Genomic DNA, 55,097 nt, shown 5'->3' with positions numbered 1-55,097 from the left:
GCCAAGGCCGGCAACGCCCCGGCCTGCGCCACCGCGCTGGCCGCCGCCGAGACCGCCCTGGACCGCGCCCGCCCCGGCGACCCGGACCCGACCTGGATCGACTTCTTCGCCTACGACCGCCTCGCCGCCGACGCCGCCGAGTGCTTCCGCGACCTCGGCGTCCCGTCCAAGGTCCGGCAGTTCACCCGCGAGGCGCTGGCCCGCCCGACCGAGGGGTACGTCCGCTCGCACGGCCTGCGGCTGGTGGTCTCCGCGATGGCCGAGGCCGAGGCCGGCGACCTGGACGCGGCGGTGGCCGCCGGCGAGCGGGCCGTCGAGGTGGCCGGGCGGATCTCCTCGCACCGCAGCCGCGAGTACATGGTCGAGCTGCTGCGCCGCCTGGAGCCCTTCCAGAACGAGCAGCGCGTCAAGGAGCTGACCGAACGCGCCCGCCTGGTCCTGGCCACTTCGTCGACTTGACCCGCCCCCGGCCCCGCCGTGGCAGCATTCGGAGCGGTCTTCCGAGTCGAGGGGTGGCGGGGTTGAAGCACGACGTCCAGGTCCTGGTGGTCGGCGGCGGCATCGTCGGCCTGTCCACCGCGTACGCCCTGACCCGGGAGCACCCCGGCACCAGCGTCGCCGTGCTGGAGAAGGAGGCCGCCCCCGCCACCCACCAGACCGGCCGCAACAGCGGGGTGATCCACAGCGGCGTCTACTACCGGCCCGGCTCGCTCAAGGCCGGGTACGCCACCGGCGGGGCCCGCGAGATGGTCGCGTTCTGCCGCGAGCAGGGCATCGCCCACGAGGTCACCGGCAAGCTGATCGTCGCCACCGACCCGGCCGAGCTCCCCCGCCTCGCCGCGCTCGCCGAGCGCGGCCGCGCCAACGGCATCCCGCTGACCGAGCTCGACCCGGCCGGCATCCGCGCGCACGAGCCGGAGGTCACCGGCGTCGCCGGGCTGCACCTGGCCACCACCGGCATCTGCGACTACCCGGCGGTGGCCCGCCGCTACGCCGACCTCGCGGGCGCGGCCGGGGCCGAACTGCGGCTCGGCACCCCCGTCCTGGGCATCGCCCGGCGGGCGGACGGCGTCACCGTCACCACCCCGCGCGGCGAGGTCCGCTGCGCGGTGCTGGTCAACTGCGCCGGGCTGCACAGCGACCGGATCGCCCGGCTGGCCGGCGACGACCCGGGGGTGCGGATCGTCCCGTTCCGCGGCGAGTACTACGAACTGGCGCCCGAGCGGCGGACGCTGGTGCGCGGGCTGGTCTACCCCGTCCCCGACCCGGCGTTCCCGTTCCTCGGCGTGCACCTCACCCGGGGCGTCCACGGCGACGTCCACGTCGGGCCGAACGCGGTGCCCGCGCTGGCCCGCGAGGGCTACGACTGGCGCACCTTCAGCGCCCGGGACACCGCCGAGACGGTGCGCTTCCCCGGCACCTGGCGGATCGCCCGCCGGCACTGGCGCCACGAGCTCGGCGAACTGCACCGCTCGCTCTCCAAGCGCGCCTTCACCACCGCCGTCCGCCGCCTGCTGCCCGCCGTCACCGAGGCCGACCTCGTCCCCGCCACCGCCGGTGTCCGCGCCCAGGCCGTCGCCCGGGACGGCACCCTCCTCGACGACTTCGCCTTCGCCGGCTTCGACCCCGCCGACCCCCGCCCCCCCCGCCGGACCGTCCACGTCCTCAACGCGCCCTCGCCGGCGGCGACGGCCTCGCTCGGCATCGGCCGCGAGGTCGCCCGCCGGGCGGTGGCGGCGCTGCGGGCGGAGTGAGCAGGGCGGGAACGCACGCCCCCGGGCCCGCGCCGCGGCTCCCTTAGACTCGTGTGATTGTGACCTCCTCCGCCCCCAGCACCCAGTTGTCCGCGTCGGCCCGGCTCTCCGCCGCCCCGGCGGCGTACCCCGCGCCGATGTACCCGCACAAGGCCACCGAGGCCCAGCACCGCGAGCAGCGGATCCGCAGCTTCCAGCCGCGCCGCGGCCGGATGACCAAGGCGCAGGCGAGCGCGCTGGACCGCGGCTGGGAGCGGTACGGGCTGGCGATCGACGGGACTCCGCTGGACCTGCCGGCGCTGTTCGACGGCCGTCCGGTGACGCTGGAGATCGGCTTCGGGATGGGCGACACCACGGCCGCGATGGCCGCCGCCGACCCGTCCTCGGGCATCCTCGCGGCCGACGTCCACACCCCGGGCCACGGCAACCTGCTGCAGTTCCTGGAGCGGGACGGCTCGGAGAACGTCCGGCTCGCGGCGGGCGACGCGGTGATCCTGCTGCGCGACATGCTGCCGGACGCCTCGCTGGCGGGCCTGCGGGTCTTCTTCCCGGACCCCTGGCCCAAGCCGAAGCACCACAAGCGCCGCCTGATCCAGGCCTCGTTCCTGGACTTGGTGCTGCCCCGACTGGCCCCGGGCGCGCTGGTGCACTGCGCGACCGACTGGGAGCCGTACGCGGAGCAGATGCTGGCGGTGCTGGGGGCCTCGCCGGAGCTGGTGAACCTGCACCCGGAGGGCGACGGCTCCGCCTGGCTGGAACCGGCCGAGCACCCGGCGGGCAGCGTGCCCGGGTACGCGCCGCGGCCCGGGTGGCGCCCGGTGACGAAGTTCGAGCGGGCCGGCCTGGCCAAGGGCCACGTGGTGCACGACCTGCTGTTCCGCCGCCGCTGACGCCCCCGGGCCGACCGGGCCGACCCGCTCAGGCGGTGGCCTTGCCGGCGGCGACCAGCGCGCCGAGCGCCGTCCGCTGGACGTAGGCGAGCAGGGCGACCGTCACCGTGCTCATCACCAGCGCGAACAGCACGTGCCCGAGGGCGGTGGTCACCGCCGTGCCGAGCAGGCCGAGCACCAGGTGGCTGCCCAGGCGCAGGCCGACCAGGCCGAGGGCCACGTTGCGGGTGCCCTTGCCGCGCCACAGCAGCTTGGCGAGCTTGAGGCGGGGGCGCATCAGGGTCAGCGAGACGCCGATGTTGACGACCGCCAGGGCGACCAGCGCGGGCCAGGCCGAGGGGGCGGCGCGCAGCAGGTCGAAGGCCCCGGCCAGGACGCCCTCGAAGCCGAAGAACCAGACCGGCAGCCGCATCTCGGCGACGCTCGGCGTCACGGCCGGCGCCTCGACGGCCGGCGCCTCGACGTTCAGCGCATCGACGGGCGCCTCCGCGGTGCGGACGGCCGTCGCGATCGTGGTGCTGCCCATGGTGTCTCCCCCGTGTGGTTCCCGTGTCGTTCCCGCCCCGCCGGGCCCTCCCCGCGGTGGTCACCACTGTGCCCGCCGGGGCCGGTGCCGCCCCAGGATCCGCCGTCACCGGCTCGGCATGACGGATGTCACGGGTCCGGCCGGGCGGTGGGCGCCGCTCCGCCGTGCTGACGATCGGTCACCGGTCGGATGCGTATTGTTCCGACCCCTCCCCCCGGAGGGAGGGGTTCGCCTACGCTGCTGCGGGTGAGCAGTCCGCCCAGCGGCAAGGCCTCCCCCGGCCCGCCCGTGGTGGCCGCCGCCACGGCCGCCGATTCCCCGACCCCCACCGGCTTTCGGTCGCTCCCCGGACCGACCGCGCGCCGGTCCGGCGGGCTGCTCCCGGGCCGGTCGCCGCAGCGGCCGGTGCTGAGCGGGCGGATCCCCGGACAGCAGGGCGGCCCGGCCGCGGCCCGGACGGTGCCGCCGCTGTGGCGGCGGTTGTGGCCGCTGCGGCGGCCCGCGGTGTCCTCGGCGGTGGCGGCGCTGGCGCTGGCCGGTTCGGGGGTGCTGATCCTGCGCCTGGTGCAGCGGCAGACCGGGACGACGGGGCTGCTGGTGGGGCTGGGCCTGGCGCTGCTGCCGCTGCCGTTCGTGCTGGGCGCGCTGGCCTGGCTGAACCGGACCGCGCGGGTGCCGACCCGGCACACCCTGTTCTGCCTGGCCTGGGGGGCGTGCGCCGCGACCACGGTGGCGATCCTGGCGAACGGGTGGGCCAGCGACTTCCTGATCGCCCACCGGGGCGCGCGCGGCGAGACGCTCGGCGCGGAGTTCGCGACGCCGCTGATCGAGGAGATCGCGAAGGGCTCGGCGCTGCTGGTGCTGCTGCTGCCGCTGCGGCGGCGGCACCGCTGCGAGGCGGACCGCCCGTGCGGCCGCTGGCGCCGCCTGCTGTGGCACCGCCCCTGCACCGGCCGCCCCGCGCACTTCCGCCCGGCCCCGGGGGGCCGGCGGCGGGCCCGCTCCCGCCCGCGCACCCTGGCGGCGGGGGTGGTGCTGGGCGGGGTGACGGCCTGCGGGTTCGCGTTCACCGAGAACGCGCTCTACCTGGGGCGGGCGTTCACCGCGGACCGGCAGGCCCGGCTGGACGCGATCGGCCTCGGCGAGCCGCCCAGCCTGCGGGACTTCGACGGGACGGTGCACACCTTCGTCCTGCGGGCGCTGCTCTCGCCGTTCGCGCACCCGCTGTTCACCGCGCTGACCGGGCTGGGCCTGGCGCTCACCCTGACCACCGGCCGACGCCGGCTCGCCCGGCTGGGCGCCCCGGCGGGCCTGCTGCTGGCGATGGGCCTGCACGGGGTGTGGAACGCCGCCGCCGGGCTGGGCACGGACGGCTTCCTGCTGGTGTACGGCCTGGTGATGGTGCCGTGCTTCGCGGCCCTGGTCTCGCTGGGCTCATAACCCAGAGGTCGCAGGTTCAAATCCTGTCCCCGCTACTCAGTAGCAACGAAGGCCCGGAGGCACCGCCTCCGGGCCTTCGTCGTGCCCGCGTTCACTCCTCGCGCCGGTCGTCGGCCCACCAGACCTCGAACTCGGCCTCCGCGCCCCCTCGCCCCCGCGCGGCCAGCGCTCCGCGTCCTCGGGCAGCAGCAGGGCGTGGACGAAACCGGCCACCGGCGGGCCGACGTCGACGAAGGCGCCGGTCGCCCCGGCGCCCGGACGGCGGCGACCGTCCCCGTGAGCCGCTGCCCGAACCGCGGCCCGAACCGCAGCCCGCCGCGGACCCTCGCTGGGCTCATAACCCAGAGGTCGCAGGTTCAAATCCTGTCCCCGCTACTCAGTAGCAACGAAGGCCCGGAGGCACCGCCTCCGGGCCTTCGTCGTGTCTGGCCGAATAAATCCGTTGCCTGGTCCGGCGGACGGTGCCTAAGGTGGCCGCACACTGAAAGGAGGTGATCCTGAGTTGAGTTCCTTCAGGATGCGTGAGGTGGCTGCTCGCTAGAGCCGCCCCTGCCTGTGCAGTGGTGAGGCCGTCAGGTCTCCGGCTCAGGCGAATTCCCAGCAGTCACCCGGCCCGCGGGCTCACCGGCACATCCCCGGTGCCTCGGTCGCCGTCCCCCCAGGGGGCGGCGGTCCGAGGAGCAGCCCGCGGGCCGTCTGCGTTCCCGGGGGCGGTCGCGGGGGCGGTCCCGGGGGTGGTCGCGTCGCGGCGGGGCGGGAAGCCGTGGCGGCGGGCCAGGGCGGTGACGGTGAGGACGGGGACCAGCAGGGCGAGGGCGAACCAGGGGAAGGAGCCGGGGCCGAGCAGGTCGAGCAGGAGGCCGCCGGTGGCGCCGCCGAGGCCCATCGAGGTGTTCCAGGTGGCGACCAGCAGGGTCTGGCCGCGCTCGCCGCCGGCGTCGGAGACGGCGGTCTGGAAGAGCGGGGCGGCGCTGCCCCAGCCGAGGCCCCAGAGCGCGGCGGCCAGCAGGACCAGGGGCGCGGCGGGGGCGGGCAGCAGCAGGAGCCCGGCGGCGGCGAGGAACGCGGCGGTGGCGGCGAGCATGAGGTGCCGCAGCCGCCGGTCGACCAGCAGGCCGGTGACGGCGAGGCCGAGCACCGAGGCGAGCCCGAGGACGAGCAGCGGCAGGTCGCGGCGGCCGGCCGCGCCGGAGTGGTCGAGCAGCGCGGCGACGTACGTGTAGAGGACGTTGTGGGCGAGGACGTACGCGCCGGTGACGAACAGCACGGGCCGGACGCCGGGCAGCCGGAGCGCGGCGCGGACGGGTTCGGGGCGGTCGCCGCGGCGGCGGCCGAGGGCGTCGGGGACGGCGGCGGCGATCCACAGCAGCAGGGCGGCGGCGAGGACGGCGACCAGCGCGAAGGTGGGCCGCCAGCCGATCAGCCGGCCGGACCAGGTGCCGAGCGGGATGCCGAGGGAGAGCGCGAGCGGCACGCCGAGGCCGGTGACGGCGATGGCCCGGCCGTGCAGTTCGGGCGGGGTCAGCCGGCGGGCGTAGCCGACGAGTTCGGCCCAGATCGCGGCGACGGCGACGCCGGCGGCGATCCGGACGGCCATGGTGAGCGGGTAGGACGGGGAGAGCGCGGTGACGGCGTCGGCCAGCAGCAGGACGGCGACGGCGGCGAGCACCAGCCGCTTGCGGGACCAGTGCGCGGTGGCCCGGGCCAGCGGGATCGCGGACAGGCCGGTGGCGAGGGCGTAGCCGGTCAGCGACTGGCCCATCGCGGATTCGCCGACCCGCAGGTCGCGGGCCATCTCGGGGAGGACGCCGGCGGGCAGCGCCTCGGTGACGATGCCGAGGAAGGCGGCGGTGGCCAGGGCCAGCAGCGGGGACCAGCGCAGGCGCGGGGCTCCGGCCGCGGCCCCCGCCCGGGTGCGGGTTTCGGGGTGCGTGGTTGCCATGCCGGTATGGTCGAACTCTCACACCGGTGTGAGAGTCAAGTCCTTCCCGAGGACGGGGGAAGCTGTGCGGATCGGCGAACTGGCGGCCCGGACGGGGGTGGCGCCCCGGCTGCTGCGCTACTACGAGGAGCAGGGGCTGCTGAAGCCGGGGCGGTCCGCGAACGGCTACCGGGAGTACGACGAGGCGCTGGTGGAGCGCGTCCGGCAGATCCGCTCGCTGCTGGCCTCCGGCCTGTCCACCCGCACCATCCGCACGGTGCTGCCCTGCCTGCTGGACGGGCAGTTCCACGTCCGTGACGCCGCGCCCCAGACGCTGGCCGCGCTGGAGCGCGAGTACCGGCAGCTGGTCGAGCGGGTGGAGTGCCTGTCCCGCAGCCGGGACGCGGTGGGCGCCTACCTGGGGGCGGTGCGCGCGCTCACCGGGGCCGGGGCCGGGGCCTAGCCGGGCGCGCCCGCAGGACGAGGACGCGGCCGCCCGGGCCGGTGCGCAGGACGCGGCTGGCGATGCGGTGGTGGCGCAGGGCGGCGCGCAGTTCGGTCAGGTGCGGGCAGGGGCGGCCGCGTTCGTCGTACAGGGGGTAGACCCGGGCCTCGCCGCCGGGTGCGGTGACCCGGGCGAGTTCGCGCAGCGCGCGGAGCTGTTCGGCGGGGCCGAAGACGGCCGGGTAGGCGAACAGCAGGTAGGAGCTGAGGGTGAGGGCGAAGGTGCCGTCGGCGAACGGGAGCCGGGGCAGCGCAGCGGCGACGTAGCGCTCGGGGCGGGCGGCGGCGTCGGCGGCGAACAGCCGGCGGGCGCGGTCCCAGCTGCGCAGGTACTTCTCGGGGCGGCGCCGGCGGCCGGCGGGCAGGTGGCCGCGGGGGTCGCGCCGGATGGCGTCGGCCATCACGGCGCGGCCGTCGGCGGCGAGCGCGGCGAGGCGGTGCGGGCCGAGCGCGTAGCCGGGGTCGGCGGCGACCACCTCGCAGCCGAGTTCGCGGGCCTCGGCGGCGAGGGCGGCGGCGCCGCCGGGGCAGTCGAGGACGGGGCCGGTCAGCCGGCCGAGCTCGGCGCGGGTGAGGCCGAAGCAGGCGCAGTACTCGTCGAGCGGCCGGGAGGTGACCAGGACGGGCTGGGCGGCCGCGGGCCTGGGCGGGGCGGTCTGGCGCACGGGGGCCTCCGGACGTTCGGCGGGCCCGGGGTGCGGCCCGGGCCCGTGGTCATCCGACCACGGGCCCGGGGGTGTCGCACGTTCAGTCGCTGGTCCGGTCGGTGGTCCCGGCCAGCGGTCTCAGTCGGTGGGGCCGGTCGGTGGGGCCGGTCGGTGGGGCCGGTCGGTGGTCTCAGTCGGTGCTGGAGAGCAGGGCCCGGGCGGCGAACCGGTTGACGCCGGTCAGGCCGCGGATCAGGTGCGGGGTGAGGAAGAGGACGACCAGGCCGAGCAGGCAGACGCCGGCGATCTGCCAGAGCGAGGTGATCTCGTAGACGTGGTGGGCGCCGTCCGAAGTGGTCCATTCGGCGACCCGGTAGCCGTCCCAGGGGGTGTAGCGGCGGAACACCCACTGGTAGACGGGGAAGAGGGCGAGTGACCAGCCGAGGGTGAAGAAGACGGTGGAGACCGTGAAGCTGAAGATCGCCCAGGGCAGCATCGCGAACTGGTGCACCGCGGCCTTCCAGCCGGCCGGGTCGGCCAGCCGGGCGGTGATCCGGCCCCAGGCGCCCTCCCGGCGGACCGTCAGCTCCGGTGGGGCGGGCAGTTCCTCGCCGAGCATGGTGCGGATCCGCAGCCGTTCGGCGCCGCCGAGGCCGCGGGCGACGGCCAGCAGCAGGGCGAGGACGGGCAGGCCGATGACCGTCACGGCGAGGCCGAGGCCGGTGCAGAAGAGCGTGACGACCAGGGTGAAGCCGAGCACGGCCATCGGCAGGCCGGTGAGCACGAAGCCGAACTCCTGGAAGGTCTCCCGGGAGAACGGGGCGCGCCAGAACCCGGGCCGGTCGGGGTGGCCGCCGGGGGCGGTGGCGGGGTACGCAGCGGTGGACATCCGCGGTCCTTCGGGTCGTCGGGCGGCTCCGCCGGTCGGCGGTGCCGGGCACGAGTACCAATCTGCCGCGCCGTCCGGTCCGGCGTAATGACGCCTGCTGCCGACTTCGTGGTGGGGTTAACCCCCGGTTCTCCCTGGGGGCGGGCTCAGTGGCCCGCCCCCGCGCGCCGCCAGGACGGGCCGCTCCACTCGGGGGCGAGCAGCGAGTACTGCAGCGCGTCGTGCCAGGCGCCGTCCCGGTGCGACTCGGCCCGGATCCGTCCCTCGTACCGGAAACCGGCCCTGGTCAGGACCTTCACCGAGGCGGTGTTGGCCGGGTCGCAGCGGGCGGCCAGCCGGTACAGGCCGAGGGTCTCGAAGCCGAGCAGGCACAGCAGCGCGGTGACCTCGGCGGCGTGGCCCCGGCCCCAGGTGTCGCGGCGCAGGACGCAGCCGAGCCAGGCGGCGTGCTCGCCCTCGCGGGTGAGCGCGGCCTGGCCGACCGGCTCCCCCGCCGGGTCGTCGACGGCCAGCCGGTAGTGCGTCCGGGGCTCCTCCTCGGCCGCTTCGAGGTACAGCTCGAGCTGGTCGGCGCAGTCCTCGAAGTCCCGGACGCCGAACGGCAGGTGGCGGACCGTCTCGGGGTCGCCGTGCACGGCGTGCAGCGCGGCCACCTCCTCCGGGGTGTGCCGGTACTCCCGCAGGGTGAGGCGGGGGCCGGCCAGCCGGAGGGTCTCCATGGCCGCCGACCCTACCGGGCGCCCCCGCGGCGACCGGCTACCGTACCGGGGGTGGACGACGAAGACCTGCACCTGCTGCCCCGCACCCGCGCCGCCGACCTGCTGGACTGGGCGGCCGGAGCGGGCCTCGACCCGGTGCCCGAACCCGCGGTGCGGACGGTGCTGACGCTGCTGGAGCTGGGCGGGGCCCGGCTGCACGACGGCCTCCCCGAGCTGTCCTCCCCGGTGCTGGAGCACCTGCTGTACGAGCAGCTGCACCTGTACGTGCAGCCGGACGGCGACCCGGCCCGGTACCCGGCGGCGGTGCGGCTGCTGATCGAGTGGCAGCGGGCGGCCCGCCGGCTGAACGCCAAGCGCGCGGAGAAGCTGCGCGCCGAGGCGGACTGGCAGGGCGAGGTGCTGCTCACCCTGCTGCGCCGCTCCGACCTGGTGACCTGGCCCCGGCTGTACGCGCTGCTGCTGCGCGCGGACGGGGTGCCGACCGGCGACCTCGGCCGGGTGCGGGAGTGGCTGGCGGCGTTCCGGGAGCTGCCGGAGGAGGAGCGGTTCGCCGCCTTCGACCGGGCGCCCGGCCTGGACGGGGACGGCAACTGGGACCAGCCGGGGCGCCCGCTGCTGATCGGGGTCTCCACCGACGGGGCCCGGCGGCTGCTGGAGCAGGGCCTGATGCGGCGCAGCTACCGCAACCTGGCCGAGCTGAACTCCCGCGGGCTGCCGATGCCCGCCGAACTCTCGGGCGCGTTCGAGGATTTCGAGGAGGCGGTCGCGCAGGCCGCGATCGACCTGTGCGGGGAGTGGACCGTCCCGGGGCTGCCGCGGCTGCTCCTGGAGGAGTTCCCCGACCTGGCCCCCGAGGAGTACTGAGGGTTCCCCGGGGTCGGGGTCGGCCGTTCGGACGACCCCGGCATCCACCTGACGGTGCGTCAACCATGGACGTGCGGAGGATCCTTGCGGCTCCGGGCGGGGGCAGGATCGAACCATGACCCGGACGACTCCCACCGCCCCTCACCTCCGCGCCGCCCCCGCCGCCCCCGCCGCCCGCCCGGCCTACGCGGCCTACGCGGCCGCCGCCTGGTCCGCCCTGTTCTCGCTGGTGCACCTGTACTGGCTGTTGGGCGGCCGGGCCGGTCTGCCCGACGGCCTGTCCGTCCTGGACGACACCCCGCTGCTGGTCGTGGACGTCGCGGCGGTGCCGCTGTGCGCGGCGGCCGCCGCGCTGGCGCTGGCACTGGCCCGCCCCGGGCGCCCGAATACCGGCCCACCGCCTCCTGCTCGCCGCCCGGGGCACCGCCGTCCTGCTGGTCGTCCACGCCGCCCCGTCGGTGCCGGACTGGGCGGCCCTGGCCCTCGGCCACCGGTCGGCCACCGACCTGGACGCGACGGCCCGCTTCGCGACCTTCCTGTACGAGCCGTTCTTCCTGGCCGGCGGAGTGCTGTTCGCGCTGGCCGCGTTCGGCCGACGGATGCCGCGGCGCCGGCGGGCGGTGTGACGTCGGCGGCGCGGAGTCGGGCGGCGCGGAGCCAGGTGGCGCGGAGTCAGGTGGCGGCCGGGGCGCTCCAGCCGGCCAGCAGGCGCAGGGCGTCGGCGGTGGGGGAGGCGGGTTCCACGGAGTAGACGCACAGCGTCTGGTCGGGGTCGCCGGGGGCCTGGAAGGACTCGTAGGAGAAGTGCAGGTCTCCCACCAGGGGGTGGACGTAGTGCTTGGCGCCGTGGGTGCGGCGGAGCACCCGGTGGTCGTTCCACCAGGTGGTGAACTCCGGACAGCGCAGGGTGAGTTCGCCGATCAGCTCGGCGAGGCGGCGGTCGTCGGGGTACCGGCCGGCCTCCAGGCGGAGCATGGCCACCGTCTCGGCGGCGATCGTCGCCCAGTCGCCGACCCGTTCGCGGGCCTGCGGGTCGAGCAGGTAGTAGCGGGCCATGTTGCGGCGGGTGGCCGGGAGCGCGTCGAAGTCGGTGAGGATCTCCCGGGCCAGGCGGTTGGCGGCCAGGACGTCGGTGCGCCGGCCGAGGACGAACGCCGGGACGTGCGCCAGCGTCTCCAGCATCAGGTGCAGCCCCGGCCTGACCCGCTGCGGCCGTTCCGGGGCGCGGCGGGCCGCGTGCGGGGCGGGCAGCAGCAGGTCGGCGAGGTGTTCGCGCTCCGAGTGGTCGAGCCGCAGGGCGCGGGCCAGCGCCTGGACCACCTCGGCGGACGGGTGCCCGGCCCGGCCCTGTTCCAGGCGCGTGTAGTACTCGGTGCTGACGCCGGCCAGCCGGGCCACCTCGTCGCGGCGCAGGCCGGGCACCCGCCGCACCCTGCCGTCCGCGGGCAGCCCCGCCGCCTCCGGGGCGATCGCGGCGCGGCGGGTGCGGAGGAAGTCGGCGATCTCGGTGCTGCGTTCCATGGACCAAGTGTGCGGGAGCGGAGGGCGCGCCGGCGGGGCGTGGGTGGCCCTGGCGGTACCAGTCGGCGCAAGGTCCGCTCGGGGCCGTTCGCGGGCCCGCCGAACTGGTCTGCTGGATCCGGGCCCGGAGCTTCCCGGTGCCGCAACTCACCTGTCCCGCAAGGAAGGCACACCATGTCGACCTCCACCACGTCCACCCCCGTCGCACTGCCCCTCGCCGGCCGCACCGCCGTGGTCACCGGCGCCTCCAGCGGCATCGGCGAGGCCACCGCCGAGGAGCTCGCCGGGCTCGGCGCCCGCGTCGTCGTCCTGGCCCGCCGCGCCGAGCGGCTGGGCGCGCTGGTCGACCGGATCGAGCACGCCGGCGGCACCGCCGTGGCCATCGTCGCGGACGTCACCGACCGGGCCGCGGTGCGGGCGGCCGCCGACCGGGTCGCCGCCGAACTGGGCGGGGCGGACCTGCTGTTCAACAACGCGGGGGTGATGCTTCCGGCGCCGGTCGAGGAGCTGGCCGTGGACCAGTGGCAGCGGCAGATCGACCTCAACGTCTCCGGCCTGATGAACGTCATCGGCGCGTTCACCCCGCAGTTGGTCGCGGCCGCGGCCGAGCGCGGCGTCGCCGACCTGGTCAACACCTCTTCGATCGCGGCGCAGAACATCTTCCCGACCTTCGCCGTCTACTCCGCGACCAAGGCCTACGTCACCCACCTCTCGCGCCACCTGCGGGCCGAGCTCGGCGCGAAGCGCGTCCGCGTCTCGACGATCGAGCCCGGCATCGTCGGCACCGAGCTCCAGTCGCACGTCACCGACCGGGGAGCGCTCGACTGGCTGGCCGGTTCCAAGGAGGCGATGGAGTGGCTCACCCCCGGCGACATCGCCAGGACGGTCGGGTTCCTGGCCGCCCTGCCGCCGCGCGTCAACCTGCAGCAGGTCACCGTGATGCCGACCGGCCAGGCGAGCTGAGGGCGGAGCGGCCCCGGGAGCCGTCACGCGGGCGGCCCCGGGCGGCCCCGGGGAGCCCCGGGCCGGGCTCGGCGGGGCGGCGCCCCTCGGGGGTTACGGCCGGAGGCCGAGGTGCTGGAGCCAGGGGAGGGGGTCGATCGGGGCGCCGCCGGCGGGGCGGACCTCCAGGTGGAGGTGCGGGGTGGTGGCGCTGCCGGTGCTGCCGACGGTGCCGAGGACGGTGGCGGGGGTGACCTCGCCGGAGGCGGTGGTGATCCCGGAGAGGTGGCAGTACCAGAGCTCGGTGCCGTCGGGGAGGGTCTGGACGACGCGGTAGCCGTAGGCGCCGGACCAGCCGGCCGCGGTCACGGTGCCCGAGGTGACGGCGGTGACGGGGGTGCCGGTGCGGGCGGCGAAGTCCAGCCCGTTGTGCAGGTGCGCCCAGTGCGCGCCGGCCTGGACGAACCGCGCGGCCAGCCGGTGGCCGGCCACCGGCAGGGCGGGCGCGGAGTGGTCGGCGGCGGCCGGGGCGGCCGGCTCGGCCTGCCGGTCGGCGCGCTTGGCCTCGGCCTCCTGGGCGGCGGCGAGCCGGGCGGACTCCTCGGTGGCGGTGCGCTGCCCGTCGGCCTGCTGCAGGATGCGGGCGGCGAGGGCGAGTCCGGGGTCGGCGGCGAGCAGACCGTCGGAGACCTCGTCGGCGGCGGTGACGGGGGCCGGGGCGGGCACGGTGGCGGCCTGGGCGGGGGCGGTGGCGAGGCCGGTGGCGCCGAGCGCGGCGGTCATCGCGGTGACGCCCAGCAGGGGCGCGCCGGTGCGGGCCTGGCGGGGCAGCCGGTGCCGGAGGGTCTCGGCCTCGACCGGGTGGTCGAGCAGCTGGGTGCCGGTGCTCTCGGTGTAGGTCGACGCCACGGAGGCGCGCTCCTTCCTTCCCTGCCGCCGACCGGGTTAGCTGACGGGTTCGGAGGTGGAAGGTCTCCTACGGTCGGGCCCAGGGCCGTCCCGATTCACCCCGGTGGAAAGTGGTTCCCCGGCTCCTGGACCTGCCGCGGGGGCAGGACCGGATGGATTAGGCGTGGCGCACGGTGCCGCATGGTTACGGCGTTGCCGACCGCGCTGCGTTATCAAACGTTAATCCTATGGACCCCATGATTCCAAGCGCCTTCCTGGGTGCAGTGAAACTTTCCTGACGCCCTATGGGCGATTTGTGACGGTTCGTCGACCCGCCCGGATTCGGCCATGACGGACCGTGACGGGCCGGTTGAGTATCCGTACTCACGACTCCGCCCGCGCCCCGGCGGGACCCTGGGCCCATGACCGCTCCCGTGCCGCGCCGCACCACTTCCGCCTACTTCCTGCAGGCCGTCGCGTCCTTCGCGTTCGCGACGGCCGCCCTGGCCCTCGGGATCGCCTACCTCCCGGTCAGCGCCTGGATGCGCGCCTTCCTCGCCGTCGGCCTGCTCTACGCGGTCACCTCCGCGTTCACGCTGGCCAAGGTGGTCCGGGACCGCCAGGAGGAGGGCGCGCTCACCAGCCGGGTCGACCAGGCCCGACTGGAGAAGCTGCTCTCCGAGCACGACCCGTTCAAGGTGGAGGGGCTCTGAGGCGGCGCGCGGGGAACGGGCGCCCGGCCGGGGTTGACGGCTAAGGCTATTAGCCTTAGCTTTGTGGCTATCGGCAGCAGCCGGGCGCCAGAAGCCCGGAGCGCCGGACGCCCGCCAGGAGGCCAGCGATGAACAGCACCCTCGGCACCACCACCCGGTACCTCGACGTCACCGGCGGCCGGATCGCCTACGACGACACCCCCGGCACCGGCGCCCCGGTCGTCCTGCTGCCCGGCATGCTCGACAAGCGCGCCGTCTACCGCCACCTCGTCCCGCTGCTGACCGCCGCCGGGCACCGGGTGGTCACCATGGACCTGCGCGGCATGGGCGAGTCCTCCACCGGCTTCACCGACCACGGCCCGGCCGCGCTCGCCGAGGACCTGACGGCCCTGCTGGACCACCTGGACCTGCGCGGCGCCGTCCTGGTCGGCAGCTCGTACACCGGCGCCACCGTGGTCCGGGCCGCCGCGCTCGCCCCCGGGCGGACCGGCGGGGTGGTGCTGATCGACGCGTTCATCGAGAACCTGCCGCTGAACGCCTTCCAGAAGGCGCTGTTCGGCCTGGCCGCCCCGCTGGTCAGCGCGTTCCCCGGCCTGTGGGGCGCGATGCAGAAGTTCTACTACCCGGCCGGCGCCCGCCCCGCCGACTTCGACGCCTACCGGGCCGGCCTGTCCGCGATGCTCCGCGAGCCCGCCCGCAAGGCGGCGCTGCGCGGCTACCTGAAGGGCGACTCCGCGCCGGTCGGCTGGTGCGCGGACGTCGACGTGCCCGCGCTGGTGCTGATGGGCACCGCGGACCCGGACTTCCCGAAGCCGGAGCTGGTCGCCGACCGGCAGACCGCCGCGCTGCGCGGCCGCAAGGTGATGATCGAGGGCGCCGGCCACTACCCGATGGCCGGCCGCCCGCAGGCCGTCGCCGACGCCCTGCTGCCCTTCCTGGCCGAGCTGGACGCGGCGGCCGGCGAGAACGGGACCGCCCGCTGATGCCCCGCGCCGGACTCTCCACCGCCGCCGTGGTGGACCACGCCCTCGAACTGGTCGACGAGCGGGGCGCCGAGGCGCTCACCCTGGCCGCGGTCGCCGCCCGGGCGGGCGTCGCCACCCCCTCGCTGTACAAGCACGTGGCCGGCGGCCTGCCCGAGCTGCGCCGCCTGGTCGCCGTCCGCACCACCGGCGAGCTGGCCGACCACCTGGCCGCCGCCGTCCTCGGCCGCTCCCGGGACGCGGCCGTGCGCGCCCTGCTGGCCGCCTACGCCGGGTACGCCCTGCGCCACCCGCGCCGGTACGCGGCGCTGCCGCAGGTGCCCGACCCGGACCCGGGCCCGGAGCTGACCGCCGCCGCCGAGCGGCTGGTGGGGGTGCTGTTCGCGGTGCTGCGCGGCTACGGGCTGGAGGGCTCGGAGGCGGTGCACGCGGTGCGGACGCTGCGCGCGGCGGCCCACGGGTTCGCCTCGTTGACCACGGCGGGGGCGTTCCAGCTCGCCGAGGGTACGGACGTCACGCTGGAGCGGCTGACCGGGGTGCTGGTCGAGGGGCTGGCCAACTGGCCCGGTGCGGAAGGCGCGTGACCTCCGGGGCGCTGCCGCGTTCTACCCGGTATGAAGAAGCGCAGCATGCTCGCCTTTGCCTCGCTCGCCGTCGGCGTGGTCGCCTCCCTCACCGCCCCCGGTGCGCACGCCGCGCCGGAGCACCGCACCGGGCTCGGCCCGCTCAAGGACACCCTCTCCGCCCCGGACCTGCCGGTCGCCGAGGACCTCGCCCGGCAGACCGCGGCCGACCTGCCGGACGCCTGACCGCGGGAAAGCCCTGGTCGCGCGCCGCGCACACCTTTTCGCAACCTCCTGCCCATCGTTTCGACACCATCGGTGCGTAACACTGTCCTTCGGTCGGGAAGTCATACCGCGTGGAGACCTTCCACGGGTGTGGCCGACAAGCACGGAGGATCAGGGACATGCCGCAGGCGACTCAGCAGACCGAGCCCGGCACGGGACTGATCCCGGTTCCCCGGACGGCGCCGGACGGCGTGCCCGGCGACCCGCGCCCGGCGGCGGAGCGGGGTTCGGAGGGCTGGGCCACCGCGCTGCGGCACGGGGTCGCGGTGGTGCGCGGGCTGCGCGCGCTGCGGCCGGTCCCGGCGCGTCCGCAGCGCGGGTACGGCGAGGTCGACGGCCAGTAGCGGGCCGGTCCGCCACCGGCGGGGTGTCGGAAACGCCGTCCGTGCACCACGCGTCGCGAAAGCGCCCGCCCGCCCGGCGCGTCCATAAGATGGGCAGCACTGGCACGTCGACCGGAAGGGCCGGGCGCTTCCCATGGACCAGAGCTCTCCGCGCCGTGCCAACCGCTCCGAACTGCGGTGCGTACGGGCGCTGCTGCGGGCGTCGAGCGCGGCGGAACTGCTGGCGACGCTGCTGACCGAGGGCCCGGCGTGGATCACCGGCGAGGGCTCGGCGCTGTACCTGCTGGACGGCGGGGTGCTCCGGCTGATCGCCTCGCACGAACTGCCCGAGTGGGTGCACCGCAAGTACGGGGTGATCGACCCGGCGAGCGGGCTGCCCGCCGCGCTGGCGCTGCGGCGGCGGGAGCCGGTGCTGCTGAGCCCGCAGCAGACCAGCGCGGACTACCCGAACACGGCGGCGGGCCTGGGCACCGGCCTGGTCGCGCTGGCGGTGCTGCCGTTGGTGGTGGACGGGGACCCGGTGGGTTCGCTGGCGCTCGCGCTGGCCCACCGCGGGGCCGTCCCGCGGCGGGACGTCGAACTGCTGGAGACCTTCGCCGACGTGGTGGCGCACCGGCTCGTGCACCTGCCGCACCCCGGGCACGCGGCCGATCCGACCGCGGCCGGCCTCCGGGAGCGACCGCCGTCCGCCGAGGGGCAGTTGCTGTCGCTGGCGGTGCGCTCGGCGGGCGCCGGGGCGTTCGAGCGGGACTTGGTGACCGGCGAGACGCTGTGGGACGCGCAGGCGTACCGGGTGGTGGGCCGGCGGCCGCCGGGGGCGACCGGGCGGGCGCCGGACCTGGCGGACGTGGTGCACCCGGAGGACCTGCCGGACGTGCAGGCCGCGCTGGCGGAGGCGCTGGCGACCGGCGGCCCGTACCGGATCTCGTACCGGGTGGTGCGGCCGGACGGTTCGCCCTGGCAGGTGGACGAGGCCGGCGAGGTGATGCTCGACGTGCACCGGCGGCCGGTGCGGACGGCGGGGCTGCTGACCGGACGGGAGTGGCGGCCCGGCCCCGCGGGCGTTTCCGCGGCGGCGGCGGGGGCGCGCTCCACCCTGCTGCTGGCGCTGACCAGGGCACTGTCCCGGGCGGTGACGGTGCGCGAGGTGACCACGGCGCTGACCGACGTGGCGCGCCCGGCGCTGGGCGCGGCCGGCGTGGTGCTGGACCTGGTGGACGAGGGCCGGCTGACGCCGGTCTCCCCGGCGGTGTACGGCGGCCCGCACCGGGCGGAGCTGAACCGGCTGCACGACCTGGCGGGCGGGGTGATGGAGCACGCGCTGGCCCGGGCCACGCCGCTGTTCAGCGAGCCGGGCCGGGAGCGCCGGGGCCCGGACGCGCCGGCCGCCTGGACGGTGCTGCCGCTGGTGGCCTCGGGCCGGCAGGTCGGCTCCTGCCTGATCACCTTCGCCACCGAGCGGTCCTTCAGCCGCGAGGACCGCACCATGTTCTCGGCGTTCGCGGGCATCCTGGCGCAGTCGCTGGAGCGGGCCCGGCTGTACGACGTGCACCACGAGCGGGCCAGCGAGCTGCAGCGGGCGATGCTGCCGCGCTCGTTGCCGGTGCTGCCGGGGATCTCCTCGGCGGCGCGCTACCTGCCGTCCACCGAGGGCATGCAGATCGGCGGCGACTGGTACGACCTGCTGCGGCTGCCCGACGGCCTGGTCGGGCTGGTGATCGGCGACGTGCAGGGCCACAACGCGGAGGCGACCGCGGTGATGGGCCAGTTGCGCTCGGTGCTGTGGGCGTACGCGACGGAGGGGAACGATCCGGCGGCGGCGCTGGAGCGGACCAGTTGGCTGCTGTCGGAGATGGAGACCGAGCTGTTCGCCACCTGCGTGTACGTGGTGCTGGATCCGGTGACCGGCGCACTGCGGGCGGCCCGGGCGGGGCACCCGCAGCCGGTGCGGATCGGAGCGGGCGGGGCGGCGGAGCTGGAGCTGCCGGGCGGCCCGCCGCTGGGGGTGCTGCCGGGGGTGCGCTATCCGCTGGTGGAGGCGCGGCTGGCGCCGGGCGAGACGCTGCTGGCCTACACGGACGGTCTGGTGGAGGTCCGGGACGAGGACTACGACGAGTCGGTGCAGCGGATGCTGGGCGGGCTGGAGCTGTGGACGGCGGAGGCCGGCGGGGCCGGCCGGCTGGAGCGTCCGGGGGCGCTGGAGCGGCTGGCGGACCTGCTCACGCTGAACGTGACGGAGCGTGAAGTGCGCCAGGACGACGTGGCGTTGCTCCTCCTGCACCGGGTCTCCACCGACGCGGAGGACCGCTGACGGATCGGTTCCGCCCGACCTGTCCGAAATTGACGGAATCTGAACAGCGGAAGTTGGAACCGTTCATACGCAAGTAGTAACACCACCATAAACTCCGCCTGTGACGACCACTCAATGGTGCTTGGCAGCAACCGCTTTGCTCGCCCTCATCGCCCTCGCGGCCACCGCCCGCTCACGTGCCGTCACCCGGACCCTGCGCCACCGGCTCGCCCTCGGCGAGCGGGAACTCGCCGAGACCCGCGAGCGGTTGGCCGCCGAACTGGCCGACCGACGGGCCAGCACCGAAGCCGCCCTGCACGAGCAGGAGCTGAACGCGGCGACCCGCCGGGCCTTCCTCAACGTGGCCCGCCGGATCCTGGTGATGGCGCACGACCAGCAGGCCGGGCTGGACGAGATGGAGCGCACCCACGACGACCCGGTGCTGCTCGACGGACTGCTGCGGGCCGACCACGCCGCCGCCCAACAGGCCCGCCTGGCCCAGACCCTGGCCGTGCTGTGCGGCTCCCGGGCCGGCCGGACCTGGCCCGAGCCCGTCCCGCTGGAGGACGTGGTGCGCGGCGCCCAGGGCCGGATCCTGCCGTTCCAGCGGGTGGTGGTGCACAGCCGGGTGGACACCGCGGTGCTCGGCGCGGCCGCCGAGGCGCTGATCCACGCGGTGGCCGAGCTGCTGGACAACGCCACCCGCTACTCGCCGCCCAGCTCGCAGGTGTACGTCACGCTGATGCCGGTGCACAACGGCGCGGTGATCGAGATCGACGACTGCGGCGTCGGCATGACCGACGTGACGGTCGCCAAGGCCACCGCCGCGCTGTCCGGCGAGGGCACGCTGGAGGTCTCCCGGATCGGCGAGGTCCCGCAGCTGGGCCTGGCCGCGGTCGGCCTGCTCGCCCGGCAGTACGGCTTCCGGGTCACCGTGCACTCCACCCCGTCCCCCTACGGCGGCGTGCGGGTGGTGGTGCTGCTGCCGAACGCGCTGCTCACCGACCCGCTGCCGCAGCACGGCCTGCCGTCGGCCCGCCCGCGGGCCGCCGAGGCCCCGGCCCGGACGCACGTCCCGCTGCCCACCCGCCCGGTCTCCCCCCGGACCGGGGCCGCACCGGTCCCCGCGGTGCCCCCGCAGGGCGGCTCCCTGCCCCGCCGGAGCAACCGCCGGGGCGCCGCCCCGCAGAACCAGTTCCCCGCGGAGCCGGCCGTCGCGCCGCGCTCCGCCGATGAGGCCCAGGCCTTCATGTCGCTGTTCCAGAGCGGCACCGCCGACGGCCGCGACGCCGCCCGGCGCGACCGGCGGTCCACCGCGGACCGTCCTGACGAATTCCCCGCTTCCCCCCAGGGAGAACCGCATGACGACCAACCCTGATCTCGGCTGGCTGCTGACCGACATCGTCTCCGTACCGGAAGTCCGGCACGCCCTCGTGGTGTCCAACGACGGTCTGGAGATCGGCCGCAGCCCGCGGATCGAACGGGACGACGCCGAGCGGCTGGCCGCCGCCTGCTCCGGGCTGCAGTCGCTGTCCCGGGGCGTGGCCGCCGGTTTCGGCGACGGCAGCACCCGGCAGATCGTCATCGAGTACGGCGGCGGCTACCTGTTCGTGGTCGCCGCCGGCGCCGGGGCGCACCTGGCCGTGGTGGCCGGGGAGTCGGTCGACGCGGGTCTGGTGGCGTACCAGATGCAGATGCTGGTCGGGCGGATCGGCGAGCACCTGACCGCCGCCCCCCGGCAGGAGGGCGCGGCCGCCGGGGACGTGCGGTGAGCCGCGGACCGGTACGCCCGTACGTCATCACCGGCGGGCGCAGCCGGGCCCCCCGGAACGTGCCGGAGTTCGAGAGCCTGGTGCGGACCGTGCCCGGGGTGGCGGTCGACCCGACGGTGGTCAACCGGGAACAGCTGGCGGTCCTGGAGCTCTGCCGGGAGCTGCTGTCGGTCGCCGAGGTGGCCGCCCACCTCGGCCTGCCGATCAGCGTGCTGAAGGTGCTGGTGGGTGACCTGTGGGAGCTGGGCGCCGTCCAGGTGCTGCCTCCCGTCCGGCCGGCCGAGCGGGCCCCGCTCGCCCTGATCGAGGAGGTGCTGGTTGGCCTCCGCCAGCTCCGTTGAGCCCGCGTACCTGCCGCCGAGCGTGCAGGGCGCGGTGAAGATCCTGGTCACCGGGCCGTTCGGGGTCGGCAAGACGACCCTGGTCGGCGCGCTGAGCGAGATCTCCCCGCTGCGCACCGAGGAGACCATGACCTCGGCCGGCGCGGGCGTGGACGACCTGACCGGCCGTCCGCACAAGTCGACCACCACGGTCGCCCTGGACTTCGGCCGGATCACGCTCAGCAGCCGGCTGGCGCTGTACCTGTTCGGCACGCCCGGGCAGCAGCGCTTCTGGCCGCTGTGGGAGGACCTGTCGCGCGGGGCGCTGGGCGCCATCGCGCTGGTCGACTCCCGCCGGATCGAGGAGTCCTTCGACGTGCTCGGGCTGCTGGAGGAGCAGCGCATCCCGTTCGCCGTGGCGGTCAACCTCTTCCCCGACACCCCGACCCACCCCGAGGAGGAGCTGCGGGCCGCGCTCGACCTGCTGCCCGGGGTGCCGATCCTCACCTGCGACGTCCGCGACCAGGACGCCGCCCACCGACTGCTGATCGATTTCGTCGACCACCTGCGGGCCGGCGCCCTGGAGCTGTCATGACTGTTCCCGAACACCTGGCGGCCGGCGGCTGCCCGTACGCCGGACGTCCGGACGCCGCCCCGCTGTACGGCACGGCGGTCTCCGACGACCCGCACGGCCTGTACGCCCGGCTGCGCGCCGAGCACGGCCCGGTCGCGCCGATCGAGCTGGAGCCCGGGGTGGAGGGCTGGCTGGTCATCGGCTACCAGGAGATGCTCGACCTCACCCGCAACGAGCAGCTGTTCTCCAAGGACTCGCGGCACTGGCGGGTGCCCCGGGAGGGGCGGCTGCGGGCCGACTCGCCCCTGGTGCCGATGACCATGTGGCGGCCCACCCTGCAGAGCATGGACGGCGCCGAGCACCACCGGCTGAGCACCGCGGTCGGCGACGCCCTGGGCCGGGTCGACCACCGGTGGCTGCGGGAGACCACCGAGGCCGCGGCGACGGCGCTGATCGAGAGCTGGGGGCCGGACGGCACCGCCGACCTGGTCGCCCAGTTCACCCGGCGGCTGCCGCTGCTGGTCTTCACCCAGCTGCTGGACCTGCCCGAGGAGGACGGTCCGCGACTGCTGGGGATGATCACCGGCATGGTGGACAACGGCGAGGAGGCGCAGCGCTCCGCCGCCGCCTTCGGCGGCATGCTCACGGCCCTGGTCGGCCGGCGACGCGCCCGGCCCGGCGAGGACCTGGCGTCCTGGCTGCTGGCCCACCCCGCCGGGCTGAGCGACGAGGAGGTCGTCCACAACCTGATGGTGCTGCTGGTCGCGGGCAACGAGTCGACCATCAACTGGATCGGCAACACGGTGCGCCTGCTGCTCACCGACCGCCGCTTCCGCACCAACCTGACCGGCGGCCGGTCGACCGTCGCGGACGCCCTCGACGAGGTGCTGTGGCGCGACCCGCCGGTGCAGAACTTCCCCGGCCGGTGGGCCACTTCGGACACCGTGCTGGGCGGCCAGTACATCAGCGCCGGCGACATGCTGGTGCTCGGCCTGGCCGGCGCCAACGACGACCCCGCGGTGCACCGCGCGGAGGGCCTCAGCGGCAACCGGGCGCACCTCGCCTGGGGCGCCGGCCGGCACGTCTGCCCGGCGAAGGACCCGGCCCGGCTGATCGTCGAGACCTCGATCGAGACCCTGCTGCACTGCCTGCCGGACCTCCAGCTCGCCGTGCCCTCGCACGAGTTGACCTGGCGGCCGTCCCCGTGGTCGCGTGCCCTGGTCAGCCTGCCGGTGCTGTACAGCTCCTTCACCCCGCCCCGCCCCGCCCCGCCCGAGAGGACCGCATGGACGCCGCAGCCGCAGCCCGGGTCTGCCCCTACCGACTCGACCCCGCCGGAGCCGACCAGCTCGCCGAGAACCGGCGGCTCCGCGCTCGCGGACCTGCGACGCAGGTTGAGCTCCCTGGTGGGGTGGTGGTCTGGTCGGTGAGCCACCACGCCACCCTGCAGCAACTGCTCGCCGATCCGCGGGTGGCCAAGGGCCCCGAGCACTGGACGCTGTACCGGGAGGGGCGGCTCCCCGAGGGCTGGCCGCTGATGACCTTCGTCACCGTCCCCGGCCTGACCACCTCCGACGGCGCCCGCCACCGCCGACTGCGCGGCCTGGTCACCCAGGCCCTCACCCCGCGCCGGGTCAACGAGCTGGCCCCCGCCGTCCGGCAGCGGGTCCTCGGCCTGCTGGACGACCTCGCCGGGGCCGTCGGACCGGACGGGTCGGTCGACCTGCGGTCCCGGTTCGCCTACCCGCTGCCGATGGACGTCATCGGCGAACTGCTGGGCCTGCGGGCGGAACAGCAGGACCGGCTGCACGAACTGTCCGACGTCCTGGTCAGCTCCTCCGCCGTGCCCGGGGCGAGCGCCGCCGCCGCCCGCGACATGGCCGGGCTGCTGGCCGCCCTGGTCGCCGAGAAGCGGGCCGCGCCCGCCGACGACCTGACCAGCGCGCTGATCGCCGCCCGCGAGGAGCAGGACCGGCTCAGCGAGGAGGAGCTGATCGGCATCCTGCTGCAGCTCGTGGTGGCCGGCCACGAGACCACCCTCAACCTGGTCTGCAACGCGGTGCTCGGCCTGCTCGCCCACCCCGACCAGCTGGCGCTGGTGCTCGGCGGCGAGGTCCCGTGGTCCGCGGTGGTCGAGGAGACCCTGCGCCGCGACTCCCCCGTCGGCCACTTCCCGATGCGGTACGCGCTGGAGGACATCGACCTGGGCGAGGTGGTGATCCCCGCCGGCGACGGCATCCTCGCCTCGTACGCGGCCGCCGGGCGCGACCCCGGCCACTGGGAGGACGCGGACCGCTTCGACCTGACCCGCTCCCCGATCCGGCACCTCTCGCTCGGGCACGGGCCGCACTTCTGCATCGGCTCGGTCCTGGCCCGGCTGGAGGCGGAGACGGCGCTGCGCGAACTGTTCACCCGCTTCCCCGGCCTGCGGCGCGCCGACGACGTGCCGCCGCGGCCGATCGCCTCCTTCCTCAGCAACAGCGTCAGCAGCCTGCGGGTGCGGCTGTCCTGACGGGCCGCTCGGACCGACCCCGCCGGGTCAATCCACGTGACCGGGCGGGGACGGTCCTCGTTGCACCTGCCATGAAGAAGCTCACCGCCCTCGCCGCCCTGTCCCTGGCCGGCATCGCCCTCGCCCAGGCGCCCGCCCAGGCCGCCCCGATCGCCCAGGCCGGCGGCCTCGGCCAGGCCCAGGGCCTGGACACCGGCTACCACGGCGCCCTGCCGTCCACCGCCGAGCTGTGCCACCGCGACCTGGACCGGTACCCGGTGGTCGGCCCGCTCACCGACTCCGCCACCGGCGCCTGCGAGGCCCTCGGCGCGACCGTCGACGGGCGGTAGCCGCGCCCCCGGACACCCGAGCCGTTATGGTGCGGATGTCCGTTTCTTCCGTGGTTCCTGGCGTGAGGTGATCCCGTGGGCAGCGTGGCCGACCAGATGGTGGAGGTGCTCCGGCAGGCCGGGGTCGAACGCGTCTACGGGGTGGTCGGCGACAGCCTCAACCCGGTCGTCGACGCGATCCGCCGCGCCGAGGGCATCTCCTGGGTGCACGTCAGGAACGAGGAGGCCGGGGCGTTCGCGGCCGCCGCCGAGGCCGAACTGACCGGTCGGCTCGCGGTCTGCGCGGGCAGCTGCGGCCCCGGCAACACCCACCTGATCCAGGGCCTGTACGACGCCCAGCGCAGCGGCGTGCCCGTGCTGGCCCTGGCCTCGCACATCCCGTCCGGGCAGATCGGCACCGGATTCTTCCAGGAGACCCACCCCGAGCGGGTGTTCACCGACTGCAGCTCCTGGTGCGAGATGCTCTCCAACCCGGCCCAGCTGCCCCGGCTGCTGCGGGTCGGCATCCAGCACGCGCTGGGCTCCCCCGGCGTCTCGGTGCTGGTCTTCCCCGGCGACGTCGCCGCGCTCACCGCCCCCTCCCCCGCCGGCCGCAGCTCCTTCCTCACCGAGCAGGCGGTGGCCGCCCCGCCCTGGTCCCAGGTGCAGGCCCTCGCCGAGGCGCTCAACTCGGCCGGCACCGTGACGGTCTTCGCCGGCGCGGGCGCCCGGGGCGCGCACGAGGAGCTGATGCACCTCGCCGAGACGCTGAACGCCCCCGTCGGGCACTCGCTGCGCGGCAAGGAATGGGTGCAGTACGACAACCCGTACGACGTCGGGATGAGCGGCCTGCTCGGCTACGGCGCCTGCCACGAGGCCCTGCACGAAGCCGAGTTGGTGCTGCTGTTGGGCACCGACTTCCCCTACGACTCCTTCCTGCCGCAGGCCCGCACCGTCCAGGTCGACCACGACGCGACCCGGCTCGGCCGGCGCACCCCGCTGGAGCTCGCCGTGCACGGCGACGTCGCCGCCACCCTGCGGGCCGTGCTGCCGCTGCTGGAGCGCAAGGGCGACCGCCGCTTCCTGGACGCCATGCTGGAGCGGCACTGCAAGGCGCTGGAGACCGTGGTGGGCGCCTACACCAAGGACATCGACAAGCACCGGCCGATCCACCCCGAGTACGTCGCCTCGGTCCTCGACGAAGTCGCCGCCGAGGACGCGGTGTTCACCGTCGACACCGGCATGTGCAACGTCTGGGCCGCCCGCTACCTCACCCCCAACGGGCGCCGCCGGGTGATCGGCTCCTTCCTGCACGGCTCGATGGCCAACGCGCTGCCGCACGCGATCGGCGCCCAACTCGCTTTCCCCGGACGGCAGGTGGTGTCGATGTCGGGGGACGGCGGGATCGGCATGCTGCTCGGCGAACTGCTCACCGTGGCGAAGTACCGGCTGCCGGTGAAGACGTTGGTGTTCAACAACGGGGCGCTCGGCATGATCAAGCTGGAGATGCTGGTCTCCGGCTACCCCGAGGCCGAGATCGACAACGGCGACGTGGACTACGCGGCGATCGCCCGGGCCTGCGGCATCGCCGCCAAGCGGGTCACCGACCCGGCGAAGGTCCGCGAGGTGCTGGCCGACGCCCTGGAGCGCCCCGGCCCCGCCCTGATCGACGTGGTCACCGACCCCAACGCCCTCTCCATCCCCCCGCACATCACCGCCGCCCAGCTCAAGGGCTTCGCCCTGGCCGCCGGCCGCACCGTCCTGACCGGCGGCGTCGGCAAGATGCTCGACCTGGCCCGCTCCAACCTCCGCAACATCCCCCGCCCCTGACGGGAGGCGGGGCCGGTCGGCCCTGGTGCCGGGAGGGCCGGGAGCGGGAGACCGGGGCCGGCGACGGGGAGCCGGTTTGCCTGTGGGGCAAGTTTGTTGCCCCGGAGGCAGGGAGGGTGTCCACTTGTCCCATGACGGACAGCCCCCTCGACGAGGACCAGGAAGTCGCGGGCCTCGGCGCGCGGCTGCGGGAGCAGCGGGTCTCCAGCCGGTTGACGCTGGAGGTCGCGGCGGCCCGGGTGGGCCTCTCGCCAGCCTACTTGTCCCGCCTGGAGACCGGGCGCCGGCAGCCCTCGCTGCCGGTGCTGCTGGGCCTGGCCCGGGCGTACGGGACGAGCGTGGCCGAGCTGCTCGGCGAGCAGCCCGGCGCACCGGACCCGGTGATCCGGGGCGGGCGGGTCGAGCCGGGCCGGGCCGGCGGCTGGGGGTACCAGCGGGCCGGCGCCCCGGGCCGGGCGATGCAGGCGCTGCGGGTGCACGTGCCGCCGGGCACGCAGGACGCGGTGGTGCGGGTGCACCCGGGCGAGGAGTGGCTGTACGTCACCGGGGGCCGGATGAAGCTGGTGCTCGGCGACCGGGTCCACTTCCTGGACGAGGGCGACTCGGCGCACTTCGACTCGATGACGCCGCACGTGATCGCCGCGGACTCCGCCTCCGGCCTCGACCTGATCTTCGTCCACACGCTGCTGCAGAGCCCCGGCGGCGACCTGTGCCTGGGCGACGCCCCGCGCCTGTAGCCGCCCCGCCACCCCGACCGTCCCGCCCTCCACGCCCTCCACGTCAGGAGTCAGCGCCATGACCGACACCGGAAAGCCCGCCGCCCACGCCCCCGTCCCGAAGTACGCGGAGACCATGGACGCGGGCTACCGCGCCTCGAACCGGGTGTGGATCCGGGTGTGGATCTACATCGTCTCGGGCCACGTCTTCGTGGGCTTCCTGTTCCTGCTGTTCTACGTGGGCGGTCACAAGGGCTGAGCGAGCAGGTCGCACAGCGCGTCGAGCGCGGCCTCGAAGGCGTGCTCGGGCGGCGTGCCGTAGCCGATCACCAGCCCGGGGAGCCGTCCGGGCCCGGGGTCCGCGCCGGGTGCCAGGTGCCCGCCGAGGGTGGTCAGGGCGAGGCGGGCCCGCCCGGCCCGGTGCAGCAGTTCGTCCTCGCCGGGGCCGTCCGCGGGCAGTTCCAGGACGGCGTGCAGGCCCGCGTTGAGGCCGGTGACCCGGACGGCCGGGGCGCGTTCGGCGAGCACCTCGACCAGCCGGTCGCGGCGGCGGCGCAGCAGGTGCCGGCTGCGGCGGACGTGCCGGTCGTAGTCGCCGGAGTCGATCAGTTCGGCCAGGGTGAGCTGTTCCAGGGCGCCGCTCTGCCTGTCGGCCAGCCGCTTGTGCCGGGCCACCGGTTCGACCAGGGCGGCGGGCAGCGCCAGCCAGGCCAGCCGCAGGCCGGGGGCGAGCGACTTGGAGGTGGTGCCCGCGTACACCACCCGCTCGGGGTCGAGCGCCTGCACGGCGCCGATCGCGTGCCGGTCGTAGCGGAACTCGCCGTCGTAGTCGTCCTCCAGCAGGTAGCCGCCGGACTGCCGGGCCCAGTCGACCGCGGCGGCCCGCCGGGAGGCCCGCAGCGGGACGCCGGTGGGGAACTGGTGGGCCGGGGTGAGCACGGCCAGTCCGGCGTCGGTGCGGGCGAGCCGGTCGGTCAGCGCGCCGCCCTCGTCCAGCGGCAGCGGGCGCAGCGCCAGGCCGTGCGCGGTGATCGCGGCGTGCTGCGGCGACAGTCCGTACTGCTCCACCGCGACGGCGCGCAGGCCGTGTTCGCGCAGCGCGGCGCAGAGCAGGCCGAGGCCCTGCAGGTAGCCGGTGCAGATCAGCAGCCGCTCCGGGTCGGTGCGCACGCCGCGGGCCCGGGCCAGGTAGCCGGCCAGGGCGCGGCGCAGTTCGATCCGGCCGCGCGGGTCGCCGTAGTCGAACGCCTCGTGCGGGGCGGTGGCCAGGGCCCGGCGGGCGGCGGCCAGCCAGGCGGTGCGCGGGAAGCGGCTCAGGTCCGGCGAGCCGGGGCGCAGGTTGTGCACGGGCACCTCGGGGACCGGCAGGCCGGGCGGCGGCGCGGCGGGGGCGGGCTGCGGTCCGCGCTCGGCGACCACCGTGCCGGAGCCCTGCCGGGAGGCGAGCCAGCCCTCGGCGGCGAGCTGGGTGTACGCCTCGGCGACGGTGTTGCGGGCGACGCCCAGGTCGGCGGCGAGCGCCCGGGAGGACGGCAGCCGCGTCCCGGCGGCGAGGCGGCCGTCGCGGACGGCGGTGCGCAGCGCGTCCTCCAGGGCGGCGCGCAGGCCCAGGCCGCGGGAGCGTCCGGCGTCCAGGTCGAGGTGCAGGTCGCCGCCGAAAGTGGCCCAGGAATCCATTCCCCGAATGAACCACACCACCGGTCCACCGCGCGCCTACGGTGGGCCGTATGACCGACGACTCCACCGTTCCCGCCCCCGCCCTCCGCATCTCGCTGCGCGAACGCGCCCCCGGCTTCCACCGCCCGCTGCTGGAGGCCTCCCGGGCCGCGATCGCCGGCCTCGCCGACCCGGTGCTCGCCGAGCTGGTCAACCTGCGCGCCTCGCAGATCAACGGCTGCGCGTTCTGCCTGGACAAGCACGCGAGCGACGCCCGCGCGAACGGCGAGCGCGAGCACCGCCTGGACACCCTCGCCGCGTGGCGGGAGACCCCGTACTTCACCGCCCGCGAGCGCGCCGCGCTGGCCCTGACCGAGTCGGTCACCCTGGTCGCCGGGACCCGCGTCCCCGACGCGGTGTTCGACGAGGCCGCCAAGCACTTCTCGGAGTCCGAACTGGCCCACCTGATCGGCCTGATCTGCGCGATCAACGCGCTGAACCGGGTGGCCGTGACGAGCCGGCTGACGCCCGCGCCGAAGGGCTGAGCGGGCGCGGGGCGCCCGGCGCGGCCGGTCTCCCGCGCCCGGGGCGTCACGGTTCCCGGAACGCCTCCACCCCGTTCGGGCTGCCGAGCCCGGTCGGGCCGTCGTAGCCCGGTGCCGCCGCGCAGAGGTAGGCGGGGGTGCAGGTGACGGGGGTGGGGCCGGTGGTGACGTCGTGGAGGGCGGCGGGGTGGCGGTAGGGGAAGGAGGCGGGGCGGCTGCCGGGGGACGGGGGGCCGGCGAGGGCGTAGGCGGCGGCGATGATCGGGGCGGCGGCGGAGGTGCCGCCGTAGGTGTACCAGCCGTTGCCGCCGTAGGTCTGGTAGACGGCGACGCCGGTCGCGGGGTCGGCGACGGCGGCCACGTCGGCGACGGTGCGGTGGTCGCAGCCGGGGTCGCTCTGCCACTCGGGTTTGGGGAGCCGGGCGGAGCAGCCGCTGCCCGCGCCCTCGTCCGGGCCGGTGGTCCAGGCGGTCTCGCTCCAGCCGCGGGCGGAGCCGTCGGGGCGCAGGGTGGTGCCGCCGACGGCGACCGTGTGGGGTGAGGAGGCGGGGAAGTTGACGCCGTACCCGGAGTCGCCGGAGGCGGCGGCGATGACCGTGCCGGGGTGGTCGAAGTAGCGGCTGTCGTAGTCGGCCGCGTTGGCGTTCTCGGTGGTGCCCCAGCTGATCGAGACGTACCGGGCGCCGAGCGCGACGGCGGTGTTGACGGCCGTTCCGAGGTTGCCGACGGCGGCGCTGTCGGCCTCGACCAGGAGGATCCGGGCGCGCGGGGCGATCGCGGAGACCATGGCGAGGTCGAGCGCGGTCTCGCCGGCCCAGGCGGTGTTGCCGCGCGGCAGCCGCGTGCCGCCGCGCTGGTCGGTCTTGCGGAAGCAGCCGCTGTCGGTGGTGCAGGGGGGCAGCCCGTAGTGGCGGCGGTAGACGTCGAGGTCGGCTTCGGCGCGGGGGTGGTCGTAGGCGTCGACGACGGCGATGGTGGCGCCTTCGCCGCCGTCGGCGGGCAGCCCGTACGCGGCGCGCAGTTCGGCGGGGCCGTAGCCGTCGTCGGCGTCGGCCGCCGTGCCGACGACCCGCAGCGCGTCGCAGCCGGCGGTGTCGGCGCGGGCGGGGGCGGTGCAGGTGCGCACCCAGCGCGGGGTGGCGCGGGCGGCGTGGGCGGGGGCGGCGGTGAGGGCGGTGAGCAGGGCGGCGGTGAGCGCGAGGGTGCGCAACGGGGCCTCCGTTCGGGGGGCGGAACCGGAGGCGGCAGGCGGATGCTCCCGCACCCGCCGGTTCGCGGGGGTGCAGGGAGTGTTGACGGGCGGTCAGGTCGGTACACGTGCGCTCACCCGCCCGGCCGAGGGGCTACTCGGCCGGGAGGTGGTCGACCGCCCCGACCTGGACGCGGGCCTGGCTGTGCCGGCGGGCGGGCTCCCGGCCGGGGGGCTGGGCGGGGCGCTCCTCGGGGGCGTCGATCCGGGCGGTGGGGCGGCTGACCGGCTTGCCGGCCTCGATCCGCAGCTGCTCGTCGTCGTGCAGGACGGGCAGCAGGCTGCCGCGGCGCAGCGTGTACGTGGTGGTGGCGTGGGTGATGTCGACCCGCAGCAGGTGCTCGCGGACGTTCATCGAGAAGCACAGCCGCTGCAGCCCGGCGGGCAGCCGGGGGCGGAAGGAGAGCAGCCCGGTGTGGTCGCGCAGGCCGCCGAACCCGGCGACCAGCGCGATGCAGGCGCCGGCCAGCGAGGCCATGTGCAGGCCGTCGCGGGTGTTGCCGCCGAGGTCGTGCAGGTCCATCAGGGCGGCTTCGGCGGTGTAGTCGTAGGCCAGGTCGAGCTGTCCGACCTCGGCGGCGATCACCGCCTGGGTGCAGGCGGACAGCGAGGAGTCGCGGACCGTCAGGCGCTCGTAGTAGGCGAAGTTGCGGGCCTTCTGCTCGGGGGTGAACACGTCGCCGCGGACCTGCATGGCGAGCACCAGGTCGGCCTGCTTGACCACCTGCTTGCGGTACAGGTCGAAGTACGGGTAGTGCAGCAGCAGCGGGTACTTCTCCGGCGGGGTGGCCTCGAAGTCCCACGTCTGGTGGTCGGTGAACCCGTCGGCCTGCGGGTGCACGCCGATCTGCTCGTCGTACGGGATGAACATCTTGTCGGCGGCGTCGCGCCAGGCCGCGGCCTCCTCGGTGTCCACCCCGAGCAGCGAGGACTCGTGCCGGTACTTCAGCGCGGTGTCCGCCGCGTTCCACAGGTTGGACTGCGCCATCACGTTGGTGAACACGTTGTTGTCGGCGACCGCCGAGTACTCGTCCGGCCCGGTGACGCCCTCGATCCGGAAGTTGCCCTTGGCGTCGTGGTGGCCCAGCGAGCGCCACATCCGGGCGGTCTCCACCAGCAGTTCCAGGCCGTTGGTGCGCTCGAACTCGGTGTCGCCGGTGGCCCGGACGTAGCGGACGACGGCGGCCGCGATGTCCGCGCCGATGTGGAACGCGGCGGTGCCGGCCGGCCAGTACCCGGAGCACTCCTCGCCGCGGATCGTCCGCCACGGGAACACCGCGCCCGCCAGGCCGAGTTGGGCGGCCCGCTCGCGGGCCATCGGCAGCGTGGTGTGCCGCCAGCGCAGCGCCTGCTTGACCGCGTCCGGCAGGCAGTAGGTGAGCACCGGCAGCACGAAGGTCTCGGTGTCCCAGAACGAGTGCCCGTCGTAGCCGGGCCCGGTCAGGCCCTTGGCCGGGATGGCCCGCTCCTCGCTGCGGGCGCCCGCCTGCAGCACGTGGAACATCGCGAACCGGACGGCCTGCTGGAGCTCGACGTCACCCTCGATCTCGATGTCGTTGTCGGCCCAGAACCGGCCCAGGTACTCCTTCTGCTCGGCCACCAGCCCGTCCCAGCCGGTGTACCGGGCGGCGGTCAGCGCCGCCTCCACCTGGTCCCGGACGGCGGGCAGCGAGCGCGTCGCCGACCAGCCGTACGCCAGGTACTTGACCAGCCGCAGCTTCTGCCCGGCGTTCAGCACCGTGGTGGCGGTGATCCTGGCCTGGTCGTCGGAGGACTCGGCGGTGGTGTCGATCCGCTCCGGCCCGTCGACCACGTGGTCGATCGCAGCGGCCACCCGCAGCCCGGAGAACCGGGTGCGGTGCACCAGCACGCCCTTGGTGCCCTGGGCGTACTGCAACTCGGCGGCCAGCGGGGCCTCCAGCACGGCCGCCGCCCGCGGGTCGCTGTCGCCCGCCTCGCCCGGCAGCTGCTCGTTGGCGACCAGCTCGGACTGCAGGACGATCCGCACCGGCCCGTCCACGGCCTCCACCGTGTAGTCGACCGCGCACACCGCCCGCTGGGTCAGCGACACCAGCCGGGACGAGGTCACCCGCACCGTCCGCCCGGCCGGCGAGGTCCACTCGGCCTCCCGGTGCAGCACGCCGTCCCGGAAGTCCAACGTCCGTCGGTGGCTGCGCAGTTCGCCGTAGCGCAGGTCGAACGGCTCGTCGTCGACCAGCAGCCGGATCAGCTTGCCGTTGGTGACGTTGATGACGCTCTGCCCGGACTCCGGGAAGCCGTAGCCGCTCTCCGCGTACGGCAGCGGGCGCAGCTCGAACACGCCGTTCAGGTAGGTGCCGGGCAGCCCGTGCGGCTCGCCCTCGTCCAGGTTGCCGCGCAGCCCGATGTGGCCGTTGGACAGCGCGAACACCGACTCGGCGCGGGCCTGTCCGGGCAGGTCGAGGCCGTGCTCGGTGATCCCCCACGGGTCGACGGTGAACGACTCGGACGGGCTCATCCGCGCTCCTCCAGCAGTTCCGCGAGGTCGTCCACCACCACGGACGCGCCGTGCTCGCGCAGCGCCGCGGCCTGCCCGGTGCGGTTCACGCCCACCACCGCGCCGAAGCCGCCGGCCCGCCCGGCCGCGACGCCCGCCAGCGCGTCCTCGAACACCGCGGCGTGCTCCGGGGGCACCCCCAGCCGCTCCGCCGCCGCCAGGAAGGTGTCGGGGGCGGGCTTGCCCGCCAGGTGGTCGCGGGCCAGGGTCAGCCCGTCCACCACCACCTCGAAGAAGTCGTCGATCCCGGCGGCCCGCAGCACGTCCCGGCAGTTCGCGCTGGAGGACACCACCGCGCGCGGCAGCCCGAGTTCGCGCAGCCGGCGCAGGTACGCCACCGAGCCCTGGTACGGCTGCACGCCCCGCTCGCGGATCAGCCGCAGCACGGTGTCGTTCTTCGCGCTCGACAGGCCGTTGACGGTGCGGGTGCCCGGCGGGTCCTGCGGGGTGCCCTCGGGCAGCTCGATCCCGCGCGAGGCCAGGAACTGCCGGGTGCCGTCCAGCCGGGGCCGCCCGTCCACGTACCTGTCGTAGTCGCCGGCCGGGTCGAACGGCGTGAACTCTCCGCCGGTGCGCGCCGCTTCGGCCCGCAGGAAGGTGTCGAACATGTCCTTCCACGCCGCGGCGTGCACCTTCGCGGTCTGGGTCAGCACCCCGTCCAGGTCGAACAGGAAGCCCTTGATGCGGTCCGGAAGTCCCAACATGCAGCCAGTCTCACCCGTACGCGCCGCTCCATGCCGGTCATCGTCCGAACCGGCGCGTCGCACCGCGCACGCCGTCAGTCCGCCTCCGCGTGCACCCCCGGGTGCGGGTGCGCCGCCGGGACGAACAGCGGCTGCCGGCGGCCGCTCTGCACGTAGTCCTTCAACCGGACGACCAGCTCCGCCCACCGGCCCGCCGCCACCGGCACCGAGGGGCCCGCGTCGACGGGCCAGCCGAGGTGGCGCAACAGCAGCAGCGACTGCCGCGCGCCGTCCGGGTGGTCGAAGAAGTCCCAGGTCACCGTCGTCCCCTGCCAGGCCGGCGGGAACACCCCGACGCTGCGCCAGGCCACCCGCTCCAGGTCCGCGCGCTCCCGGCGCAACCGGAGCGGCTGCGGGGCGTCGTCCACCGTGAACAGCAGGTCGTCGCCGTCCCGGTCCAGCTCGGTGGTCCACCAGGACGCCAGCCCCTCGCGGGTGTCCAGCGCCGCCAGCAGCCGCTCCCGGGGCGCCGCGACATCGACCTGCAGGGCGATCTCGGCCATCGCACTCACCTCAACCACCACCATCCCGCCCGACCCGGCGCCGGGCAACCGCGGTCGCGCCGCGGCGGGGCCGCAGTGGGACGTAGTGGGGCCGCGGTCAGGTCGTGAGCTCCAGGGTCTGGTGGATCGTCGACGCGTCGTCCAGCAGCCGCACCAGGGTGTGCGCGACCTCGTCCCGGGAGACCTGGCCGAAGCGGTTCGGCGGCGGTGCGAGGTGCGCGTGCCGCTCGGTGGGCTCGTCGGTCAGGCCGCCCGGGCGCAGCACCGTCCAGTCCAGCGGGCGCTCCTTCACCGCCTCCTCGGCCGCCCGCTTCGCCCTCAGGTACGCGTCGAACTCCGGCGAGACCTCCGGGTCGCCGATCCGGTCCAGCCCCATCGAGGACACCAGCAGGTACCGCCGCACCCCCGCCAGCCGCGCCGCGTCCGCCAGCAGCACCGCCCCGTCCCGGTCCACCGTCTCCTTCCGGGCCGATCCGCTGCCCGGCCCGGCCCCGGCCGCGAACACCACCGCGTCCGCGCCCTCCAGGTGCCCGGCCAGCTCCTCCACCGGGGCCGCCTCCAGGTCGCACACCACCGGCCGGGCCCCCACCGCGTGCAGGTCCCCCGCCTGCGCGGGGTTCCGGATCAGCCCGGCGACGGCGTCGCCCCGGGCGGAGAGCAGCTTCGAGAGCCGCAACGCGATCTTGCCGTGCCCACCTGCGATCACCACGTCCATGGAACGCGACGCTACCCGCGGGGCGCCGGGGGCGAAACCCGGGCGAACGGGGGCGCGGTCCCCCGCGCCCCCGGGGTGCGGCGTCAGACGTCGTCCTGCCACTCCGTGGAGAGGACGCCCATCTGGACCTGGTCGTGCCAGCCGCTGGCCCGGAAGACGGCTTCGCGGCGGCGGCCCTCCTCGGTGAAGCCGGCCCGGCGGTAGGCGGCGAGGGCGCGGGTGTTGTAGCCGTTGACGGTGAGCTCGATGCGGTGGAGGCCGAGTTCGGCGAAGCCGTAGCGGATGGTGGTGCGCAGGACGTCGGTGCCGAGGCCGCGGTCCTGGTGGGGCGGGCCGATGATGATGGCGAGAGTGGCGCAGCGGTCCTTGGGGGTGGCGCCGTAGAGGGTGACGTGGCCGGCCAGGTCCCCGGTGTCGAGGGTCTCGACGGAGAGGCCGAGGTCGGTGCCGGTGTTCTGGCTCCAGGAGCGGAACATGTCGGCGAGCCGGGCGTCGGGCTGGGGGTGCACGGGGCCGGTGACCTGCTGGATGGCGAGGCCGGGTTCGCGCCACCAGGCGGTGAGCCGGGGCAGGTCGGTCTCGCGGAGTTCTCTGAGCCGGACGAGTCTGCCGCTGAGCGGGTCGGTCATGCCGGAGGGGTCCTGTTCGGTGGTGGGAGGTCGGGTCAGGCGAGCTGGGCGGCCTGCAGGCCGGCGTACGGGCCGCCGGTGCGCAGGAGTTCCGAGTGGGAGCCGATCTCGGCGATCCGTCCGTCGTGCATGACGACGATCCGGTCGGCGCCGCGGATGGTGGACAGGCGGTGGGCGACGACGAAGACGGTGCGGCCGCGCACCAGGCGGGCCAGGGCCTGCTGGACGAGCGCCTCGGAGCGGGAGTCGAGGGCGGAGGTGGCCTCATCGAGGATGAGCACCCGCGGGTCGCGGATCAGGGCGCGGGCGATGGCCAGGCGTTGCTTCTGACCGCCGGACAGGCGGGCGCCGCGTTCGCCGACCACGGTGTCCAGGCCGTCGGGGAGGCGCTCGATGAACTCCATGGCGTTGGCGTCGCGCAGGGCGGCCAGCACGGTCTCCTCGGGGACGTCCTTCATGCCGTAGGTGACGTTCTCCCGGATGCTGCCCTCGAACAGGATGGACTCCTGCGGGACGACGGAGAGGAACTTGCGGTAGGAGCGCAGGTCCAGTTCCTCCATGTCGCGGCCGTCGAGCAGGATCCGGCCCTCGGTGGGGCGCAGGAAGCCGATCACCAGGTTGAGGACGGTGGACTTGCCCGCGCCGGACGCGCCGACCAGGGCGATGGTCTCGCCGGGGCGGACCGAGAGGTCGAAGCCGGTGACGGACGGGGCGTCCGCGCCGGGGTAGCTGTGGCCGACGCCCTGGAAGTCGATCCGGCCGGTGACGCCGGCGACGTCCGCCTTGCCGGAGTTCTCCTCCAGGTCGGGGGCCTGGAGCACCTCGCCGGCCGAGCGGACCGAGGCCAGGCCCTTGCCGAGCTGCGGGGTGAGGGTGAGCAGGGTGGTGACGGAGCCGGTGAGCGAGGAGAAGTAGGCGCTGAGCATGACGACGGCGCCGGGGGTGACGTTCAACCAGCCGTAGTAGGCGACCAGCGCGGAGCCGGCCAGGCACCCGACGCCGATCGAGTTGAGCAGGATCCAGGACATCGAGCCGAAGCGGCCGTTCAGCAGGTCCAGGCGCAGGCCCGCGTCGAGGACCCGGCCCAGGGTGCGGTCGACCCGGCGCAGCGCGGTGCGCTCCAGGCCGTGCGCCCGGGTGATCGGGATCAGGGTGGTCATCTCGCCGATGCGGGAGGACAGTTGCTCGACCTCGCGGCGGAAGGACTCGTTCTGGCTGCGCAGCCGCTCGCGCAGCCGGACCACCAGCAGGGCGCTGGCCGGGACGAGGACCAGGAAGACCGGCAGGAAGGCGGGGGTCTGGACGGCGATGACGACCAGGCCGCCGAGCAGGGTGGCGATCGCGGCCAGGCCGTTGTCGGCGGTCTGCTGGGAGGCGGTCTCGATGCCCTCGACGTCGCGGATCACCTTGGCCTGCAGGACGCCGTCGCTGACCCGGGAGTGGTAGCCGATGGACAGCTGCTGCATCCGGTGGCACAGCGCGGAGCGCAGCCGGGTGCCCATCCGGCGGATGGAGCCGTGCATCCAGTGCACGTACAGCATGTGCAGGGGCAGGTTGAACAGCAGGATGACCAGCAGGACGGCGGAGTTCCACCACAGCACGGATATGTCGCGGTGCTTGACCACGACGTCGACGATGTTGGCGGTGATCAGGGGCAGCAGCCAGACGGGGGCGTGCTTGGCGAAGAAGACGCCGACCGCGCCGAGGACCCGGGCGCGGTCGGGGCGGAAGAGGAACAGCAGGGTGCGGACGGGGTGCTCGCCCCGGTAGCGGTGGCTGAGCGATCCGTCGGGCAGGGCCATGGGGGGACTCCAGTAAGGGGTACGAGCAGGCGGTGCCGTCCCATCCTTCCAGCGGGCGGGGGCCCTCGGACTGTCCGCAACCGGACAGTGATACTCCACTGACGGGCGTGTCCTCCGAACGCTCCGGGTCCGGTCCGGACCCGGGTGAAACATCGCGGGGCCCCCGCACCGTCATAGGGCGGATCGGTCGAGGGGAGACGAGAAGTGGGCAGTGGTCGGCGGGCCGCCATGGAGGACGAGTTCGTCGCGTTCGCGACGGCCCGGTCCGGGCAGCTCTACCGCTCGGCGTACTTCCTCACCGGCGGGGACGCCCACCTGTCGGAGGACCTGGTGCAGGACACCCTGGGGCAGATGTACGCGCACTGGCACCGGCTGCACCGGCCGAGCTGGGCCGGGCGGATCGACAACCCGGCCGGCTACGCGCAGACCGTGCTGGTCCGGGCGTACCTGTCGCACCGGCGGCGGCGCAGCAGCAGCGAGCGGCCCAGCCAGGCGCTGCCGGAGGTCGCGGAGGACGGGCCGGACTCGGCGCTGCGCCTCGCGCTGGTCGAGGCGCTGGCCCAACTCCCGCCCCGCGACCGGGCGGTGGTGGTGCTCAGGTACTGGGAGGACCGCAGCGTGGAGGAGACCGCGGCGATCGTGAAGGACAGTTCGGCGGCGGTGCGGACCAGGTGCTCGCGGGCGCTGGCCAAGCTGCGCGGGCTGCTGGGCGGGGACCTGGCGGAGCTGGTGGCGCGATGAATCCGGGACGCGACGGACGGAGGGGTGCGGTGGACGGCGGGGCGAACGGCGCGGTGCGCGGCGGGGACGGCGAGGACGGAGAGTTCGAGGTGCAGTTGGGGGCGGCCTTCGGGCTGACGGGCGGCGGACCGGAGCCGGAGGTGACGGCCCGGCTGGTCGACGGCGGACTGGCCGAGGGGCGCCGGCTGCGGCGGGCCAGGCGGCGGCGCACGGCGCTGCTGGCGGGGGCGCTGACCGCGGCGGTGGTGGTCGGCGCGGGGGCGCTGGCGCTGCCGCGCGACCTGCCCGGGCAGCGGACCTCGGCGGTGGAGCTGGCGCACTCGGGCCAGGACCCGGCGCCGCAGCCGGCCGACGGGGTGACGCTGCTGCTGGTCGGCACCGACAGCACCCTGGACGCGCAGAGCGGGCCGGTGCCGGAGGACCTGCGCCGCGGCGGCCTGCACAGCGGCGACCTGCACAGCGGCGCGGCGGGCCGGGCGGACGTCACCGACACCCTGATGCTGGTGCACATCCCGGCGGGCGGCGGCGAGGTGCGGCAGCTGTCGCTGCCCCGGGACCTGCTGGTGCCGGGCCCCTTCGGCAAGGAGGTGGAGCTCGGCGGGATCTACTCGGACGCCGAGAGGCTCGCGGTGCAGAGCCTGAACGGGGACGGCGGGTCGGACGAGGCGCTGCGCACCCGCGCCCGGGAGTCGGGACGGCTGGCGCTGCTCAAGTCGGTCGAGCAGCTGACCGGCGTCCGGGTGGACCACTACGCGGAGGTGTCGATGGTCGGCTTCTACCGCGCCGCGCGGGCTCTCGGCGGGATCCCGGTCTGCCTGAACCGCGCGGTGGACGACCCGCTCAGCGGGGCGAGCCTGCCGGCCGGGCGGCAGGAGTTGGGGGCGGCCCAGGCGCTGGCCTTCGTCCGCCAGCGGCACGGCGTCGGCGACGGCTCCGACCTGGTGCGCACCCGGCGGGCGCAGGCGCTGCTGGCGGGGGTGGTGGAGAAGCTGCGGACCGGCGGGGTGCTGTCGGACGCCTCGAAGCTGTCCGAGCTGTACCGGTCGCTGGACGGCGCCGTGGTGGTGGACCAGGGCTGGAACCCGGTGGACTTCGTCCGCCAGGTGCCGGCGCTGGCCGCCGGGAAGGGCGTCTTCCGGACGCTGCCGGTGGTGCCGGACGGCGGCACCGGCCTCCGGGCGCCGACGGGCGCGGCCCGCGAACTCCTGACCGGCGGCGACCCGGCGGCGCCCACCCCCTCGGAGCCGTCCGCCGCCCTCGCCTCCCCCTCCCCCACCGCCGCCACCACCGGCATCGCACCGCGCGCGCCGGAGCCGGTGGAGCTGGGCGGGGTGCCCTGCGTGGACTGACGGCGGAGCGGGCGGAGACCCCCGGTTCCCGCGGATCGTCCGCTTCCAGCGGCTGCGCGCTTCCCCTCCGGCCGATCAGCCGCTCGTGCGCCGGCGGTACCGGCTGCGGGGAGGCGTCGCGGAGGTTCCCGGGTCACGGTTCGACCAGCCCGTCGACTCCCTTGCCCACGGCCTCAGTCGAGCGGCGTCCAGCCCCAGGGCCGGGATCCGTGCTCGCCGAGCAGGCAGGCCAGCCGGTAGCGGGCCTCGGGGCGGTGGCGCGGGTCGGTGCCGGACTGCTGCAGCGCGTAGCAGGTGAGCCTCAGTTCGCGCAGGTCGCGGAGCAGCGGGTAGGCGGGCGACTCGGTGACGTGGGCGCCGTAGGCGGCGCAGAACGCGGCGTACGTCTCGGGCGGGACGGTGCCGAAGGTGTGGTGGCCGACGGCGGTGGTGGTCAAGTCCCATTCGACCGGGCCGAGCGCGGTGCGTTCGAAGTCCAGCAGGTGGGCGGTGGTGGCGGTGACCGCGAGGTTGCCGCTCCAGGCGTCGCCGTGGACGACGCGCGGATCCCTTGCGGCGAGGGCGAGTTCGCGCCAGGCGGTGCGCAGTTCGGCGAGCCGGGCGCGCAGCCGGCGGCGGTGCGGCTCGTCCAGGCCGGCGGCGTCGATCCGGTCGGGGAGGCGGACGAACGGGTCCAGGGCGGGCAGCGGGGCCCGCGGCGGCGGGAGCCGGTGCAGGCGGCGCAGGGCGTTCTCGCCGGCCCGGATCAACTCCGCTCCGGCGCTGGGTCGTCCGGCGGCGGCGCAGGCCCCGGCGAGCAGGACGGCGGGGATCGGGTGCGCCACGTCCACGTCTGGGCTCGTTCCGCTCGGCGTCCGGGGGCGGGCCCAGTCTGCGCCGGGGCGGTCGCGGGCAGGGAGGGCGTACGGGGGCACGGGCGCGCCCGGCGCCCCGCTCCGGACCGGCGACCCTTCCCCGGGTGGTCCAGACCCTCGCTATTGGTCCAGACCTATTGACGCCCTCTGCCCCCGCTCCTACGATCCGGCTGGGCACAACCCCCCACATGTCCCCACCTCACCCACAGCCCGGCACCGCGCCCCCACAGCGCTGGTCATGCCCATGACCAGGTGTTCGGCGGGAAGGGAGCACGATGTTCCGTCGAAGGTCGTACACGCCCGTGGAGCGCGCCGCGCAGGCGCCCCGGGCCAGCCACGCCCGGAGCGGCCCGAGCGCCGCCCGGCGCACGCTGGCCGGGGTCAGCGCCGCCGCCGTGATCGGCGCCGGCCTCGCCGTGGCGGGCTCGGTCACCGCCTCCGCCGACGTCGCCAACCTGATCGCCAACCCCGGCTTCGAGAGCGGGCTCGGCAACTGGACCTGCACCGGCAACTCCGGCTCGGTCGTCAGCACCCCGGTGCACGGCGGCACCTCCGCGCTCAAGGCCACCCCCACCGGCCAGGACACCGCGCAGTGCTCGCAGACCGTCAGCGTCCAGCCGAACTCGCAGTACACCCTGAGCGGCTTCGTCCAGGGCAGCTACGTCTACCTCGGCGCCACCGGCACCGGCGTGAACGCCTCCACCTGGGCCCCGGGCAACGCCTCGTACGGCCAGCTCAGCACCACCTTCTCCACCGGCGCCTCCACCACCTCGGTGACCGTCTTCGTGCACGGCTGGTACGGCCAGCCCGCGTTCTACGCCGACGACCTGGTGCTCAGCGGCCCCGGCGGCAGCGGCAGCCCGTCCCCGTCCACCAGCGCGCCGACCTCGCAGCCGCCCACCTCGCAGCCCCCGACGTCCCAGCCGCCGACCTCGCAGCCGCCGACGTCCCAGCCGCCGACCAGCAACCCGCCCGGCGGTGACGTCACCTGCCCGACCAAGCCCAAGCCGGCCGGCAAGGTGCTGCAGGGCTACTGGGAGAACTGGGACGGCGCCTCCAACGGCGTGCACCCGGGCCTCGGTTGGACGCCGATCACCGACAGCCGGATCGCCCAGCACGGCTACAACGTCATCAACACCGCCTTCCCGGTGATCCTGTCCGACGGCACCGTGCTCTGGCAGGACGGCATGGACACCGGCGTCAAGGTGGCCACCCCCGCCGAGATGTGCCAGGCCAAGGCCAACGGCGCGACCATCCTGATGTCCATCGGCGGCGCCGCCGCGGGCATCGACCTCAGCTCCAGCGCGGTCGCCGACAAGTTCGTGGCGACCATCGTCCCGATCCTGAAGAAGTACAACTTCGACGGCATCGACATCGACATCGAGACCGGCCTGTCCGGCAGCGGCAGCATCGGCACCCTGTCCGCCTCGCAGTCGAACCTGATCCGCATCATCGACGGCGTCCTCGCCCAGATGCCGGCCGGCTTCGGCCTCACCATGGCGCCCGAGACCGCGTACGTCACCGGCGGCAGCGTCACCTACGGCTCCATCTGGGGCTCGTACCTGCCGATCATCAAGAAGTACGTCGACAACGGCCGGCTGTGGTGGCTGAACATGCAGTACTACAACGGCTCGATGTACGGCTGCTCCGGCGACTCCTACTCGGCCGGCACCGTCCAGGGCTTCACCGCCCAGACCACCTGCCTCAACAACGGCCTGACCATCCAGGGCACCACCGTCAAGGTCCCCTACGACAAGCAGGTCCCCGGCCTCCCGGCCCAGCCGGGCGCGGGCGGCGGCTACATGGCCCCCAGCCTGGTCTCCCAGGCGTACGGCTCCTTCAACGGCCAGCTGAAGGGCCTGATGACCTGGTCCCTCAACTGGGACGGCTCGAAGGGCTGGAGCTTCGGCGACAACGTCAAGGCCCTCCAGGGCCGCTGACGCCCCGCGGTCGGCGGGGAGCCCGGACAGGGGCAGGGCCCCGGGAGCGTCGGCTGCTCCCGGGGCCCTGCCCCTCCTGCCCGTCGGGGCCGTCAGGCGCGGGCGCGGTGGGCGGCGATGAGCTGGGCGTAGCGTTCGCCGCTGGACTTCACGGTGCGGGCCTGGGTGTCGTAGTCGACGTGGATCAGGCCGAAGCGCTTGTCGTAGCCGTAGGCCCACTCGAAGTTGTCGAGCAGGGACCAGGCGAAGTAGCCGGCCAGCGGGGCGCCCTTGGCGACGGCGCGGGCGCAGGCGGCGAGGTGGGACTCGAGGTAGGCGGTGCGCTCGGGGTCGTCGACGCGGCCGTCGGCGGTGACGGTGTCGCGGTAGGCGGAGCCGTTCTCGGTCACGTAGATCTCGCGGACGCCGTAGTCCTCGGTGAGGCGCAGCAGGAGCTCCTCGATGCCGGGGGCGTGCACCTCCCAGTCCATGGCGGTGCGCTCGGGGTTGGGGCCGGGGACCTGGCGGAAGTTCGGGACGGGGCCGGTGGGGTCGTCGGCGACGATCTGGCGGAAGTAGTAGTTCAGGCCGACCCAGTCGAGCGGGGCCGAGATGAGCTCCAGGTCGCCGTCCCGGACGGGCAGTTCGACGCCGTAGAGGTCGACCATGTCCTGCGGGTAGCCGCGGCCGAGGACCGGGTCGAGCCACCAGCGGTTGATGTGGCCGTCGGCGCGCAGGGCGGCGGCGAGGTCGGCGTCGGACTGCGAGGCGGGCTCGATGGTGGAGAGGTTGTTGACGATGCCGATCCGGGCGCCGGGGACGGCGGCGCGCAGCGCCTGGACGGCGAGGCCGTGGCCGAGGTGCAGGTGGTAGGAGGTGCGGACGGCGGCGGTGAGGTCGGTCAGGCCCGGGGCCATCTTGCCCTCCAGGTGGCCGATCCAGGAGGAGCAGAGCGGCTCGTTGAGGGTGCACCAGTCGCGGACCCGGTCGCCGAGGCGCTCGGCGACCACGGCCGCGTACTCGGCGAAGCGCTCGGCGGTGGAGCGCTCGGGCCAGCCGCCGCGGTCCTGCTGGGCCTGCGGGAGGTCCCAGTGGTAGAGGGTGGGGAAGGGGGTGAGGCCGCGCTCCAGCATGCCGTCGACCAGGCGGTCGTAGAAGTCGAGGCCGGCCGCGTTGACCCTGCCGTCGGCCAGCGGGACGACCCGGGGCCAGGCGATGGAGAAGCGGTAGGCGTCCAGGCCGAGCGAGGCGGCCAGGTCGAGGTCCTGCGGCCAGCGGTGGTAGTGGTCGCAGGCGGTGTCGCCGGTGTCGCCGTTGTCGACCTTGCCGGGGGTGTGCGAGAAGGTGTCCCAGATCGACGGCGCGCGGCCGTCGGTGCTCGCGGCGCCCTCGATCTGGTAGGCGGCGGTGGCGGCGCCCCAGCGGAAGTTGGCCGGCAGCGCGTCGAGGTGGTTCACGGGGGGTCCTTTCGAGGGTGGGGGGGCGGCGGGCCTGACGGGGCGTCAGTTGACGGCACCCTGACGGTGCCTCACTTGACGGCGCCTGCGGTCAGACCGGCCACCAGGTAGCGCTGCAGCAGCAGGAATCCGGCAACCACGGGGAGGCTGACGACCAGCGAGGCGGCCATCACCTGGTTCCAGTAGACGTCGGTCTGCGTGGCGTACCCCTGGAGCCCGACGGCCAGCGTGCGGGTCTGGTCGTTGGTCATGACGGAGGCGAACAGCACCTCGCCCCAGGCGGTCATGAAGGCGTACACGGCGACCGCGATGATGCCGGGCAGGGCGGCGGGGACGATGATCTGCACCAGGGTGCGGATCGGCCCGCAGCCGTCGACGGCGGCGGCCTCGTCGAGGTCGCGCGGGATGGAGTCCAGGTACCCGGCCAGCATCCAGATGGAGAACGGCAGCGAGAAGGTCAGGTAGGTGAGGATCAGGCCGCCGCGGCTGCCGTACAGCGCGATGCCGGTGGAGTTGCCGATGTTGACGAAGATCAGGAAGAGCGGCAGCAGGAACAGGATGCCGGGGAACATCTGGGTGGACAGCACGGTGATCGTGAAGATCTTCTTGCCGCGGAAGCGGTAGCGGCTCACCGCGTAGCCGGCCAGCAGCGCGATCAGCACGGACAGGCCGGTGGCCGAGCCCGCGACGATCAGCGAGTTGGTGAAGTACTTCGCGAGCGGGACGGTCTTCCAGATGTCGACGTACGGCCGGAAGGTCAGGTGGCTGGGCATCCAGCGCCACGGGCCCTGGACGTCCTGGAGCGGCTTGAGCGAGGAGCTCAGCATCACCGCGACCGGGGTCAGCGTGAAGACGGCCAGCACCAGCAGCACGATCCGGCGCAGCCAGCGGAAGGAGGCGGGCGGGTTGATCATTCTGCGTCCCCCCTACGGCGGTTGGTGGCGAACAGGTAGACCGCGGTCACCAGCAGCAGGAACAGCAGCAGCAGGACCGACATCGCCGAGCCCTGGCCGAAGTTCCAGGTGATGAAGGAGGACTGGTAGATGTGGATCGAGATCAGGTCCGCGGCCTGCGGGGCGGACTTGCCGAACAGCACGAACGGCGTGTTGAAGTCGTTGAAGGTCCACAGGAAGAGGACCAGCACCAGCACCAGGTTGACCGGGCGCAGCGAGGGCAGGGTGATCCGGCGGATCTGCTGCCACACGCCCGCGCCGTCCAGCGCGGCGGCCTCGTACAGCTCGCGCGGGATGTTCTGCAGGCCCGCGGTGAGGGTGAGGAAGGCGAACGGCCAGGACTTCCAGACCGAGACGGTCAGCAGCGCCCAGAAGCTGTTGTCGCCGATCAGCCAGAACGGCTTGTCGCTGGTCAGGTGCAGCTGGTCGTGCAGCACGTGGTTGATCAGGCCGGTGTCCCGCTGGAACATGAACGACCAGGTGATCACGGCCGCGAACACCGGCAGCGCGTACGGCAGCATGAACGCCGCGCGCAGCAGGCCGCGGCCGCGGAAGGCGTCCTGGGTGAAGACCGAGGCGGTGACGCCGATCAGCCAGGACAGGCCCACCGACAGCACGGTGAACATGCAGGTCACCCAGAACGAGTGCAGCAGCGCCTTGCCGACCGGGGCGTTGAACTCCAGCGCCACCTTGAAGTTGTCGAGACCGGACCACGGGGCGGAGGACCAGTCGCGGATGAAGAACTGGGTGAGCTGCTTGAACGCCATCACGATGCCGGTGACCATCGGCACCAGGTGGATCAGCAGTTCGGCCAGCAGGGCCGGGAGCAGCAGCAGGTAGGGCAGTGCGCCGCGCCCGAACTTCTCGCGGAAGCGCCGGCGGGCGGGGGCCGCCCCCTGCGGGGCGGCCTCCTTGCCGACGGCCTGACGGTCGATCACTTTCTCGGGCACGGCGTCAGCTCGCCGGCATCTGCTGCTGGGCCTTGGACAGCTCGTCCTTGACCGTGGCCTCGGTGACCGGCTTGCCCGCGGCGGCGGACGCCAGCAGGTTCTTCACCGCGGTGCCGATCAGCGTCTCGAACTGGCTCTCGGTGGGGACCTGCGGGAGCGGCGCGGCGCTCTTCTGCAGGACGCCGGCGAGGGTCTGCAGCTCCGGGGTGGCGAACGCGGCGTCGGACTGCGCGGCCTTGACCGGCGGCAGCGAGCCGTAGGTGCCGTTGAGGGTCTTCTGCTCCTCGTCGCTGGTCATGAACTTCACGAAGTTCAGGGCGCCATCGAGGTTCTTGGTGTTCTTGAAGACCGCCATGTTGATGCCGGCCACCATCGAGGTGGTGGCCTTGTCGCCGGTGGCGCCGGCCGGGGCCGGGACGGGGACGACGCCGTAGTCGTCCGGGTTCATGCCGTGCGACTTGAGGTTGGCGCCCGCGGACTGCCACATCAGCATCGCGGCCTTGCCGGTGGCGAAGTCGGTCACCGACTGGTTGGCGGCGTACTCGGCGTTGCCGGGGGCGGCGATCTTGTCGTTGGCGATGAAGTCCACGTACTGCTTGACCGCGGCGACCGCCTCCGGGCTGTCGAACTGCGGCTTGCCCGAGGCGTCGTAGAAGCCGGTGCCGTGCTGCATGCCCAGGGTGAAGGCGTGGTGCACGTTCTCCGAGACGTTGCCGCCCTCGATCGCCAGGCCGTACTTGTCGCCGCCGGTCAGCTTCTTGCCGTCCTGGACCAGCTCCTCCCAGGTGGCGGGCGGGTTGGCGATGCCGGCCGCCTGGAACAGCTTCTTGTTGTAGTAGAGGCCGTAGGCCATCGAGTACAGCGGCACGGCGGCCGGGTCCTTGCCCTTGGCGCCGGCCGAGGCGATGGTCGACTCCAGGAAGCGGTCCTTGCCGCCGATCTTGTCGAAGGTGGCCTGGTCGAACGGGAGCAGCGCACCGGTGGCCTGGAGGGAGGCGGACCAGGTGTTGCCGATGTTCAGCACGTCCGGGCCCTGGCCGGACGCGGTGGCGGCCAGGATTCTGTTCAGCAGGTCGGACCAGGGGATGACTTCGAGGTTGACCTTGATGCCGGTCTGCTGCTCGAACTTCTTGAGCTCGGGCTCCAGCACCTGCTTGTCGTTCTCCAGGCTGCTGCCCTGGTTGGAAGCCCAGTACGTCAGGGTCTTCGGGCTGGAGTTGCTGCCGCCGCCGCTGTCGCCGCCGCCACAGGCGGAGGCGGTCAGAACGATCGCGGCGGTCAGGGCGAGGGCGGCGGAGATCCGGTGGGTGCGCATGGGAGGAGCCCCTCTCGGGCTGTCGTCTCGTGGGGGTGAAGAAGCATGTGGAACTGCTTACTTCACGCCGAGATTTAACGTCTGAGAAAAGTAGACGTCAAGAGGCGCGACGGCGTAGATTCTGCAACGAAGAAGGGAAACCGATGACACCGCGAGGTAAGCAGACCGTTCGCGACCTGCGCCGGAGCAGCCGTTCCACGCTACTTCGACACCTGTACTTCCACGGTCCGCTGAGCCGCCAGGAGCTGGGCACCGCGACCGGACTGAGCGCCGGATCGGTCAGCAACGTGACGGGCGAGTTGCTCACCGACGGGCTGATCGAGGAGTGCGGGTCCGTCGAGTCCGACGGCGGCCGCCCCCGCATCCTGCTCCGCGTCGCGCCCGGTCAGGCCCACCTGGTCGGCATCGACATCGGCGAGACCCAGGTCCGGGTCACCCTGTTCGACCTCGCGCTGACCGAACTCGCCTCCGCCGACCAGCCGTTGCTCGCCGCGCACGACCCCGAGCGGGTGGTCCGGATGATCGCCAGCGGCCTCGACCAGGTGCTCACCGCCGCCGGCGTCCCCGCCGAGAACGTGCTCGGCATCGGCATCGGCGTCCCCGGCATCGTCGAGCAGGGCACCGGCGCCGACCCCGGCGCCGACACCGTCGTGTACGGCCAGACCTTCGGCTGGGACGCCGTCCCGTTCGGCCGGATGCTGCGCGAGCACACCCCGCTGCCGCTGTACGTCGACAACGGCGCCAAGACCCTCGGCCAGGCCGAGATGTGGTTCGGCGCCGGACGCGGCAGCCGGCACGCCGTGGTCGCCCTGTTCGGCTCAGGCGTCGGCGCCTGCGTGATCGCCGACGGCGTCCGCTTCCGCGGCGCGACCAGCTCGGCCGGCGAGTGGGGCCACACCAAGGTGCACGTCGGCGGCCGCCCCTGCCGCTGCGGCTCGCGCGGCTGCCTGGAGGCGTACGTGGGCGCCGAGGCGCTGGTCGAGCGCTGGGACGGCACCGTGCCCGGCACCAGCGAGAAGGCCGGCCTGGCGGCACTGCTGCGGGCCGCCGAGGACGGGCAGCCCGGCGCCGTCGCCCTGCTCGACGAGGCCGCCGAACTGCTCGGCGCGTCCATCGCCGACCTGGTCAACCTGTTCAACCCCGAACGGATCGTCATCGGCGGCTGGGCCGGACTGCTGCTCGGCCCCCGGCTGCTGCCCGCGATCGGCGAGGCCGCCACCCGCCACGCCCTCGCCTACCCCCGCTCCCGCACCACCATCACGCTCTCCGACCTCGGCCCGGACGCGGTGACGCTCGGCGCGGCGACGCTGCCGCTGACCCACTTCCTGGACAGCGGCGGCGAGATGCCCGACCACCTGGCGGCCGTCGCCGCCGTCTGACCGACCCGGCCGCCCCGGCCGACCGGCTCCGGCCCGGTCGCACCGACCCCGTCCCGCCCGCGCCCCGTCCCGCTCAAGACGGCGCGGGCGGGACGGTTCACCTCACGGGGGCGGCCCGCCTCGCGGGACGGTTCGTGCCGTGGCCGAAAACGACCCCCCGGAGGCCGTCCGCACCGCCCGCGGCGGCGCCCAGGTCCGCCCGCTGCCGCCGGGCGCCGGTCCGGCGGCCGGTTCAGCGGCCGGTTCAGCGGCCGGTGAGGAGCTTGCCGACCAGGGTGGTCAGCTGCTCGCGTTCGGCCGGGGTGAGGGGGGCGGTGAGGTCGGCGTTGGCCCGGCGGCCGAGCTCCTCCGCCTCGTGGAGCAGGGTGCGGCCGGCGGCCGAGAGGGTGATCAGGTTCTTGCGGGCGTCCCGGGGGTCGCGTTCGCGGGTGACCAGGGCGCGGGACTGCAGTTCGTTGAGCGCGGCGACCATGTCCTTGGGGTCGATCCGGACGGTGCGGGACAGCTCGGCCTGGGCCAGCGGGCCGTACTCGGCGAGGGCGCAGAGCACCGCGTGGTGGCCCATCCGCAGACCCGCCTCGGCGAGGCGTTCGGCGACCAGGCGGTGGGCGAGCGCACCGGCCCGGCCGAGCAGCCAGCTGGGCAGGGACTGGAGGCGGGTGAGCGCGGGATCGTCCATGGCCGGAATCCTACCCCCGAAAACGTTGGACATCCCAATGAATCGCGGGCTACCGTTGGGGCGTCCAATGACTTCTCGAAGGGCCTTCCCCCATGCGCGAGTTCACCCAGCACAGCTACGACGGCCCGGCCGGCCTCCGACTCCGGGAGGCCCCCGAACCGACCCCCGGCCCCGGCGAACTGCTGGTCCGGGTCGAGGCCGCCGGGCTCACCCTGCCCCTGCTGCGCACCCTGCGCGGCCACGGCCGGGCCCCGCTGCCGCACTCCCCCGGCGGCGACCTGGTCGGCCGGGTGCTCGCGGTCGGCGAGGGCGTCACCGCCCACCGCCCCGGCGACCGGGTCGGCGGCATCGCCTTCTCCGGCGCGTACGCCGAACTCGCCATCATGCGACCGGAGTTCGTCACCCCGGTGGCCGAGGAGGTGCCCGCCCCCGAGGCGCTCGCGGTGGTCCGCGGCGGCCTGGTCGCGCTCGCCGCGCTGCGCACCGGCGCGCTCGCCCCCGGCGAGTCCGTGCTGATCACCTCGGCGGCCGGCGGCGTCGGCCACCTCGCCGTCCAACTCGCCCGCGCCCTGGGCGCGGAGCGCGTGGTGGCCGCCGCCGGCTCCCCCGCCAAGGCCGACTTCCTGCGCGGTCTGGGCGCCACCGAGGTGGTGACCTACGCCGACCTCGCCGACACCGACGTCCTCGACGGTCTCGGACCCGTCGACCTGCTGATCGACAACGCGGGCGGCGAGATCCTGACCGCCGCCCACGCCACGCTCGCCCCGTTCGGCCGGCTGGTCGTCAACAGCGGCGCCGGCGGCACCCTCGACGCGGGCGCCCTGCTCCGCGGCATGCACACCGCCACCGGCCTCGCGATGGCCCGACTCTCCCGCCACCGGCCCGACTTCGTCGAAACCTGCCGCACCGACCTCTGGCACCACCTCGCCACCGGCGCCCTCCGCCCCGCCGTCACCGCCTTCCCGCTCCCCGCCCTCCCGGAGGCCGTCGCCCTGATGGAGCGCCGCGCGAGCCTCGGCAAGCTCGCCGTCGTCCCCACCGCCTGAACACCCGCGGCCGTCGCCCACGACGCCGTCCGACTGCTCGGCTCCCGCCCGACCGCGACCTGCTGCGCGAGTGCGAGGGCCCGACCTGCGACCTGGTCCACCCGGACACCTCGCGCGGCCGCCGCCGCTGGTGCTCCGCCTCCGCCTGCGCCAACCGCCACTACGTGGCGGCCCACCGCACCCACCGCGCCCGCCGCACCGGAGCCTCCGACTGACCGGCTGGCGCGCCGCCCCGCGGGCGCGGGCCGCGTCCCGGCGGTCAGGACTCCCGGGCCGCCGCGCGCTCGAACTCCTCCGCGAACTCCTGGATCCGCCGGCGGGTCGGGTCCGGCGCCATTCCGGCGGCCCGCGCCAGCCCGAGGGACCACTCGCACTTCTCGATCATCGCCCGGTCGTCGATCAACCGGCCGAAGTGCGGGCCCTCGACGTACACCATCGGCGGGCCGTCGAAGGAGGTGATCAGGCTGAGCGGGCCCGGCATCATGCCGTGCGCGCCCTCGCCGTACTCGATGATCTGGGCGACGAGCCGCCGCCGGTCGATCAGTTCGATGATGCGCCGGAGCTGCTTGGCCATGATCTCGCTGCTGCCGACCACCCGGTGGAACACCGACTCGTCGAAGATCACCCACAGGTGGGGGCTCTCCGGGTCGCCGAAGATCGCCTGCCGTTCCATCCGGCCCTCGACCATCTCGGCCAGCTCCGGCCGACCGAGCCGGCCGGCGGCCTTGAAGACCGCCTCCGCGTACTCCCTGGTCTGGATCAACCCCGGTACCACCAGGGGCGCGTACTCGGTGATGCTCTCCGCGAAGCGCTCGTACTCCGCGGCCTCGATGAAGTACTCGGGCACCTGCTTGCGCCGCTTGGCGATGATCCGGCCGTAGAGCCGCTCGAAGAACCCGCCCGTCTCGAACAGCAGGTCGAGCTGCCGGGACAGTTCGGCCTGCGGGCGCCGCGTGCCGTTCTCGATGAAGTCGAGGAGGAGCGCCGAGATGAAGACCCGCTCCGCGACCTCCTTCAGCGAGAGCCCCGCCTCCGTCCGCAGCCTGCACAGCTCGGCCCCGTAGTACTCCTCCGGCTTCCGCTCCGGGCCGGTCTCCGGGTAGTCGTCCATGGGTCACCTCTGCACGTGCCGGTTGTCGCGGTGGCTTGGTCCGCCCCCACGGTAGCGCCGCTGAGCGATGCCGGAGGCACGGACAGTGACCTTTCCCGGCGACAACCGGCCAATGCCGCAAGGATCATGACGGGTGGTCGGGCAGACGCGGCGGCGCGGACGCCCCCGGCGGGCGGCTCAGGAGCCGAGGAGGTGCCCGGTCGTCGCGTCCACGTGCGCGGGGACCTCGTCGTGGCGGTCGCCCACGGTCGGCGTCCCGGTCGGCTCGAACATCAGGATCGCGGCGCCGGACGCCGAGGACGGCCTGTGCCGCGTGCCGGCCGGAACGGTGAAGACCGAACCCTTCGGCAGCAGGACCGTGCGCTCGGCCCCGGCCTCGTCCAGGGAGATGCTCAACTCCCCTTCGAGCACCAGGAAGAACTCGTCGGTGTCGTCGTGGACGTGCCAGATGTGCTCGCCTTCGACCTTGGCCACCCGGACGTCGTAGTCGTTGACGCGCGTGACGATGCGCGGACTCCACAGCGCGTCGAAGGAGGCCAGGGCTTGCGAGAGGGAGATCGGCTGGTCGCTCATGCCCCCATCCTCGGCCTTCCCGCGCGGGCGACGTGAGTGCTAGGAATCGCACATGTCGAAAGAATCCTCGCAGCGGGTCCGCACGGCGGGCGTCCACCGGGTGGTCGTGATCGTGGACGAGAACTCGAACCCCTTCGAACTCGGCTGCGCCACCGAGGTCTTCGGCCTGCGCAGACCGGAGATCGGCCGCGAGCTCTACGACTTCCGGCTCTGTTCCCCCGAGCCCTCCACCGTGATGCGGGACGGCTTCTTCACCCTCACCGGGGTCGCCGGCCTGGAGGCGGCCGAGACCGCGGACACCCTGATCGTCCCCAACCGCCCCGACACCGACGTCCCCCGCCGCCCCGCCGTGCTGGACGCCGTCCGCCGCGCGCACGCCCGCGGCGCCCGCCTGATCGGCTTCTGCAGCGGCGCCTTCACCCTCGCCGAGGCCGGCGTCCTCGACGGGCGCCGGGCCACCGCCCACTGGCAGTGGGCGGACTCCTTCCGGGCCCGCTTCCCCGCCGTCCGCCTCGAATCCGACGTGCTGTTCGTGGACGACGGCGACATCCTCACCGCCGCCGGGAGCGCCGCCGCACTCGACCTCGGCCTGCACGTGGTCCGCCGCGACCACGGCGCCGAAGTCGCCAACTCCGTCAGCCGACGGCTCGTCTTCGCCGCCCACCGCGACGGCGGGCAACGGCAGTTCGTCGAACGCCCGATGCCCGACACCCCCGACGAGTCCCTGGCCCCCGTCCTGGCCTGGGCACTGGAGCGGCTCGACTCCCCGCTCACCGTCCAGGACCTCGCGGCCCGCGCGGCGGTCAGCCAGGCGACACTGCACCGCCGCTTCCGCACCCAACTGGGCACCACCCCCCTGATGTGGCTCACCGGGGAACGGCTCACCCTGGCCCGCCGCCTGATCGAACGCGGCGAACCGAGCCTGGAGACGGTCGCCCGCCGGAGCGGCCTCGGCACCGCCGCCAACCTGCGCACCCTGATGCGCCGCGAGACCGGCATCACCCCGTCCGCGTACCGGCGCCGCTTCGGGCCCGAGGCGAACTGACGGCGCAACTGGCGGCGCCGCCGAGACGGCCCTGCGGGCGAGACCGTCCGGGCGGGGCGTCGGCGGGGTCAGGGGGCCGAGTCGGGGACGTCCTTGCTGCGGTCGTAGGCCTGGACGGGGGTCATGCCGCCGAAGCCGGGGAGGGAGACGGTGTTCAGGTGGCCGACCTGGGCGCAGTCGCCGGCGTCGTCGGCGGTCTTGGCGTCGGCGCCCTTCAACGCGGTCGCCGGGTCGGCGGCGGGCGCCGAAGAACCGGTGCCGCCGGACGCGGCCTGGTAGCTGGTGCCGGTGGTCCAGTCGGCGCCGATCAACAGCTCGACCGAGGCGCCGTCCCCGGCCCGGACGGCGCCCTCGGGCAGGCCGAGCGCCGCCGCGACCTGCTTGGCCGCGGCCTCCTTGCCCGCCGGGTAGGTCACCGCGCTGTGCTCGGCGGTGACGCCGCTCCCGGTGGTGGTGTCCTTGGCGAAGCCGGCCTGCCGCAGCGCCTCGGCGATCGCCTTGGCCCGGCCGGTGACACCACTGCCGTTGCGCACCACGACGGTGGTCCCGCTCCGGGCCGGGCCGCTCTGCGCCGGGGGCGCCGCGGGGGCGGACGGGCTCGCCGGGGCGCCGGACGAGCCGCCGGCCGGGGCGCCGGAGGGGGCGTCCGCGGGCTTCGGGTCGCCGGTGAGCGGGCGGTCGTCCTTGATCAGCCGGAACAGGTCGGCCGCGCCCGGGCCGATCACCCGCCGGTCGGTGTCCGCCGGGTCGGGCACCACCTGCATGGTGGCGAAGGTGATCCGGTCGGAGGGCACCTTGCTGATGTCCTCGCCGAGGCCGACCAGCTTGGTGATGCCGTCCAGCCCGGGGTCGACGGTGAGCGCCTTGGTGGCGGCGTCGGCGAGCGTCAGCAGCTTGGCCGGGTTGGACAGCGTCCCGGCGCCCTTCAGCTGGCGGATCATCGAGCCGAGGAACAGGTGCTGGGCCGAGGACCGGCCGATGTCGGTGCCGTCCCCGAAGCCGTGCCTGGTCCGGACGAACTGCAGCGCCGCCATCCCCTGGAGGGTGTGCTCGCCCTTCGACAGCTTGAGGTGCGACTGCGGGTCGTACACGTTGTCGCTGACGCACACCGGGACGCCGCCCACCGCGTCCGACATCTTGATCACGCCGGTGAAGTCGACCTGCACGAAGTGGTCGATCGGGAGGTCGGTGAGCTTGCGCACCGCCGCCACGGTGCAGCCGGGGCCGCCCTGCAGGGTGGAGTTGATCATCCCGTGGCGCTGCGCCTTGAACACCGACTTGCCCGCGTCGTCCTTGCAGCCCGGCAGTTCGGTCCTCAGGTCGCGCGGGATGCTCAGCACCGTCGCGTTGCTGCGGTCCGCGGAGACGTGCAGCAGCAGGTTGACGTCGGCGTTGACGCCGCCGTCGCAGGCGCCGCCGCCGATGTCGCAGTCCTCCTTGCTGTCGCGCGAGTCGGAGCCGATCACCAGCACGTTGATGGGGGTGCGGCCGAAGGCGTCCGGCACCTCGTGCCCGGCGTCGCCGTCCTCGCCCCCGTACAGCTGCGAGTGCTTGATGTTGCCGTTCAGCCGGTAGTACAGGTAGCCGCCCGCGCCGACGGTCAGCACCAGCACCCCCGCCACCCCGTACACCAGCACCTTCTGCCAGCGCCGCATCCGCCGCCGGTCCCGCCGCCCCTGCTGCCGGGCCGCCGCCCGCCGCGCGGCCCGGCCGCCCGTCGGCACCTCCGCCGGCGCGTCCCCGGGTGTGCCCGCCGGGTCGTCCACGGGGGAACGGGGCGCCCGGCCCGCCGCCTGCCGCCTGGCCTCCGCCCGGCCGCCCGACCGCTGCCCGGGCACCGTGCCCTCGGACCCGTCGCCCGCCGGCTGGGCGGCCTCGGCCTGTCCGCGTATCACATCGCACCCCCGTGGCCCGGCCGTTCCGGGCTGTTCACCCCTATAGATGCACGGCCGCCCACAGGTGTTGCACGACTTTCCGAACACTTTTCCGACCCGGCCGCCCCGGCCGGAAGTCCACGGCCGCTCAGAAGTCCGCGGGCCCGCGGATCGGCGGGCAGGTCGTGCAGCGGCCGCCGCCGCGACCCCGGCCGAGTTCCGCGCCGACGATGGTGACCGCCTCGATGCCGTCCCGGCGCAGCAGCGCGTCGGTGGTGGTGCGGCCGTAGGTGACCACCACGCCGGGTTCGAGCGCGACGGCGTCGTCGCCGCTGTCCCGCTGCCGGCGCTCGGGGGCGTGGGCGTGGGCGTCACCACGCGCGCCGCTCCCTCTCGCGCGCCGCAGCCGGAACCGCCCTCCACCGCGCTCCACCACCGCCACGCCCCGGCTCGACGGATGCTCCAGGCCGGTGCCGCAGGATCGTCCACCACGGGCCGGTCCGAGGGGACCGGGCCCGACGGCCGACCTCCGGTGCCGAACGCGCCGTGGGCCTCCGCGACCAGACCGGCCGACACTGGAACAATTCGCACCGTCCGGAAAAGATCGCCCCGTCCGGGAAAGACACGAGGAGACGTCTGCAGTGATGCGCAAGGTGCTCGTCGCCAACCGCGGAGAAATCGCCGTCCGCGTCGCCCGGGCCTGCCGGGACGCGGGAATCGCCAGCGTCGCCGTGTACGCGGAACCTGACCGGGACGCGC

At 74.7% G+C, this 55,097-nt stretch carries 56 protein-coding genes, 3 pseudogenes and 1 riboswitch (1 of these 60 running past the window's edge); of the genes and pseudogenes, 34 read left to right on the top strand and 25 right to left on the bottom strand.

Annotated elements, in window-relative coordinates; translation table 11 throughout:
• The 3 genes from OO48_RS23015 to trmB all read left to right on the top strand — a co-directional run.
• A protein-coding gene (locus OO48_RS23015) for an NsdA family TPR-like regulatory protein (protein WP_033219317.1) crosses the window boundary here: on the top strand, positions 1 to 459 show its 3' end. Its footprint begins 963 nt before the window's first position; 459 of the gene's 1,422 nt are visible here — the last part of the coding sequence; the start codon falls outside the window, past its left edge; it ends in the stop codon at positions 457 to 459.
• 62 nt (positions 460 to 521) lie between these two features.
• Positions 522 to 1,754 (top strand): L-2-hydroxyglutarate oxidase, encoded by a 1,233-nt coding sequence (gene lhgO / locus OO48_RS23010; protein WP_033219315.1) that lies wholly within the window; start codon positions 522 to 524, stop codon positions 1,752 to 1,754.
• A 59-nt stretch (positions 1,755 to 1,813) separates the two neighbouring features.
• Positions 1,814 to 2,644 (top strand): tRNA (guanosine(46)-N7)-methyltransferase TrmB, encoded by an 831-nt coding sequence (trmB, locus tag OO48_RS23005; protein ID WP_033219314.1) that lies wholly within the window; start codon positions 1,814 to 1,816, stop codon positions 2,642 to 2,644.
• Between the two features lie 28 nt (positions 2,645 to 2,672).
• On the opposite strand, the gene OO48_RS23000 is transcribed toward trmB, so the two are convergent.
• A complete protein-coding gene (locus OO48_RS23000) occupies positions 2,673 to 3,170 on the bottom strand; it encodes a hypothetical protein (RefSeq protein ID WP_051732546.1) in 498 nt (165 codons plus the stop codon).
• A gap of 246 nt (positions 3,171 to 3,416) precedes the next feature.
• Between OO48_RS23000 and OO48_RS36550 the strand changes: the two genes are divergently transcribed.
• Positions 3,417 to 4,610 (top strand): PrsW family intramembrane metalloprotease, encoded by a 1,194-nt coding sequence (locus tag OO48_RS36550; protein ID WP_081952304.1) that lies wholly within the window; start codon positions 3,417 to 3,419, stop codon positions 4,608 to 4,610.
• 604 nt (positions 4,611 to 5,214) lie between these two features.
• On the opposite strand, the gene OO48_RS22985 is transcribed toward OO48_RS36550, so the two are convergent.
• A complete protein-coding gene (locus OO48_RS22985) occupies positions 5,215 to 6,552 on the bottom strand; it encodes an MFS transporter (RefSeq protein ID WP_081952303.1) in 1,338 nt (445 codons plus the stop codon).
• 64 nt (positions 6,553 to 6,616) lie between these two features.
• On the opposite strand from OO48_RS22985, the gene OO48_RS22980 reads away from it, so the two are divergent.
• Complete coding sequence (locus tag OO48_RS22980) at positions 6,617 to 6,994, top strand: MerR family transcriptional regulator (RefSeq protein WP_033219312.1); 378 nt, start codon at positions 6,617 to 6,619, stop codon at positions 6,992 to 6,994.
• Here OO48_RS22980 and OO48_RS22975 read toward each other — a convergent pair.
• The 3 genes from OO48_RS22975 to OO48_RS35355 form a co-directional block, all read right to left on the bottom strand.
• The gene (locus OO48_RS22975; RefSeq protein ID WP_051732544.1) at positions 6,969 to 7,700 is read right to left on the bottom strand and encodes a class I SAM-dependent methyltransferase; all 732 of its coding nucleotides are present in this window, start codon (positions 7,698 to 7,700) and stop codon (positions 6,969 to 6,971) included. The two genes, OO48_RS22980 and OO48_RS22975, sit on opposite strands and share 26 nt — an antisense overlap.
• 172 nt (positions 7,701 to 7,872) lie before the next feature.
• Complete coding sequence (locus OO48_RS22970; RefSeq protein WP_033219310.1) at positions 7,873 to 8,571, bottom strand: sensor domain-containing protein; 699 nt, start codon at positions 8,569 to 8,571, stop codon at positions 7,873 to 7,875.
• A gap of 146 nt (positions 8,572 to 8,717) precedes the next feature.
• Entirely contained in the window at positions 8,718 to 9,290 is a 573-nt protein-coding gene (locus tag OO48_RS35355; protein WP_051732542.1) for a GNAT family N-acetyltransferase, read from the bottom strand.
• A gap of 51 nt (positions 9,291 to 9,341) precedes the next feature.
• Between OO48_RS35355 and OO48_RS22960 the strand changes: the two genes are divergently transcribed.
• From OO48_RS22960 to OO48_RS40085, 3 genes and pseudogenes are all read left to right on the top strand, one after another.
• Positions 9,342 to 10,154 carry a hypothetical protein gene (locus tag OO48_RS22960; protein ID WP_033219308.1) on the top strand — a complete coding sequence of 271 codons (813 nt, stop codon included), beginning with the start codon at positions 9,342 to 9,344 and terminating at the stop codon, positions 10,152 to 10,154.
• A gap of 115 nt (positions 10,155 to 10,269) precedes the next feature.
• Positions 10,270 to 10,476 (top strand): annotated as a pseudogene (locus OO48_RS41225) (hypothetical protein); the annotation flags it as partial.
• A gap of 136 nt (positions 10,477 to 10,612) precedes the next feature.
• Positions 10,613 to 10,780 carry a hypothetical protein gene (locus tag OO48_RS40085; protein ID WP_245194764.1) on the top strand — a complete coding sequence of 56 codons (168 nt, stop codon included), beginning with the start codon at positions 10,613 to 10,615 and terminating at the stop codon, positions 10,778 to 10,780.
• Positions 10,781 to 10,826: 46 nt separating this feature from the next.
• On the opposite strand, the gene OO48_RS22950 is transcribed toward OO48_RS40085, so the two are convergent.
• On the bottom strand, positions 10,827 to 11,675 hold the full coding sequence (locus OO48_RS22950; protein WP_033219306.1) for a helix-turn-helix domain-containing protein: 849 nt from the start codon (positions 11,673 to 11,675) through the stop codon (positions 10,827 to 10,829).
• 174 nt (positions 11,676 to 11,849) lie between these two features.
• Between OO48_RS22950 and OO48_RS22945 the strand changes: the two genes are divergently transcribed.
• Entirely contained in the window at positions 11,850 to 12,638 is a 789-nt protein-coding gene (locus OO48_RS22945) for an SDR family oxidoreductase (protein WP_033219304.1), read from the top strand.
• Between the two features lie 93 nt (positions 12,639 to 12,731).
• On the opposite strand, the gene OO48_RS40780 is transcribed toward OO48_RS22945, so the two are convergent.
• The gene (locus OO48_RS40780; protein WP_051732540.1) at positions 12,732 to 13,526 is read right to left on the bottom strand and encodes a M23 family metallopeptidase; all 795 of its coding nucleotides are present in this window, start codon (positions 13,524 to 13,526) and stop codon (positions 12,732 to 12,734) included.
• A gap of 10 nt (positions 13,527 to 13,536) precedes the next feature.
• A riboswitch (cyclic di-AMP (ydaO/yuaA leader) is annotated at positions 13,537 to 13,700 on the bottom strand.
• A gap of 227 nt (positions 13,701 to 13,927) precedes the next feature.
• Here OO48_RS40780 and OO48_RS22935 point away from each other — a divergent pair.
• From OO48_RS22935 to OO48_RS22860, 16 genes are all read left to right on the top strand, one after another.
• Positions 13,928 to 14,218: a YiaA/YiaB family inner membrane protein gene (locus OO48_RS22935; protein WP_033219303.1), complete on the top strand. Its 291-nt coding sequence runs from the start codon at positions 13,928 to 13,930 to the stop codon at positions 14,216 to 14,218.
• Positions 14,219 to 14,346: 128 nt separating this feature from the next.
• Entirely contained in the window at positions 14,347 to 15,201 is an 855-nt protein-coding gene (locus OO48_RS22930; RefSeq protein ID WP_033219301.1) for an alpha/beta fold hydrolase, read from the top strand.
• On the top strand, positions 15,201 to 15,785 hold the full coding sequence (locus OO48_RS22925; RefSeq protein ID WP_033219299.1) for a TetR-like C-terminal domain-containing protein: 585 nt from the start codon (positions 15,201 to 15,203) through the stop codon (positions 15,783 to 15,785). Before OO48_RS22930 ends, OO48_RS22925 begins: the two co-directional genes overlap by 1 nt.
• Positions 15,786 to 15,815: 30 nt before the next feature.
• Positions 15,816 to 16,010, top strand: coding sequence for a hypothetical protein (locus OO48_RS22920; RefSeq protein ID WP_157845515.1), 195 nt, complete (start codon positions 15,816 to 15,818; stop codon positions 16,008 to 16,010).
• Positions 16,011 to 16,168: 158 nt separating this feature from the next.
• Entirely contained in the window at positions 16,169 to 16,393 is a 225-nt protein-coding gene (locus OO48_RS22915) for a hypothetical protein (protein ID WP_033219295.1), read from the top strand.
• Positions 16,394 to 16,526: 133 nt separating this feature from the next.
• Positions 16,527 to 18,704, top strand: coding sequence for a SpoIIE family protein phosphatase (locus OO48_RS35350; protein WP_051732539.1), 2,178 nt, complete (start codon positions 16,527 to 16,529; stop codon positions 18,702 to 18,704).
• A 100-nt stretch (positions 18,705 to 18,804) separates the two neighbouring features.
• A complete protein-coding gene (locus OO48_RS22905; RefSeq protein WP_157845514.1) occupies positions 18,805 to 20,061 on the top strand; it encodes a sensor histidine kinase in 1,257 nt (418 codons plus the stop codon).
• Positions 20,045 to 20,455: a roadblock/LC7 domain-containing protein gene (locus OO48_RS22900; protein WP_033219293.1), complete on the top strand. Its 411-nt coding sequence runs from the start codon at positions 20,045 to 20,047 to the stop codon at positions 20,453 to 20,455. Before OO48_RS22905 ends, OO48_RS22900 begins: the two co-directional genes overlap by 17 nt.
• Entirely contained in the window at positions 20,452 to 20,796 is a 345-nt protein-coding gene (locus OO48_RS22895) for a DUF742 domain-containing protein (protein ID WP_033219290.1), read from the top strand. The genes OO48_RS22900 and OO48_RS22895 overlap by 4 nt, the downstream gene beginning before the upstream one ends.
• Complete coding sequence (locus OO48_RS22890) at positions 20,774 to 21,370, top strand: GTP-binding protein (RefSeq protein ID WP_033219288.1); 597 nt, start codon at positions 20,774 to 20,776, stop codon at positions 21,368 to 21,370. The genes OO48_RS22895 and OO48_RS22890 overlap by 23 nt, the downstream gene beginning before the upstream one ends.
• Positions 21,367 to 22,779: a cytochrome P450 gene (locus OO48_RS40075; RefSeq protein WP_245194763.1), complete on the top strand. Its 1,413-nt coding sequence runs from the start codon at positions 21,367 to 21,369 to the stop codon at positions 22,777 to 22,779. The genes OO48_RS22890 and OO48_RS40075 overlap by 4 nt, the downstream gene beginning before the upstream one ends.
• Entirely contained in the window at positions 22,776 to 23,861 is a 1,086-nt protein-coding gene (locus tag OO48_RS22880) for a cytochrome P450 family protein (RefSeq protein WP_245194762.1), read from the top strand. Before OO48_RS40075 ends, OO48_RS22880 begins: the two co-directional genes overlap by 4 nt.
• 71 nt (positions 23,862 to 23,932) lie before the next feature.
• Positions 23,933 to 24,190, top strand: a complete 258-nt coding sequence (locus OO48_RS22875) for a hypothetical protein (RefSeq protein ID WP_033219284.1) — start codon at positions 23,933 to 23,935, stop codon at positions 24,188 to 24,190.
• Between the two features lie 96 nt (positions 24,191 to 24,286).
• Positions 24,287 to 25,999: a pyruvate dehydrogenase gene (locus OO48_RS22870; protein ID WP_033219333.1), complete on the top strand. Its 1,713-nt coding sequence runs from the start codon at positions 24,287 to 24,289 to the stop codon at positions 25,997 to 25,999.
• A gap of 131 nt (positions 26,000 to 26,130) precedes the next feature.
• Positions 26,131 to 26,736, top strand: a complete 606-nt coding sequence (locus OO48_RS22865; RefSeq protein ID WP_033219282.1) for a helix-turn-helix domain-containing protein — start codon at positions 26,131 to 26,133, stop codon at positions 26,734 to 26,736.
• A gap of 58 nt (positions 26,737 to 26,794) precedes the next feature.
• Complete coding sequence (locus tag OO48_RS22860; RefSeq protein ID WP_033219280.1) at positions 26,795 to 26,974, top strand: DUF6126 family protein; 180 nt, start codon at positions 26,795 to 26,797, stop codon at positions 26,972 to 26,974.
• Here OO48_RS22860 and pdxR read toward each other — a convergent pair.
• Entirely contained in the window at positions 26,962 to 28,392 is a 1,431-nt protein-coding gene (pdxR, locus tag OO48_RS22855) for a MocR-like pyridoxine biosynthesis transcription factor PdxR (RefSeq protein ID WP_033219278.1), read from the bottom strand. The two genes, OO48_RS22860 and pdxR, sit on opposite strands and share 13 nt — an antisense overlap.
• 50 nt (positions 28,393 to 28,442) lie before the next feature.
• Between pdxR and OO48_RS22850 the strand changes: the two genes are divergently transcribed.
• The gene (locus tag OO48_RS22850; protein ID WP_033219276.1) at positions 28,443 to 28,916 is read left to right on the top strand and encodes a carboxymuconolactone decarboxylase family protein; all 474 of its coding nucleotides are present in this window, start codon (positions 28,443 to 28,445) and stop codon (positions 28,914 to 28,916) included.
• Positions 28,917 to 28,962: 46 nt separating this feature from the next.
• Here OO48_RS22850 and OO48_RS22845 read toward each other — a convergent pair whose 3' ends face one another.
• From OO48_RS22845 to OO48_RS22815, 7 genes are all read right to left on the bottom strand, one after another.
• A complete protein-coding gene (locus tag OO48_RS22845; protein WP_033219274.1) occupies positions 28,963 to 30,126 on the bottom strand; it encodes a S53 family peptidase in 1,164 nt (387 codons plus the stop codon).
• 133 nt (positions 30,127 to 30,259) lie between these two features.
• On the bottom strand, positions 30,260 to 32,662 hold the full coding sequence (locus tag OO48_RS22840; RefSeq protein WP_033219272.1) for a glycoside hydrolase family 65 protein: 2,403 nt from the start codon (positions 32,660 to 32,662) through the stop codon (positions 30,260 to 30,262).
• Complete coding sequence (locus OO48_RS22835; protein WP_033219270.1) at positions 32,659 to 33,405, bottom strand: HAD family hydrolase; 747 nt, start codon at positions 33,403 to 33,405, stop codon at positions 32,659 to 32,661. Before OO48_RS22835 ends, OO48_RS22840 begins: the two co-directional genes overlap by 4 nt.
• Positions 33,406 to 33,479: 74 nt before the next feature.
• Complete coding sequence (locus OO48_RS37550; RefSeq protein WP_051732535.1) at positions 33,480 to 33,947, bottom strand: SRPBCC family protein; 468 nt, start codon at positions 33,945 to 33,947, stop codon at positions 33,480 to 33,482.
• Between the two features lie 97 nt (positions 33,948 to 34,044).
• Positions 34,045 to 34,662 carry an SDR family oxidoreductase gene (locus tag OO48_RS22825; RefSeq protein WP_033219268.1) on the bottom strand — a complete coding sequence of 206 codons (618 nt, stop codon included), beginning with the start codon at positions 34,660 to 34,662 and terminating at the stop codon, positions 34,045 to 34,047.
• Positions 34,663 to 34,745: 83 nt separating this feature from the next.
• Positions 34,746 to 35,291, bottom strand: coding sequence for a GNAT family N-acetyltransferase (locus OO48_RS22820; RefSeq protein WP_033219266.1), 546 nt, complete (start codon positions 35,289 to 35,291; stop codon positions 34,746 to 34,748).
• Positions 35,292 to 35,326: 35 nt separating this feature from the next.
• Complete coding sequence (locus OO48_RS22815; protein WP_033219264.1) at positions 35,327 to 37,093, bottom strand: ABC transporter ATP-binding protein; 1,767 nt, start codon at positions 37,091 to 37,093, stop codon at positions 35,327 to 35,329.
• Positions 37,094 to 37,321: 228 nt separating this feature from the next.
• Between OO48_RS22815 and OO48_RS22810 the strand changes: the two genes are divergently transcribed.
• A complete protein-coding gene (locus OO48_RS22810; protein ID WP_033219262.1) occupies positions 37,322 to 37,834 on the top strand; it encodes a SigE family RNA polymerase sigma factor in 513 nt (170 codons plus the stop codon).
• A gap of 29 nt (positions 37,835 to 37,863) precedes the next feature.
• Entirely contained in the window at positions 37,864 to 39,183 is a 1,320-nt protein-coding gene (locus OO48_RS22805; RefSeq protein ID WP_051732533.1) for an LCP family protein, read from the top strand.
• A gap of 173 nt (positions 39,184 to 39,356) precedes the next feature.
• Here the strand turns inward: OO48_RS22805 and OO48_RS22800 are convergent, their stop codons facing one another.
• A complete protein-coding gene (locus tag OO48_RS22800) occupies positions 39,357 to 40,013 on the bottom strand; it encodes a phosphotransferase family protein (protein ID WP_051732531.1) in 657 nt (218 codons plus the stop codon).
• A gap of 299 nt (positions 40,014 to 40,312) precedes the next feature.
• Here OO48_RS22800 and OO48_RS40070 point away from each other — a divergent pair.
• Both OO48_RS40070 and OO48_RS40065 read left to right on the top strand, forming a co-directional pair.
• Positions 40,313 to 40,822 (top strand): annotated as a pseudogene (locus OO48_RS40070) (carbohydrate binding domain-containing protein); the annotation flags it as partial.
• Between the two features lie 234 nt (positions 40,823 to 41,056).
• Positions 41,057 to 41,977, top strand: coding sequence for a chitinase (locus tag OO48_RS40065; RefSeq protein ID WP_245194766.1), 921 nt, complete (start codon positions 41,057 to 41,059; stop codon positions 41,975 to 41,977).
• Between the two features lie 92 nt (positions 41,978 to 42,069).
• Here OO48_RS40065 and OO48_RS22790 read toward each other — a convergent pair whose 3' ends face one another.
• From OO48_RS22790 to OO48_RS22775, 4 genes are all read right to left on the bottom strand, one after another.
• Positions 42,070 to 43,413, bottom strand: a complete 1,344-nt coding sequence (locus OO48_RS22790) for a GH1 family beta-glucosidase (RefSeq protein WP_033219258.1) — start codon at positions 43,411 to 43,413, stop codon at positions 42,070 to 42,072.
• A 71-nt stretch (positions 43,414 to 43,484) separates the two neighbouring features.
• Complete coding sequence (locus tag OO48_RS22785) at positions 43,485 to 44,327, bottom strand: carbohydrate ABC transporter permease (RefSeq protein ID WP_033219256.1); 843 nt, start codon at positions 44,325 to 44,327, stop codon at positions 43,485 to 43,487.
• A complete protein-coding gene (locus OO48_RS22780) occupies positions 44,324 to 45,316 on the bottom strand; it encodes a carbohydrate ABC transporter permease (protein ID WP_245194761.1) in 993 nt (330 codons plus the stop codon). The genes OO48_RS22785 and OO48_RS22780 overlap by 4 nt, the downstream gene beginning before the upstream one ends.
• Before the next feature lie 4 nt (positions 45,317 to 45,320).
• Entirely contained in the window at positions 45,321 to 46,631 is a 1,311-nt protein-coding gene (locus tag OO48_RS22775) for an ABC transporter substrate-binding protein (RefSeq protein WP_033219254.1), read from the bottom strand.
• 143 nt (positions 46,632 to 46,774) lie between these two features.
• On the opposite strand from OO48_RS22775, the gene OO48_RS22770 reads away from it, so the two are divergent.
• A complete protein-coding gene (locus tag OO48_RS22770; RefSeq protein WP_033219253.1) occupies positions 46,775 to 48,010 on the top strand; it encodes an ROK family transcriptional regulator in 1,236 nt (411 codons plus the stop codon).
• Positions 48,011 to 48,254: 244 nt separating this feature from the next.
• Here OO48_RS22770 and OO48_RS22765 read toward each other — a convergent pair whose 3' ends face one another.
• The gene (locus tag OO48_RS22765) at positions 48,255 to 48,689 is read right to left on the bottom strand and encodes a MarR family winged helix-turn-helix transcriptional regulator (protein ID WP_033219248.1); all 435 of its coding nucleotides are present in this window, start codon (positions 48,687 to 48,689) and stop codon (positions 48,255 to 48,257) included.
• A 92-nt stretch (positions 48,690 to 48,781) separates the two neighbouring features.
• Between OO48_RS22765 and OO48_RS22760 the strand changes: the two genes are divergently transcribed.
• Positions 48,782 to 49,735 carry a quinone oxidoreductase family protein gene (locus OO48_RS22760; RefSeq protein ID WP_033219246.1) on the top strand — a complete coding sequence of 318 codons (954 nt, stop codon included), beginning with the start codon at positions 48,782 to 48,784 and terminating at the stop codon, positions 49,733 to 49,735.
• A gap of 259 nt (positions 49,736 to 49,994) precedes the next feature.
• Here the strand turns inward: OO48_RS22760 and OO48_RS22755 are convergent, their stop codons facing one another.
• Together OO48_RS22755 and OO48_RS22750 are read right to left on the bottom strand one after the other, a co-directional pair.
• The gene (locus OO48_RS22755) at positions 49,995 to 50,846 is read right to left on the bottom strand and encodes a helix-turn-helix domain-containing protein (protein ID WP_033219244.1); all 852 of its coding nucleotides are present in this window, start codon (positions 50,844 to 50,846) and stop codon (positions 49,995 to 49,997) included.
• A 177-nt stretch (positions 50,847 to 51,023) separates the two neighbouring features.
• Positions 51,024 to 51,419 carry a cupin domain-containing protein gene (locus OO48_RS22750; protein ID WP_033219242.1) on the bottom strand — a complete coding sequence of 132 codons (396 nt, stop codon included), beginning with the start codon at positions 51,417 to 51,419 and terminating at the stop codon, positions 51,024 to 51,026.
• A 52-nt stretch (positions 51,420 to 51,471) separates the two neighbouring features.
• Between OO48_RS22750 and OO48_RS22745 the strand changes: the two genes are divergently transcribed.
• A complete protein-coding gene (locus OO48_RS22745; RefSeq protein WP_033219240.1) occupies positions 51,472 to 52,464 on the top strand; it encodes a GlxA family transcriptional regulator in 993 nt (330 codons plus the stop codon).
• A gap of 68 nt (positions 52,465 to 52,532) precedes the next feature.
• Here OO48_RS22745 and OO48_RS22740 read toward each other — a convergent pair whose 3' ends face one another.
• Together OO48_RS22740 and OO48_RS39010 are read right to left on the bottom strand one after the other, a co-directional pair.
• Entirely contained in the window at positions 52,533 to 54,230 is a 1,698-nt protein-coding gene (locus OO48_RS22740) for an LCP family protein (RefSeq protein ID WP_342449659.1), read from the bottom strand.
• Between the two features lie 256 nt (positions 54,231 to 54,486).
• Positions 54,487 to 54,774 (bottom strand): annotated as a pseudogene (locus OO48_RS39010) (arginine deiminase family protein); the annotation flags it as partial.
• A 208-nt stretch (positions 54,775 to 54,982) separates the two neighbouring features.
• On the opposite strand from OO48_RS39010, the gene OO48_RS40775 reads away from it, so the two are divergent.
• On the top strand, positions 54,983 to 55,097 hold a 115-nt coding region (locus tag OO48_RS40775), incomplete at its 3' end, for a biotin carboxylase N-terminal domain-containing protein (protein ID WP_167346471.1).

Source organism: Kitasatospora phosalacinea (genome assembly GCF_000716545.1).
Taxonomy (GTDB): domain Bacteria; phylum Actinomycetota; class Actinomycetes; order Streptomycetales; family Streptomycetaceae; genus Kitasatospora; species Kitasatospora phosalacinea.
This window is presented reverse-complemented; position numbering and strand designations above follow the sequence as displayed.

Bases quoted from the DNA above. Each gene is read 5' to 3' on its own strand.
- OO48_RS23000 (WP_051732546.1), bottom strand. From the start codon at position 3,170: ATGGGCAGCACCACGATCGCGACGGCCGTCCGCACCGCGGAGGCGCCC.
- OO48_RS22985 (WP_081952303.1), bottom strand. From the start codon at position 6,552: ATGGCAACCACGCACCCCGAAACCCGCACCCGGGCGGGGGCCGCGGCC.
- OO48_RS22970 (WP_033219310.1), bottom strand. From the start codon at position 8,571: ATGTCCACCGCTGCGTACCCCGCCACCGCCCCCGGCGGCCACCCCGAC.
- OO48_RS35355 (WP_051732542.1), bottom strand. From the start codon at position 9,290: ATGGAGACCCTCCGGCTGGCCGGCCCCCGCCTCACCCTGCGGGAGTAC.
- OO48_RS22950 (WP_033219306.1), bottom strand. From the start codon at position 11,675: ATGGAACGCAGCACCGAGATCGCCGACTTCCTCCGCACCCGCCGCGCC.
- OO48_RS22945 (WP_033219304.1), top strand. From the start codon at position 11,850: ATGTCGACCTCCACCACGTCCACCCCCGTCGCACTGCCCCTCGCCGGC.
- OO48_RS22935 (WP_033219303.1), top strand. From the start codon at position 13,928: ATGACCGCTCCCGTGCCGCGCCGCACCACTTCCGCCTACTTCCTGCAG.
- OO48_RS22930 (WP_033219301.1), top strand. From the start codon at position 14,347: ATGAACAGCACCCTCGGCACCACCACCCGGTACCTCGACGTCACCGGC.
- OO48_RS22925 (WP_033219299.1), top strand. From the start codon at position 15,201: ATGCCCCGCGCCGGACTCTCCACCGCCGCCGTGGTGGACCACGCCCTC.
- OO48_RS22920 (WP_157845515.1), top strand. From the start codon at position 15,816: ATGAAGAAGCGCAGCATGCTCGCCTTTGCCTCGCTCGCCGTCGGCGTG.
- OO48_RS22915 (WP_033219295.1), top strand. From the start codon at position 16,169: ATGCCGCAGGCGACTCAGCAGACCGAGCCCGGCACGGGACTGATCCCG.
- OO48_RS35350 (WP_051732539.1), top strand. From the start codon at position 16,527: ATGGACCAGAGCTCTCCGCGCCGTGCCAACCGCTCCGAACTGCGGTGC.
- OO48_RS22900 (WP_033219293.1), top strand. From the start codon at position 20,045: ATGACGACCAACCCTGATCTCGGCTGGCTGCTGACCGACATCGTCTCC.
- OO48_RS40075 (WP_245194763.1), top strand. From the start codon at position 21,367: ATGACTGTTCCCGAACACCTGGCGGCCGGCGGCTGCCCGTACGCCGGA.
- OO48_RS22875 (WP_033219284.1), top strand. From the start codon at position 23,933: ATGAAGAAGCTCACCGCCCTCGCCGCCCTGTCCCTGGCCGGCATCGCC.
- OO48_RS22870 (WP_033219333.1), top strand. From the start codon at position 24,287: ATGGTGGAGGTGCTCCGGCAGGCCGGGGTCGAACGCGTCTACGGGGTG.
- OO48_RS22865 (WP_033219282.1), top strand. From the start codon at position 26,131: ATGACGGACAGCCCCCTCGACGAGGACCAGGAAGTCGCGGGCCTCGGC.
- OO48_RS22860 (WP_033219280.1), top strand. From the start codon at position 26,795: ATGACCGACACCGGAAAGCCCGCCGCCCACGCCCCCGTCCCGAAGTAC.
- pdxR (WP_033219278.1), bottom strand. From the start codon at position 28,392: ATGGATTCCTGGGCCACTTTCGGCGGCGACCTGCACCTCGACCTGGAC.
- OO48_RS22850 (WP_033219276.1), top strand. From the start codon at position 28,443: ATGACCGACGACTCCACCGTTCCCGCCCCCGCCCTCCGCATCTCGCTG.
- OO48_RS22840 (WP_033219272.1), bottom strand. From the start codon at position 32,662: ATGAGCCCGTCCGAGTCGTTCACCGTCGACCCGTGGGGGATCACCGAG.
- OO48_RS22835 (WP_033219270.1), bottom strand. From the start codon at position 33,405: ATGTTGGGACTTCCGGACCGCATCAAGGGCTTCCTGTTCGACCTGGAC.
- OO48_RS37550 (WP_051732535.1), bottom strand. From the start codon at position 33,947: ATGGCCGAGATCGCCCTGCAGGTCGATGTCGCGGCGCCCCGGGAGCGG.
- OO48_RS22825 (WP_033219268.1), bottom strand. From the start codon at position 34,662: ATGGACGTGGTGATCGCAGGTGGGCACGGCAAGATCGCGTTGCGGCTC.
- OO48_RS22820 (WP_033219266.1), bottom strand. From the start codon at position 35,291: ATGACCGACCCGCTCAGCGGCAGACTCGTCCGGCTCAGAGAACTCCGC.
- OO48_RS22815 (WP_033219264.1), bottom strand. From the start codon at position 37,093: ATGGCCCTGCCCGACGGATCGCTCAGCCACCGCTACCGGGGCGAGCAC.
- OO48_RS22810 (WP_033219262.1), top strand. From the start codon at position 37,322: ATGGAGGACGAGTTCGTCGCGTTCGCGACGGCCCGGTCCGGGCAGCTC.
- OO48_RS22785 (WP_033219256.1), bottom strand. From the start codon at position 44,327: ATGATCAACCCGCCCGCCTCCTTCCGCTGGCTGCGCCGGATCGTGCTG.
- OO48_RS22775 (WP_033219254.1), bottom strand. From the start codon at position 46,631: ATGCGCACCCACCGGATCTCCGCCGCCCTCGCCCTGACCGCCGCGATC.
- OO48_RS22770 (WP_033219253.1), top strand. From the start codon at position 46,775: ATGACACCGCGAGGTAAGCAGACCGTTCGCGACCTGCGCCGGAGCAGC.
- OO48_RS22765 (WP_033219248.1), bottom strand. From the start codon at position 48,689: ATGGACGATCCCGCGCTCACCCGCCTCCAGTCCCTGCCCAGCTGGCTG.
- OO48_RS22760 (WP_033219246.1), top strand. From the start codon at position 48,782: ATGCGCGAGTTCACCCAGCACAGCTACGACGGCCCGGCCGGCCTCCGA.
- OO48_RS22755 (WP_033219244.1), bottom strand. From the start codon at position 50,846: ATGGACGACTACCCGGAGACCGGCCCGGAGCGGAAGCCGGAGGAGTAC.
- OO48_RS22750 (WP_033219242.1), bottom strand. From the start codon at position 51,419: ATGAGCGACCAGCCGATCTCCCTCTCGCAAGCCCTGGCCTCCTTCGAC.
- OO48_RS22745 (WP_033219240.1), top strand. From the start codon at position 51,472: ATGTCGAAAGAATCCTCGCAGCGGGTCCGCACGGCGGGCGTCCACCGG.